This window comes from Chloroflexota bacterium (genome assembly GCA_014360805.1).
Classification (GTDB): domain Bacteria; phylum Chloroflexota; class Anaerolineae; order DTLA01; family DTLA01; genus DTLA01.
The window spans coordinates 1-57,671 of record JACIWU010000006.1; the positions used below are offsets into that span (position 1 = coordinate 1).

The 57,671-nt window shown below is 66.2% G+C and carries 34 protein-coding genes, 1 tRNA gene, 1 pseudogene and 1 riboswitch (1 of these 37 running past the window's edge); of the genes and pseudogenes, 17 read left to right on the forward strand and 19 right to left on the reverse strand.

Annotated elements, in window-relative coordinates:
* From H5T65_01880 to H5T65_01890, 3 genes and pseudogenes are all read right to left on the reverse strand, one after another.
* Positions 1-514: pseudogene (locus tag H5T65_01880) on the reverse strand (nickel-dependent hydrogenase large subunit).
* Between the two features lie 2 nt (positions 515-516).
* Positions 517-1,623 (reverse strand): hydrogenase small subunit, encoded by a 1,107-nt coding sequence (locus tag H5T65_01885; GenBank protein MBC7257979.1) that lies wholly within the window; start codon positions 1,621-1,623, stop codon positions 517-519.
* A 516-nt stretch (positions 1,624-2,139) separates the two neighbouring features.
* Positions 2,140-6,732, reverse strand: coding sequence for a DNRLRE domain-containing protein (locus H5T65_01890; GenBank protein MBC7257980.1), 4,593 nt, complete (start codon positions 6,730-6,732; stop codon positions 2,140-2,142).
* 761 nt (positions 6,733-7,493) lie between these two features.
* Here H5T65_01890 and H5T65_01895 point away from each other — a divergent pair.
* From H5T65_01895 to H5T65_01905, 3 genes are all read left to right on the forward strand, one after another.
* A tRNA-Val gene (locus H5T65_01895) sits at positions 7,494-7,567 on the forward strand.
* A gap of 108 nt (positions 7,568-7,675) precedes the next feature.
* Complete coding sequence (locus tag H5T65_01900) at positions 7,676-8,353, forward strand: response regulator transcription factor (GenBank protein MBC7257981.1); 678 nt, start codon at positions 7,676-7,678, stop codon at positions 8,351-8,353.
* Positions 8,354-8,357: 4 nt separating this feature from the next.
* Positions 8,358-9,752 carry a HAMP domain-containing protein gene (locus H5T65_01905; protein MBC7257982.1) on the forward strand — a complete coding sequence of 465 codons (1,395 nt, stop codon included), beginning with the start codon at positions 8,358-8,360 and terminating at the stop codon, positions 9,750-9,752.
* A 12-nt stretch (positions 9,753-9,764) separates the two neighbouring features.
* On the opposite strand, the gene H5T65_01910 is transcribed toward H5T65_01905, so the two are convergent.
* Together H5T65_01910 and H5T65_01915 are read right to left on the reverse strand one after the other, a co-directional pair.
* Positions 9,765-10,058 carry a hypothetical protein gene (locus H5T65_01910; GenBank protein MBC7257983.1) on the reverse strand — a complete coding sequence of 98 codons (294 nt, stop codon included), beginning with the start codon at positions 10,056-10,058 and terminating at the stop codon, positions 9,765-9,767.
* Between the two features lie 10 nt (positions 10,059-10,068).
* Entirely contained in the window at positions 10,069-11,361 is a 1,293-nt protein-coding gene (locus H5T65_01915; protein MBC7257984.1) for a hypothetical protein, read from the reverse strand.
* Positions 11,362-11,931: 570 nt separating this feature from the next.
* Here H5T65_01915 and H5T65_01920 point away from each other — a divergent pair.
* The 3 genes from H5T65_01920 to H5T65_01930 all read left to right on the forward strand — a co-directional run bounded on the left by H5T65_01920 (position 11,932) and on the right by H5T65_01930 (position 19,097).
* Complete coding sequence (locus tag H5T65_01920; protein ID MBC7257985.1) at positions 11,932-12,669, forward strand: hypothetical protein; 738 nt, start codon at positions 11,932-11,934, stop codon at positions 12,667-12,669.
* 72 nt (positions 12,670-12,741) lie between these two features.
* The gene (locus H5T65_01925; protein MBC7257986.1) at positions 12,742-16,683 is read left to right on the forward strand and encodes an ABC transporter substrate-binding protein; all 3,942 of its coding nucleotides are present in this window, start codon (positions 12,742-12,744) and stop codon (positions 16,681-16,683) included.
* Positions 16,684-16,841: 158 nt separating this feature from the next.
* Positions 16,842-19,097: an IPT/TIG domain-containing protein gene (locus tag H5T65_01930; protein ID MBC7257987.1), complete on the forward strand. Its 2,256-nt coding sequence runs from the start codon at positions 16,842-16,844 to the stop codon at positions 19,095-19,097.
* 204 nt (positions 19,098-19,301) lie between these two features.
* Here the strand turns inward: H5T65_01930 and H5T65_01935 are convergent, their stop codons facing one another.
* Positions 19,302-19,853, reverse strand: coding sequence for a YcxB family protein (locus tag H5T65_01935; GenBank protein MBC7257988.1), 552 nt, complete (start codon positions 19,851-19,853; stop codon positions 19,302-19,304).
* Between the two features lie 124 nt (positions 19,854-19,977).
* Here H5T65_01935 and H5T65_01940 point away from each other — a divergent pair, with 124 nt between their 5' ends.
* The gene (locus H5T65_01940) at positions 19,978-20,388 is read left to right on the forward strand and encodes a J domain-containing protein (GenBank protein MBC7257989.1); all 411 of its coding nucleotides are present in this window, start codon (positions 19,978-19,980) and stop codon (positions 20,386-20,388) included.
* An 8-nt stretch (positions 20,389-20,396) separates the two neighbouring features.
* Here the strand turns inward: H5T65_01940 and H5T65_01945 are convergent, their stop codons facing one another.
* From H5T65_01945 to H5T65_01955, 3 genes are all read right to left on the reverse strand, one after another.
* A complete protein-coding gene (locus H5T65_01945; protein ID MBC7257990.1) occupies positions 20,397-21,302 on the reverse strand; it encodes a hypothetical protein in 906 nt (301 codons plus the stop codon).
* A 389-nt stretch (positions 21,303-21,691) separates the two neighbouring features.
* The gene (locus H5T65_01950) at positions 21,692-23,884 is read right to left on the reverse strand and encodes a tetratricopeptide repeat protein (protein MBC7257991.1); all 2,193 of its coding nucleotides are present in this window, start codon (positions 23,882-23,884) and stop codon (positions 21,692-21,694) included.
* Positions 23,885-23,926: 42 nt separating this feature from the next.
* A complete protein-coding gene (locus H5T65_01955) occupies positions 23,927-24,238 on the reverse strand; it encodes a hypothetical protein (protein ID MBC7257992.1) in 312 nt (103 codons plus the stop codon).
* A gap of 222 nt (positions 24,239-24,460) precedes the next feature.
* Between H5T65_01955 and H5T65_01960 the strand changes: the two genes are divergently transcribed.
* From H5T65_01960 to H5T65_01980, 5 genes are all read left to right on the forward strand, one after another.
* Positions 24,461-25,510, forward strand: coding sequence for a 4Fe-4S binding protein (locus H5T65_01960; GenBank protein MBC7257993.1), 1,050 nt, complete (start codon positions 24,461-24,463; stop codon positions 25,508-25,510).
* Positions 25,511-25,930: 420 nt separating this feature from the next.
* Positions 25,931-26,956, forward strand: coding sequence for a hypothetical protein (locus tag H5T65_01965; GenBank protein MBC7257994.1), 1,026 nt, complete (start codon positions 25,931-25,933; stop codon positions 26,954-26,956).
* Positions 26,957-27,183: 227 nt separating this feature from the next.
* Entirely contained in the window at positions 27,184-28,647 is a 1,464-nt protein-coding gene (locus tag H5T65_01970) for an aspartate aminotransferase family protein (protein ID MBC7257995.1), read from the forward strand.
* Between the two features lie 113 nt (positions 28,648-28,760).
* Positions 28,761-29,174, forward strand: a complete 414-nt coding sequence (locus H5T65_01975; GenBank protein ID MBC7257996.1) for a GxxExxY protein — start codon at positions 28,761-28,763, stop codon at positions 29,172-29,174.
* A gap of 63 nt (positions 29,175-29,237) precedes the next feature.
* Entirely contained in the window at positions 29,238-30,671 is a 1,434-nt protein-coding gene (locus H5T65_01980; GenBank protein ID MBC7257997.1) for an MFS transporter, read from the forward strand.
* Between the two features lie 67 nt (positions 30,672-30,738).
* Here H5T65_01980 and H5T65_01985 read toward each other — a convergent pair whose 3' ends face one another.
* From H5T65_01985 to H5T65_01995, 3 genes are read right to left on the reverse strand one after another with little or no spacing between them, the layout of a single operon-like run.
* The gene (locus H5T65_01985) at positions 30,739-31,596 is read right to left on the reverse strand and encodes an extracellular solute-binding protein (protein ID MBC7257998.1); all 858 of its coding nucleotides are present in this window, start codon (positions 31,594-31,596) and stop codon (positions 30,739-30,741) included.
* Positions 31,597-31,612: 16 nt separating this feature from the next.
* Complete coding sequence (locus tag H5T65_01990; protein MBC7257999.1) at positions 31,613-32,344, reverse strand: ATP-binding cassette domain-containing protein; 732 nt, start codon at positions 32,342-32,344, stop codon at positions 31,613-31,615.
* Positions 32,341-33,048, reverse strand: coding sequence for an ABC transporter permease (locus H5T65_01995; protein ID MBC7258000.1), 708 nt, complete (start codon positions 33,046-33,048; stop codon positions 32,341-32,343). Before H5T65_01995 ends, H5T65_01990 begins: the two co-directional genes overlap by 4 nt.
* A 132-nt stretch (positions 33,049-33,180) precedes the next feature.
* A riboswitch (molybdenum cofactor riboswitch) is annotated at positions 33,181-33,328 on the reverse strand.
* A 382-nt stretch (positions 33,329-33,710) separates the two neighbouring features.
* Here H5T65_01995 and H5T65_02000 point away from each other — a divergent pair.
* The gene (locus H5T65_02000; protein ID MBC7258001.1) at positions 33,711-34,991 is read left to right on the forward strand and encodes an aspartate aminotransferase family protein; all 1,281 of its coding nucleotides are present in this window, start codon (positions 33,711-33,713) and stop codon (positions 34,989-34,991) included.
* On the forward strand, positions 34,984-35,961 hold the full coding sequence (locus tag H5T65_02005; GenBank protein MBC7258002.1) for a hypothetical protein: 978 nt from the start codon (positions 34,984-34,986) through the stop codon (positions 35,959-35,961). The genes H5T65_02000 and H5T65_02005 overlap by 8 nt, the downstream gene beginning before the upstream one ends.
* Positions 35,962-36,273: 312 nt before the next feature.
* On the opposite strand, the gene H5T65_02010 is transcribed toward H5T65_02005, so the two are convergent.
* A complete protein-coding gene (locus H5T65_02010) occupies positions 36,274-37,893 on the reverse strand; it encodes a hypothetical protein (GenBank protein ID MBC7258003.1) in 1,620 nt (539 codons plus the stop codon).
* A 350-nt stretch (positions 37,894-38,243) separates the two neighbouring features.
* Here H5T65_02010 and H5T65_02015 point away from each other — a divergent pair, with 350 nt between their 5' ends.
* Together H5T65_02015 and H5T65_02020 are read left to right on the forward strand one after the other, a co-directional pair.
* Positions 38,244-39,272, forward strand: coding sequence for a DUF362 domain-containing protein (locus H5T65_02015; protein MBC7258004.1), 1,029 nt, complete (start codon positions 38,244-38,246; stop codon positions 39,270-39,272).
* Positions 39,273-39,398: 126 nt separating this feature from the next.
* Positions 39,399-40,904, forward strand: a complete 1,506-nt coding sequence (locus tag H5T65_02020; protein MBC7258005.1) for a 4Fe-4S binding protein — start codon at positions 39,399-39,401, stop codon at positions 40,902-40,904.
* Between the two features lie 182 nt (positions 40,905-41,086).
* Here the strand turns inward: H5T65_02020 and H5T65_02025 are convergent, their stop codons facing one another.
* From H5T65_02025 to H5T65_02050, 6 genes are all read right to left on the reverse strand, one after another.
* Complete coding sequence (locus H5T65_02025; GenBank protein MBC7258006.1) at positions 41,087-42,265, reverse strand: aminotransferase class I/II-fold pyridoxal phosphate-dependent enzyme; 1,179 nt, start codon at positions 42,263-42,265, stop codon at positions 41,087-41,089.
* A gap of 92 nt (positions 42,266-42,357) precedes the next feature.
* Positions 42,358-43,740, reverse strand: coding sequence for an amidohydrolase (locus H5T65_02030; protein MBC7258007.1), 1,383 nt, complete (start codon positions 43,738-43,740; stop codon positions 42,358-42,360).
* A 155-nt stretch (positions 43,741-43,895) separates the two neighbouring features.
* Positions 43,896-44,372, reverse strand: a complete 477-nt coding sequence (locus H5T65_02035; GenBank protein ID MBC7258008.1) for a DUF2721 domain-containing protein — start codon at positions 44,370-44,372, stop codon at positions 43,896-43,898.
* Positions 44,373-44,538: 166 nt separating this feature from the next.
* Positions 44,539-45,075 carry a PDZ domain-containing protein gene (locus tag H5T65_02040; protein MBC7258009.1) on the reverse strand — a complete coding sequence of 179 codons (537 nt, stop codon included), beginning with the start codon at positions 45,073-45,075 and terminating at the stop codon, positions 44,539-44,541.
* 96 nt (positions 45,076-45,171) lie between these two features.
* On the reverse strand, positions 45,172-45,798 hold the full coding sequence (locus H5T65_02045; protein MBC7258010.1) for a hypothetical protein: 627 nt from the start codon (positions 45,796-45,798) through the stop codon (positions 45,172-45,174).
* The gene (locus tag H5T65_02050; GenBank protein MBC7258011.1) at positions 45,788-46,762 is read right to left on the reverse strand and encodes an ROK family protein; all 975 of its coding nucleotides are present in this window, start codon (positions 46,760-46,762) and stop codon (positions 45,788-45,790) included. Before H5T65_02050 ends, H5T65_02045 begins: the two co-directional genes overlap by 11 nt.
* A gap of 670 nt (positions 46,763-47,432) precedes the next feature.
* On the opposite strand from H5T65_02050, the gene H5T65_02055 reads away from it, so the two are divergent.
* On the forward strand, positions 47,433-57,671 hold the 5' portion of the coding sequence (locus H5T65_02055; GenBank protein MBC7258012.1) for a DUF11 domain-containing protein. The gene runs 6,075 nt beyond the window's last position; only the first 10,239 of its 16,314 coding nucleotides appear in the window; it begins with the start codon at positions 47,433-47,435; its stop codon lies off the right edge, out of view.

Genomic DNA, 57,671 nt, shown 5'->3' on the forward strand with positions numbered 1-57,671 from the left:
AGTAGCCATTGGCAAACGGCCCCGACTGGCCACTCTGCACGAAGGCGGTCAGTTTGTCCTTGACGGCCTTGAAGTAGTCCGCGCTGGAGTTGGGCCAATCGGAAATGGACTGGGCCAATTGGGCGGTCGCCACGGGGTCCGCGCGCAGGGCGCCGGTTACGTCCACCCAATCCAGGGCGTGCAGGTGGTAGAAGTGAATGACGTGATCTTGGACATACTGGATTCCCGCAATCAGATTGCGGAGGATTCGGGCATTGTCAGGGATTCGGATTCCCAGGGCATCTTCTACGCTTCGCACGGAAGCGACGGCGTGAACCGTTGTTCAGACGCCTCATATGCGTTGGGCCATGAGCCAGGCTTCGCGTGGGTCGCGGCCCTTTTGGATGATTTCCAGCCCGCGGAACATGGTGCTGGAACTCCAGGCCTCGGCCACGCGCCCGTTCTCCACCTTGGCCTCAATGCGCAAGTGCCCCTCAATCCGGGTAACGGGGTCAATCGCGATTCGCTCGGCCACTTTTACTCCTCCTCTTTCTCCTTCTCTTTGCTGAGACGACTGGCGGTCACCGCGCCTGCGGCGCCGATTACCAAGCCGGCAGCAGCGCCGATGGCTCCTGCAGCCGCGGGAGAAAGCCCTCCGGCAGCAGCCTCCACCTCGGGGTATGCGCTCGGCGGCGTCAACTGGTGGATGGGCACCGGCTCATAGGCAGGGCTTTCCCAGAAGTCCGGAGCGGCGCAGGCGATGCATCCGTGTCCCGCACCGACAGGCCAACTGGTGCCTTCGTTCCAGCGGAGCGTGGGGCAGTTGTGGAACGCGACCGGCCCTTTGCAGCCCATTTTGTATAGGCACCATCCCTTGCGGTGGCCCTCGTCTCCCCATGCCTGCACGAACTCCCCGGCGTCAAAGTGCCCGCGCCGCTCGCAGTTGTCGTGAATGCGCCGCCCGTAGGCAAACAGTGGGCGGCCCAGATCGTCCACCGCGGGCAGATTGCCGAAGGTCAGGAAATGCACCACCGTTGCGGTCAGGTTGTCCACATTGAACGGACAGCCCGGCAGGTTCACGATGGGGACGCCGGAAATCACGTCTTTCACGCCCTTGGCGCCGGTGGGGTTGGGCGTTGTCGCGGGCCAGCCCCCGTAAAACGCGCATGCGCCCACCGTGATGACGGCGACCGAATGCCCCGCCACTTCCTTGAGAATGTCCAGAGCCGTGCGTCCGCCAATGCAGCAGTAGATGCCGTCATCCGCTGTCGGTATGGAGCCTTCCACGACCGTGAGGTACCCGCCCTCGGCGACCGTGTCGGCCAGGGATTTCTCTGCGCGTTTGCCGGAAGGGGCCATGATCGTCTCGTGGTAGTTGAGGGATAGGGTATCCAGCACCAGTTCTGCGACGGTGGGCCTGTTGGCGCGGAGCAGCGATTCGGTGCATCCCGCGCAGTCCTGCATCTCCAGCCAGACCACCGCGAGGCGCTTGGCGGTCTCCAGTGCCCGCGCGATTTTGGGCGTGAAACTCGCGGGCAGCGCCAGGGTCCCCGCCATGATCGCGCAGAATTTCAGGAACTCCCGACGGGATACCCCGTGCTCGGTGAGAGCCGTTTTCAAGAGGCTTTTCTGGTGTTCCTCCATGTGCGTGTCTCCTCCCTAGTGAATCCACAGGCCAGCAGCGCAGCATGTTTGCGCCGATGCCAACCTAAACGCTTTCCCGTTATCAAGACTTGCTCGCGATGGGCATCCCCCTCCCTTATTCAGAATTCCCGATGGCAATGTGCAGCAGGTACCGTGTGAATTCGCAATTCGCAGAAACGACCGTCCCTACGGACGGAATACTACTTGTAATTATAGCATATCTTGCGAAAAAGTCAATGGTTTTCGCCTTTTGTTCCGAAAATCGCAAAACAGGTCCTTACCCAGAGTGATTCCTGACGGCATGTCATTGCGAGGAGCGCAGCGCTCTCGTAGATGCCAATTTGCCCCACGTCTAGCGCGTTCCCTGTTCCGACGGGCCGAAATGGAGATGCGAGCGTTCTACTGGGGTAGCGAGATTCAATGCTGTGGCGACAACACGCCCCAAGCAAAGAGCCTCCCACACAACAGTGAGAGGCTCTTCACAGGCAGCAAGTGCGAGGTAGAATGCGGCTGGCGTCAGGGTATCTCCCACGTGCACGCCTCACCGACCAGCACCCAGTACCCCTTCCCCGGCTCCAACAGCCGCAGGTCGTTGACGAAATCGGGCGCGCCCGGCCTGTATCGCCGCCATGTGCCGCCCCACTCGCCTGCCTCGTAGGTCATCACGGCCACAATCTTGTCGGCGATGGGGGCCAGCGCTGTCTCGGGGCTACGCGGTTCCGTGGCGGGGAACCCCACCATGTTCCACCCGACGTACAGCGGAATCTGTGCCCCCCCGGGCGCCTGGCCCTGGACCGTCAGCGTTGTCGGCGCAATGACCTTGACCCACATCCCCATGCGCTCGTCCACGAACGTCAACGAGTTGGCGCCGGGTGGCATCAGAGGGCTATACGTCTTCCAGGTCCCGGCGCTTGCATCCCAGTAGTAGGCGCTCACCAGGACGTGCGAGACGGACGCGAATACGACATCCGGATCGTTGGAATCGGGCACCACGGGCAGCGAGATGAGGTTCCACCCCTCGCGCAGCAGCACGCCGGGCGTCGCGGTCGTCGTCGGCGCGGGCGTTTCGGTCGCCGTGTGCGTAGCCGTGGGCGTCGCGGTAGGCGTCGGGGTGGGCGTGGGGGTGTCCGTCGGCGCGGGCGTGGGCGTTTCGGTCGCCGTGTGCGTAGCGCTGGGCGCAGGCGTGGGCGTCGGCGTGGCGGTAGGTGTCGCCGTCGGCGCGGGCGTGTTCGTGGGCGTGCGCGTGGGCGTGTTCGTCGGCGTGGCCGTGGCGCTCGCCACCGAGTACGCCACCTCCAACAGCGGCCGCCTGTACACATCCGGATACTCCGCCGAGGCAAAACGGTACTCCACCGAACCGCCCGCCGACGCGCCCTTCACCACCATCCCGAAGTTCTCGTCGGGATGGGCCACCCAATACCTGACCAGGTCGGCAACATCCATGGTAACCGCGCTGTTGGCCGCGTTCATGTGGAAAGTGGCGTAGGCCGTCGCGGTGCGGTCGTAGGTCGTCCCATTGCAACCGTCAACCTCCCAGCGCTCGCCGGTACGCGGCTGTTGCCACGTCGCCTGGGTAGCCGTCCAGGGCCGTAGCACGCGGTACACTAACCCGTCAAACATGTTGCCATTGCTCTGGTACGTGGCGTACAGCGTGAGCGACGCGCTGATGACGTTGGCCCCGGCGGGGATGGACGACACATCAAACCGCACCAGCCCGGCCATCACATCGTAGGTGCGGACGCTGAAGTGGGTCAGGCCCGCGAAGTTGCTCGTGGGCTGCCACTGATCCATGTGCGTGTCCACGCTCCCCGTGTAGCCGTTGACCCCGACGCGGAAGGTCGCCGTCTGCACGGGGCCGCCCGGCGTGGGTGTGGGCGGCACGGGCGTCGCCGTCGCGGTGCGCGTTGCCGTCGCCGATGGCGTGGGCGAAGGCGTCGCCGTGGGCTGCGGGGTGCCGGTGCGGGTGGGCGTGAGCGAAGCCTGCGCGGTGGCGGTGGCCGTGGCCGTCGCGGTTCGGGTAGGCGTCGCCGTCGGCCCGCCGGACCAGTATTCTATGACGAGTTTGGGGCGAATGGAAGCGTTCGCATTCTCCGACGAGGCAAAAGTGTAGCCCACCGAGTTGCCCCCCGCGTCCCGCAGCAAGAGCCCCAAGTTCGTCGTAGGCGCGGCCACCCAGTTCCGCACGATGTCGGTAACATCCAGACTGACCCACACGTTCGTGATACTGGGCGGCGGCTGCTGCATGTCCGTGGCCGTGGCCGAGCGGTCTTGATTCGGCGGCTCCGTGCTGTTGCAACCGGCCAGACCCCAGTAGGTGCTGCTGGTGGCGCGGTTCCACGTGGCGCCCGATTCCGTCCACGAGCGCACCACCTGGTACGGGCTGAAGTAGGCCGAGCCGGCGTTGCTCCGCGCCGTCAGGTAGATTTCCAGCCGCGCCGAGCCTACCGACGCGCCCGCGGGCAGCGGCGACAGATCAAACCGCAGGAGCGCCGAGTGGATGTCCTGCCGCCCGTAGTCGTAGTTCCCGCCCCGAATGCTGAACGTCGGCTCGTTGCCGTAGTTGGTGTCCTTGGCCCACCAGTCAATCAGCGTGTCGGTGGTCCCCGCGTAGCCGTTCAGCCCCTGCTGGAGCGTCAGCACCGTGGGCGGCGTGGACGGCGTGGGCGTGGGCGTAGCGGTGGGGGCGGGGGTCGGCGTCCGCGTGGGCGGCGTCCCCTCCAGCGTGTACTGCACAATCAGTTTCGGGCGCAGGCTGCTGTTCTCGTAGTCGGAGCCGGCCAGGCTGTACTGCACCAGTTCCGCCATGGTGCAGGTGGACTTGAGCACCAGCCCCTGGTTGCTGCTCGGGTCCAGCACCCACGCCTGCACCATATCCGTAACGTCAAAGGTGTACCAGCGGTTGGTGTACTGGAGCCAAACCTCCTCTCCGCCGATGTCGGAGCGGTCGGTGCCGATGCCGTTGCAGCCGGGCGTGGCCCATGTTTCGCCGGTGCGTGGGCGAATCCACGTGGCCTGCGAGTCCACCCACGGGCGCAACACCGCGTAGGGCTGCGCGCACATGTACGCGCTGTTGCTCTGCGCCAACGTGTACACCTGCAACTGTGCCCCCAGCACCGTCGCGTTCGTCGGGATACTGCTTATGTCAAACCGTAACAGCGACGCGATAATGTCCGTGGAGCGCACGATGAGGATGGTGTCCCAGTTGTAGTTAGAGTCGTCGCTGTAGTCGGAGATGTAGGTGTCGCGCACGCCCGCGTACCCACCCAGCCCCTGCTGGAACGTTACCGTCGTGGCGGCGGGCGTGGGGCCGGGCGTGAACGTCGGAGTTGGCGTCGGCGTGGCGGTCGGCGTGCGGGTTGGCGTGGCCGTGGGGCCTGGCGTGAAGGTGGACGTGCGGGTCGGCGTGGGCGTGGCCGTCCCGGGCACCGGCGTGGGCGTCGGCGTGGACGTCGGGCCGGCGCTCCCGCTCTTCGTTACGTCCACGAAGTGGATGTACTCGTCGCCGTCGCTGCGCCCGTCAATGTAGAAATCGCTCCCACCGTCCAGGCCGTTGGCGAATCGGGCATTCGGCAACACGAACGTGGCCTTCTTCCACGTCAGGCTGTTGGTCTTGGACACGCTGCCGCCGCTCCGCTGGCCCGTCGTGGAATCGTAGAACAGTTCCCAGCGGTCGGTGCCGCGGTCAAAGTACGTAACCGTTACGGTTACGGTCTGGTTCGTGTTGTAGAGATAGCCGTCATCCACCTTGAAGAACATGTACGGGTTGCCCGAGGCCGCGTCGGTGCGACGGGTGATCCACGACTCCTTGCCCACCCACGAGCCGCCCAGGTTCACGCCCTGTTCGGTCTTGTTGGTGATCGTGCACCCGGACGTCGTGGTGGGAAAGTTCAACCCCGCGCGGTACGTTACGACGACGGTCTTGCCCCCGGGCACCGAGTCGTCCTGATACAGCCAGAAGTCAAAGTTGCCGCACTCCGGATACCACGAGTAGCCCGACTCGCGCAGCGCCACCCAGACGCTGGGCGTGTCCTGCAACGTCCGCCCCAGGTATCGGTTGGCGAACTCCAGGATGGGGAAGTTGTAGTAGCGGATGTTGCCCTGCGCATCCTGAAGCAGCCAGCCCCGCCAGTCCTGGGGCGAGTAGTCAATGGTGAGCCAGGTGTTGTGGCGGTGCAGCACGCCCAACACGCCCCAGTACGTCTCCTCCTCCGTCGGCGTCATGTACTGGTATGCCTCTTGGCCGGTCGGGTACTGCAGACTCCACTTCAGGATAGGGTCCACCGTCCCGCAGCCCTCAAACCCGGGCTTGTCGGGGATGTACTGCGAATCGGCGTCGGCCTGCATGGCCGCGTGGAAGTCGCCGATGCCATACGTCGTTGCCGCGTAGTCGGTCCACTCCTTGCGCTCGCAGACGTGCTGAAAGCGCGGCGTGCCTGGAATCACGACGCGAGTCGTGTGGAAGGCTTGGCCGTACATGTCCACAATCTGCTTGACGGTGCTGACCCACAGCGGCCCCGAAAGGCCGTTGTCGCGCATGCACTGATCGTAGGCCTCTACACACGGCTGCGTCTCGCCGTACACCCCCACGCCCATGATGACGAACTCCAGGCGCGGGTCGCCGTCAAACCGCTGCCCCAGCGCCTGCACGAAGTTGCCGTACTTCTGGAGATACGCCCAGTGCCAGTACTTGGGTATCTGCTCCGTGCCGCAGGTGAGCACCGCGTCGGGGTAGCGGCTCTGGAACCAGGACGGGACCATCAGCCCGCCAGCCTGTCCGGCGTAGGTCTGCAGGTGCAGCGCTGCCGGCTTGCCTTTGGCCCACTGCGCCGCCAGGAAGTTCTCAATCAAATCCCAGCGGTACTGGCCCTCGCTCGGCTCCAGTTGCTTCCAACTGAAGGTCATGTGCCCGCCCACGATGGGCCACTGGCTCGGGTCCAGGTTGGCGCTGTCGCGGGCGATGTACACGCCCGGGCGCGGCGTTGCAGGGGCCGCATTGCTGCGGATACCCTGGGCCGAACTGTAGTTGCGCCCGCCTGCGCTCAACCCAACGACGGTGAAGCACACCACCACCGCCGCAATCCAGAGAAAGCGAGATCGGCTTGTCCTCATGTCGCAATCGCTCCTGGTGTCGGATGTAAGACCCCTAGAATACAGTCTATTCGTTTTGGCCGTCGCAACAATGGGGAAAAGGTACTACAAACGTACCGGGGCGGGCCGCGGCCGGCGGTGGACGCAGCGCGCCCCGTGGGGGGCTCACCAACTGTAACGCGGCAGGCGGGCGCGCGGATACGCCGACTTGGTTGCAAAGTTCGTTCGCGCCTGACAACGCGGGCATAGCGATCCCGGGGAGTTGTAACCGCGAATAACACGAATCCACGCAAATGGAAAACAAAGGACGGGCATGGAACCCTGCTCGACGCCCTGACGGGCGAAGCCCTGTGGGCCACCAGCCCCTCCGGGGCTTCGTGCCCGTAGCGCGGGGGTTTGGCCCCGCGCGCTCATGGCGCTTGCCGACCTCGCCTCCTAGTTCCCCAACTGCCATCGCGAGCGAAACGATCCTGCGGAGTTGTAACCGCGAATAACACGAATCCACGCAAATGGAAAACAAAGACCAAGGGTCTTCAACAATGCTCAAACACATACAGCGGCTTTCCCTAGCCGCCCGCCCGTCCCCTCGCCTCGCCTTGCGGGGAGAGGGTGAGGGTGAGGGGTCCAATCCCCTCGCCTCGCCTTGCGGGGAGAGGGAGAGGGTGAGGGGCCCAATCCCCTCGCCTCGCCTTGCGGGGAGAGGGTGAGGGTGAGGGGTCGCCCGCCCATGAACACAACGCGATTGACAGAATCACGCACCCACCGTATAATATACTCGCTGCGGGCGAATAGCTCAGTTGGGATGAGCGCCTCGCTTACACCGAGGAGGTCACAGGTTCGAGCCCTGTTTCGCCCACCTGCAAGCAAGGCCGCCACCCAAAGGCGGCCTTATCTCTATCCGCGAACGGATGCGAATACACACGAATGAACAGACAGGTTCGCGGATGATCCTGCCGGTAGGGATATGGCAGAGCGCATCCTGGTTGTGGAAGACGATACGAAGATCGCCGACCTGCTGCGGCGGGGCCTGGCCTTTGAAGGGTACGCCGTGGACGTGGCGGCCGATGGCGAGTCGGCGCTGGCCAGCGCGCGCGACCGCGAACCCGACCTGGTCATCCTGGACCTCATGCTGCCGGGCATGAGCGGGCTGGAGGTGTGTCGGCGCCTGCGGGCGGGCAGCGACGTGCCTATCCTCATCCTCACGGCCAAGGGTGCCGTGGCCGACCGTGTGGCCGGCCTGGACAGCGGAGCCGACGACTACCTGGTGAAGCCCTTCGCCTTTGAGGAACTCCTGGCCCGCATCCGCGCCCTGCTGCGCCGCCGCCAGCGCACGGAGCAGGAAGAAGTCCTTCGCTTCGCCGACCTGACGATGAACACCTCCACCCGACGGGTAACCCGCGGCGACCGCGTCATAGAACTCACGCCCAAGGAATTTGACCTGCTGGAGTTGTTCCTCCTTCACCCGAATCATGTCCTCACCCGCGACGTCCTCTACGACCGCATCTGGGGCTACGACTTCGGCGGCGAGTCCAACATCCTGGAGGTGTACATCCGCTACCTGCGCGCCAAACTGGAGGCGGGCGGCGAGCCTCGGCTCATCCACACCGTGCGGGGGGTTGGCTATGTCCTCCGCGAGGAGTAAGGCCATGCCCATTCGCGCGCGGCTGACCCTGTGGTACGTGGGACTACTGGCGTTTGTGCTACTGGTCTTTGACGTGGCCGTGTACGCGGTGCTGGCCTACCGCACCTACGCCGACGTGGACCGGCAGGTGCAGACCCTGGCCGATCAGATCGTCATATCCATTCGGGCCGAGAACAACCCCCTGTCGGTGCTGGTTTCGGGACGGGTACGCCTCCCGCCGATGGACGCTTTCGCCACGCCGGACACGTACTGGCAGATCGTTCGCGCCGATGGGATCATCGCAGCGCGCTCGGCCAATCTCGGCGACCAGAACCTGCCCCTGGACAGCGAGACCCTCCAGAAGACCGGCCAGGGCGAGACTGTGCTGGCCACCGTTCGGGCGGGCAACGCGCGCGTGCGCATCTTCAGCACGCCGCTGGTGGTGCTGCGCAACAACGTCGGCACGGTGCAGGTGGGTGCGTCGCTCCAGAACGTGGACGCTACGCTTCGGCGGGTGGCGGGCCTGCTCACGGCCGGCTCGTTTTTGGCCATCCTGGCGGCGGGAATCGTGGGGTTCGTGCTGGCGCGGGCCGCCCTCCGCCCCATTGACCAGGTAACCCAGGCGGCGCTGCGCATCACCCGCGCCGAGGACTTGAGCCGCCGCCTGCCCGAGCCAACCGTCCAGGACGAGGTGGGCCGCCTCACGGCCACCTTCAACGAGATGCTGGGCCGGCTGGAAGACCTGTTCCGCGCGCAGCAGCACCTGGTGGCCGACGTGTCGCACGAATTGCGCACGCCCCTGACGACGATTCAGGGCAACCTGGACCTGCTGCGCCGCGGCGCGCTGGAAGACCCCGACGCCCGCCGCGAGGCCCTCCGCGCCATAGAGGCGGATATCGGCGCCATGTCGCGCCTGGTTACCGACCTGCTCCTGCTGGCCCAGGCCGATGCCGGCGTCAAACTGGAGTTCCAGCCGGTGGAATTGGACACCCTCCTGCTGGACGTGTACCGCCAGGCGCAAAGGCTCTCCCAGGGCGTCAAGGTGAAACTGGGCGAAGAGGACCAGGCGCTCGTCATGGGCGACCCCGACCGCCTCCGCCAGTTGCTGCTGAACCTCGTGGACAATGCGCTGAAGTACACGCCAACGGGCGGCGAGGTAACCCTGTCCCTCCAGCGCGAGCCCGGCTGGGTCTGCATCTCCGTCGCCGACACCGGCATCGGCATCCCGCCCGAAGACCTTCCGCACATCTTTGAGCGGTTCTATCGCTCGGACAAAGCGCGCACCCGCGGCAAAGGCGGGACGGGCCTCGGCCTGGCCATCGCCAAGTGGATCGCCGAGGCCCACAACGGGCGCATCATCGTGGAGAGCGCCCCCGGCAAGGGCAGCACCTTCACGGTCTGGCTCCCGTCGCCCGCCTGAAACGGCACACCGTTAGTACGCCTGGTTGTCCATGACCACCGGCAGGAACCGCCGGAAGATGCGCACCAGCCCGTACCAGTAGCCCAGGTTCGCCTTGTAGTTGGCGCTTGTCATCGTGCCGATGACCGTCTGCCCTACGGTAAAGTGGGCCACGTAGTTGGACGACGTGGACGTGCCCCCGCCATTGCTCGTCCCTGGCGTGAACCAGTCCAGCCGGTAGTTGGACGACGTCATCGCCACGGCCCCCAGCGCCAGCGCCACGGCCACCACAAGGAGCAGCCCCATGCGCGCGAATCTGCGTCTCATGGCCGCCCTCCTAGTACAGGTGGTGATGGCCGAGTTGGATGCGCACGCCGCCCAACTGGATGTAGGTACTGTCGTCGGCGAAGTACAAGTTGAAGTACAGGCCGAGAATGCCCTGGCTTGCCGACAGGACATTGTTCACCGCTAGCGTGTAGGACGTCGCCGTAGTGCTCTTGTGGTCAGTGAGATTAGAAACGAGAGTAACCCAGGAATCCGCTTTCGTTTGCTTTGTCAAGTATGTTGAGCTGATATACGCCTTACTCCCGTCCTCGCACTTGTAGTATACGGTTATGCTCTCAACGTCCACGGGCTGGCCGTACAACACGGCAGGCAGGACGATGGAGAGATACACCGTCTTGGAGCCCGGCTCGGACCCGCGCCATATTCTGACTGACCCGTTCGCATACACATCCCAGCGAGTGGTGTCACTACTCAGGTTCTTGATGATCTGCGTGCCGGGGATGAAGATATACGAGTCGGCCTTGGTCTCAATGGAGCCGTTGTTGTTGATGCGGATTTCGTCCTCGCCGCCGTCCCCGCCAAACCCCTTCAGCAGTAGCCCGGTACCCCGGTTATGGATGACCACCGAGGCGTCGCTGCTGTTGGCGTCCGCGTGAAGCGCAATACCGCTCGCGCCCCCCGCCTCCGCCTTCATCGCCGGCCCGCTCAACCCCGCGCCTTCACTCCACGCATACACGCCGATCCCGCCGCCGGAGTTCTCGCCCGACACCCCCGCGTGGTTGTTCGCGTCGCTGCGGCCGTGCACCGCGTCATGGCCCTTGCTGTACGCGTCCAGCCCCCAGCCGCTCCCGTGGTTGAACACGTTCAGGATCGCGCCGGTGGACGTCTCGCTGATCACCGCCCCGGGCCGCAGGCTCCACGCGTATGGCACCGCGTAGATCTTCTGCCGAGGCGTCATCTCCGCATCGCTCCCCACCTTGATACCCAGCCACACCTGTCGCCCGTTCAGGTCTGAGGCCTCGCACCAATCCATGTACGCGTTGAACAACCCGTTGACTGCCGTAACATTGTCTGAGTCTGAACACAGGGCTGTGCCGCCTGTCGCCGCGTCATACAAGGTCATCACGATGGTGCGCGTGCCGTTGATGGGGTTGCCGTTGCGGTCCAGCAACCGCCCCTGAATGGGAATCACATCATCCAGCGAGGTTGCCACGCCCACGTCGCCTTGAGGCAGAACGTCGTCGTCCTCCCCTGGCCCCTGGGCCAGCGTCAACCCCACCGCTCCTGCCAAGACGAGAGCCGCCACGAGGAAAACCACACCCATGAGAATCCGCTTCCGTTCCATGTCCCTACTCCTTTCGCTTTGTGGGGCGCAGTGCGCCTGGGTGGATACGCCGCACACGCGGCACACACGATTGGAGAAGCCGTTTGGAGTGAGTGGGGCGGGGCCATCTCGCCCCACAGGGGCGCAATATTCCGTAATGAGGACGCAAAGAACCGCGGCCACTCTGAGCGTATTCTAGCACAAAATCTCAACGCTTGCAAGGCGGTTTTGGGTACGTCGCATCCTAACCTCGCCCCGCCCGCACGGGGAGAACACGTAGGGCGGCTTTCCATAGCCGCCCGCCCGCCCCCTCGCCCCGCTTGCGGGCAGAGGGCTAGGGTGAGGGGCAGCCCGCCCGCCCCGCTCGCGATTTCCACGGACCCGGATTTATGCCTCCGACTCGGGTCCAAAGTTCATTGGCCGCGCCATTTGCATCGGTGCGACGCAGTTCCCGAAGTGCGTCGCAGATTGGTCGCCCACACGAGACGGAGTCGGATATACCTCTTGTCCCATTGACCTCCGCACCACCCGGTGCTATAATGGGCGCGTAGGGCTGCCCCCCGAAACCCGTGGCCCTGCGGAGTAGCGGCCATGCGAACTCTGGACCTGAGCGCCTGGAGCCAGCAGCAACTGATGTACCTGCTGATCGCCACATTTCTCGCGATCATCCTCCTCATTGTGGCGTTGTTGATCTACCTGCGCCGGACGCGCCCGCAGCCGACAAGGACCGACAAGGGCGAGATGGCCCCGCCGCCCGAGATCGTGCTGCGGCGCCGCGGATGGGCAGGCCGCATGGAGGTGATCATCGGGGGGCGCACGTACCGGCGCATGAAGGATGTGGACGATGCGGCCACGCGTCGCGCGCTGATGTTGGCCGCCGGCGACCTCGTCGCGTTCGTTGAGCCGACGGCCACGCAGGCACCTCCGCCCAAGACCAGCCCGCCCACGGCAGCCGCCGAGGCGCCCAGCACCGGCAAGTACTACGCGCCGGCGCGGGAACTGGCCCAGCAGGCGTTTCTCGCCCAACTGGAGGCGGCCAACCTCGCCGCGCCTCCGAGTGGCGGCTGGCTGGCGGTGCTCGGCAGAGGGCTGGGTTCGCGCACCACGGGCGGGGCGGCCGGCTCTTTTGTAGAGGACATTGAGCAGATTATCCAGCGAAGGTGCAAGGAGCAAAGCATTGACATGTCCGTTCATCTCCGCACCGACGGACAAGGAATCGTGCGCGTGGAGGTGGACGGCGTCCTGTACGACAGCCCCGCCGACATTCCAGACATCGCCATCCGCGAGTTGATCCGTGCTGCCGTGGGAGAGTGGGAGGCGCGCTTCTAACCCCGCAGGCCCGTCCGACGGCGCCATGCTCAAAGCCCACTCCGGCTGCAGCCCAGTGAAAGGAGTAGGGACATGGGTACCGATATGTTGCGCCTACGCGGGCCCCGCGGCCGCATCGTGCTGGCCTGGGTGTCTGTCGCGGTGGGCGTCGCCCTGGTGCTGGGACTCGCCGCCGAAGCGATGAGTCCCCCCGCGCCGCAGGCCCCGGCCGAAGCGGAGATCGTGTTCCAGGAAGCGCCTCTTGCACCCCCCGAACCCTATGAGCCGCATCCCCAGGGCGGCTACATTCCTCCGCCGGTAAACCTCTCGCACTTCCACGCCACCTGGGATGGCCCCGCCCCTGCGGCGAACCTATCGCGCTTTGACTGGCGCGAGCAGGGAAAGGTAACGTCGGTCAAAAACCAGAACCCCTGCGGCGCATGCTACGCCTTCGCCAGCATCGCCGCCTTTGAATCCAAACTCCTCATTGACAACGCAGGCACGTGGGATTTTTCGGAGAACAACGCCAAAGAGTGCGACTGGTATGCCGGCTCCTGCGGCGGTGGCAACTACTACCGCATGGCGAGTTTCTTCTCACAAGCCGGCACTGTGCTGGAATCGTGCGACCCCTACGTGCCTTCCGACGTGCCCTGCACCACGGGCTGCCCGTACCAGAAGACCCTGCTAGACTGGCGCATCGTCTCGGGCAACGCCATACCGGATACCAACACGCTGAAGAACTACATCATGACCTACGGGCCGGTGATGACCACGATGTACGCGGGCAGTTCCAACAACGCCTGGCAGCGGGAATTCAGCGCCTACGACGGCAGTTACACGCTCTACTACACCGGATCGGGCAACCCCAACCACGGTGTGCTCATCATCGGCTGGGATGACTCGCTACCGCACGCGGGCGGAACCGGCGCGTGGATCGTGAAAAACTCGTGGGGCACCAACTGGGGCGGGACGTGCGGCTTCGGCTCCGAGCGCGGCTACTTCACCATCGCCTACGGGTCGGCTAAGATCGGGGGGAATTCTGCTTTCATTTACGACTGGCAGAACTACGACACAAACGGCAGCATCCTATACTACGACGAAGCCGGATGGCAGGGCTCTTCTTGGGGTGTCGGAACTACCACCTTGTGGGGTCTTGCCAAATTCTACCCTCCCACGAACACAAATGTAACCCGCGTGGAGTTCTGGACGACCGACAGGACTACCGATGTGGATGTGTACCTGTACGGCGACTTCAACGGGACAACGCTCAGCAACCTGTTGGCCCAGAAGTTGAACAACGCCTTCAACGAGCCGGGATACCATTCGGTTGCACTGGACGCGCCGGTGCCGGTCAGCGCCGGGGATGACGTGATCGCCGTGGTGAAGGTTACCAACCAATCCTACACGTACCCCGTGGCCTCCGACCGAGACGGGCCGCACGAGACCGGCCGCACGTATATCAGCGCCAACGGGACATCGTGGACCGACCTGGGCGCCAACCATTCGCAAGATGTGGCCATCCGCATCCGCACGACCGGGCAGGCGGCGACCAGCCCCACGCCCACGCCCACGCGGACGGCAACGCCATCGGGCGGGGCGCCGGCGACCGGCCCGTGGTCGGGCACTACCAGCCGAGGCCAGCCCATGTCGTTTGACGTGCAGGGAGGCGGCGCGCAGTGGGCCAACTTCCGGCTGAAGACCGACTTCGTCGCGACCACCTGCGGCAACGCCACCGGCACCACCGAGATCACGCTATACGGTCCGGGGAGCATTACCGGCGGGCAGTTCAGCGGGGGCACCAGCACCTTCTCGTTCACCGGCCAGTTCTCGTCACCGACGGCGGCCAGCGGGACTTACGCATTCACCAATCACCAGATCATCGTAGGGCTGCCGTATCCGCCCTACATTTGCTACTACTACCTGACCCAGTCGGGAACGTGGAGCGCGACGCCTGGGAGCGCGGGCACAGCAACGCCGACGCCGACGGCGACGCGGACCCCTACCCGCACACCCACGCGCACCCCGACGGCAACGCGGACGGCGACGCGGACCCCTACCCGCACACCCACGCGCACGGCCACGCGAACTCCGACGCCGACGGCGACGCGCACGCCCACGCGCCGCCCGACGAACACCCCCGGCCCGTCGCCCACGTGGGTGCCTGGGGCACAGGCGCGGGTCTGGCTGCCCATCGCCTTCCGGGACTGGAATATGTCCGCCGCGCCCACGGCCACCGCCACGCGGACACCGACGCGGACGCCAACTCCCGGCCAGCAGGTAATCCGGATTGGGGTGGCTGCCGATCTCAGTGGGCCAGCGGCCTATGTGGGATGGCCGCAGGTCAACGCTGTGCAACTGGCCATCAACCAGACGAATGCCGCCGGCGGCGTCCGCATCGGAGGAACGTCCTACCTTTTGGAACTGGTAGCCGCGGACAGCGCCTGCAACGGGGAACTGGCTCCAGGCGCAGCCAATGATCTGATCAACGCCGGGGTGGTTGCTGTGGTGGGACACACGTGCAGCGCCGAATCCATCGCCGCCCAGCCCATTTACTACGCTGCCGGTGTGCCTATGATCTCCCCTTCGTCCAGCAATCCGGAACTGACCCTGTTAGGCTACAACACGACCTTCCGAACAGTGCCCCATGATGGCACTCCGCCGACCCTCTTGGCAACCTACCTGCGCAACTCTGCAGGCCTGTCCCGAAGCGCCATCGTGGACAGCAGCCCGGCGGTGCCCTGGTGGGGCGACTCCTACGCGGCGACCTTCACGGCGCTGGGCGGCACCATCACCAGCCGGCGCGCGGTGAACAGCACCGACGAATTCACGGCCACGCTGGCGGCTATCCAGGCGGAAAGCCCGGATGCCATCGCGAACCTGTCGCTCTCGGGGCCGGTGGAGGCCGGCCTGTTCAGCCAAATCGCCTGCGACCTGGGGATGACAGATGTGCCCGTCGGCTGGATGTCGCGGACGAACGACGAGTCGGTGTTGACCGACTACGCCAACACGGCCGGGGCGGCAGCCGAAGGCGACTACATCGCCATGTCGTTCCGACGCTTCCAGGACATGCCCGGCTGGCAGGGCTTCCTGGACGCTTACCTGGCTGCCGGGTTTCCCAACGAACCTGACCATCCAGGTGTCCACGGCGCGATTGCCTATGATACCGCCCGCATCATCATCTCCGCCATGGTCCGGTCGCAGAGCACCAGCCCTGCCGTGATTCGGGATTTCATCGCCGCGACGAGCAACTACGAGGGCGTGGTCGGCACCTATGTGGGCTTTGACGCTCACGGCGACGTCATCCCACAGTGGTCCTGGCTGGAGCAATACCGGAACGGGGCGTGGGTAGAGGTTGCCAGGGAACAGCCACCCGCGCCCACGGCCACCGCCACGCGGACACCGACGCGGACGCCAACAAGAACGCCGACGCGCACGCCAACCGCAACGCCCGGCGGAATGCCGCAAGGGCTGCATGTGCTGGACAACTACTCTCATTACGTGGACGAGATAGATTGGCTGCACATCGTGGGCGAGGTGTTCAACAACACGGCCAACGACTTCTGGCTGGTGGATGTTCCCATCGCATTCTACGATGGCAGCGGGCGGCTAATCACCGCGAATCTGGGATGGACGCCACTGGACGACCTGCCTGCGGGGGAGACAACCTGTTTCCACGCTCTTCTGCAGAACCCAACAGGGTGGGTGTACTACGAGTTCGGCCAGCCGGACGGTCTGGTGATGGGCGAGAAATGGCCGAACCTGACATTCCTGTCGCACACCGGATCTGTGGACGCCTTTGGCCAGTACCACCTCACGGGGCAGGTGCGCAACGACCACGGCTCCACAGTAGAGTGGGTGCAGGTGGCGGGGACGTTGTACAACGCTCAGGGCATCGTGGTGGGGTGCGAGTCGGCCTTCACGGACCCGGAGGACCTCAACCCATCGCAGGTCGGTGCGTTTGACATCCCATTCTTTGGGCGCAATTACTCTGACGCTGCGTCGTACAAACTCCAGGCGGACGGCGACCCGCAGTAGGCAAGCCCGCGATTCGCCACCAGTTCGGCATCCGCTAGCCACGTCCGGCCCTCCGGGCGTGGCTTTTTCATGGGAACTGCGTTATAGTCTATGGCGTCGAGTGTTTTGACAGCCGGTCGCCCATAGGCTACACTCACCGCCGGAGGAATGGGATTCCCATGGACAATCTCTTTCGTGCCCATCGGCGCCGATGGCAGCGAATCGGCGCCCTTGTTTGGGTTTGCCTCATCGTGGCGCTGGCCACCGCGCCCGGGGCCTCGGCCGCCGTGCAGCCGCTCTCCATCCGCCAAATCGCCGAGCAGGGCGATACCGGCATCGTCGGCACCGTCGTCGGCCTGGCCCCGCATTGGAACGCCGCCCACACGCTCATCGTAACCACCGTTACCCTGCGCGTGGAGCATGTGCTGAAGGATAGCGCAGGGCGGATTTCCAATCAGCCCGAGGGCGTTCCCACCCAATACTCCTTTGACATTCCCGGCGGCGAGGTGGACGGGCTGGCCCTAGGCGTATCCGACGTGGCCACGTTCAGCGTGGGTGATCGCGTCATCCTGTTCTTGCGGGACACCGACCTGCGCACCGTGGGCGGGTTCCAGGGCCGCTTCTGGGTGGACCGCGGGCGCGTGTACCGCGAAGACCTGGCGCCGATGCCGCTCGCCGACTTCCTGCGCGAACTCGCCGGCGTCCCCGGCGTGCGTGTCCCCGACGCGCTGTGGGCCGAAGCCAAGGCCGTGGACCTCACCGCCTCCGCGGCAGCGCCCGTCATCACGGGCATCACCCCCACCATCGGCCACGCGCACCAGGACGAACTGCGCAGTTCCGGCACGGGGTGCGCCGACACTTCCACGCTGGTTACCATCAACGGCTCCGGGTTCGGCGCAACCCAGGGCACCGGCCGCGTGGAATTCCTCCAGGTCGGCTCCCAACGAGTGCAGGGCTGCGTCGTGTCGTGGTCCGACTCGCAGATTCGCGTGCGCGTCCCGGGCGGGGCGTCTTCGGGGCCGGTTCGCGTCGTAACGGCGGGCGGCACCAGCAACGCGGTGAACTTCACGGTAACCTACTCCTACGCGGGGGCCAAATGGCCCAAGGGCGCCTATCCTCAGCCCATGCCCAATTTCTATTATGTCAACCCAAACACGACCGACACCACCGACGAACTGGACGCCGTCCTGGCCGCCATGAACACCTGGAGCAGCGTGGCCGGAGCCGATTTCTTCTTCCGTGATGGCGGCACGACGACCAAATCCGACGCCACCGCCGACGGCCAGAACGTGATCTCGTGGGTCAACCGCGACACAGGCTCCATCGCCACCAACTACTTCTGGTGGTACACATCAGACCCGCACACGATCATAGAGTCCGACATCGTGTTCAACGACCTGACCTACACCTGGAGCACCAACGGCGCGCCCGGCACCATGGACGTCCAGAACATCGCCACCCACGAGTTGGGCCATTCGCTGGTGCTGCTGGACTTGTACGGCTCCCCCGACACGCACAAGACCATGTACGGGTTCGCCGGTGCGGGCGAGACCAAGAAGCGTTCCCTGGAAGCGGAAGATGAGGCGGCCATCGCGTATGTGTATCCGGCGGCCGCTACGCCAACGCCGACACTAACCCCCACCCGCACGCCCACCGCCACCCGCACCCCCACGGCGACGGCTACGCCCACGCGCACGCCCACCGCCACCCGCACCCCCACGGCGACGGCTACGCCCACGCGCCGCCCGACGAACACCCCCGGCCCATCGCCCACCTGGGTGCCCGGCGCGCAGGCGCGGCTATGGCTGCCAATCATCTTCCAACAGTGGAACCTGCCGCCGCCCACGCCCACACCCACGGCGACGCGAACGCCCACCATGACGCGCACCGCCACCCGCACGCCCACGCGCACACCCGCGCTGTCGGAACTGGCGCGCGACAACGGGGCAGCCGAGGGGTACAATGAGGCCTCCACATCGGGCGACGCCGTGGCCATCGTGCTGGAAGCCGCGCCCGCCCTGTACCCAATCCGGCCCGTGTCGGTGCGGGTGATGCTGTACCCCGTTGGCGGCGCGACGAGCGTTGTCGTGAAGCCGCAGATCTACGCCATGAGCGGGGGCACTCCCGGCCCCCTCCTGGCCGAAGGCGCTCCGCAGACGATCACAACCTTCCATCCGAACTGGGCCACCGTGGACCTCTCGTCGGCAGGACTCGTCTTGCTGAGTCCCCAGCCGGTGCTCGTCGCCATTCGCTACCAGAGCGGCACCGTGGGCACAACGCCGTCCGTTACCATGGACTCTTCGGCGATCATCCCAATAGGGGCGAACTTCTACGACCGCGGCCTCGGTTGGGAAGAGCACTATGCGTTCTGGCAGTACCCCTGGAGCGTGGGCTACAACATGATCCGCCTGGTGGTGCAGACCAACGTGCAATGAGCGCGGGCCGCCGTACCGCCTCCACCGCCGGACACGCAGGGCGGCTTTCCATAGCCGCCCGCCCGTCCCCTCGCCCCGCCTGCGGGGAGAGGGTTAGGGTGAGGAATGACCCGCGCACGCAAAACATGTAGGGCGGCTTTCCATAGCCGCCCCGCTGTCCCCTCGCCCCGCTCGCGACGAAAGGGCCAGGGTGAGGGGTCGCCCTCACCCTTCGCGGCGCAGTTTCGCCCGATCGCCCAGGGCGCGCCGCACGATCTCCCGAAAGCGTGCGACCTGCTCATCCGAGGCGAAGCACGTCTTGGGCAGGAAGACCGCCCCCTGGCGAGGCAGCAGCAACAGGAAATCGTGAGGCGTCTCCACCACTTTGGCGAACGTGTCCCACGTACCCGTCTGCTCGTTGCGCCCCCGATCCGAGGTAACGCGCTGCACGAACCCGTCGTCGGAGAAAACGTAGAAGATGCGCTCGTTGTTGGCGCGCTGGCGGGCGATGACGCGAGCGCCCTGCCGCCGCAGCGACAACCACAGCACCACCGGCACCAGCAGGAACAGCAGGATAGGAGCCTGGGCCAGCAGCGCCCGCCCGAACCCCATGGCCGCGGCGTCGCGTATGGCCAGGTACATCGCGTACACAATCGCCACTGCGGTCAGGGTGAGGATTGCGACAAATGTGGGTTGGGTGAACAGCAGGCGCGTGGTGGCGCGGATGTAATCCGTCAGGTCAAAGCGGAGTTCCACCTCTACGTTTTCGCTCGGCATGGGGCCTCCTACGGGCGATGTCCCTCGGCGGGGCAATGGCATTGTAGCAGCGCCGTCGCGGGGCGTCAATTCGCGTCCATGCCCGAAGTTTGGCTGCGCGGTCCATTGCCGCTATACTTGCGCCATGACGCAGGAACCCGACTACTACGCCATTCTACAGGTGCACCCCAACGCCGAGCCGGAGGTGATTGACGCGGCCTATCGGCGGCTGGCGGCCAAGTATCACCCCGACGTGAACCCGAGTGCCGATGCCACGGCCCGCATGCAGCAGATCAACGAGGCGCACCGCGTGCTCAGCGACCCGTCGCTGCGCGCCGCCTACGACGCGCGCCGCGCCCGTGCGGTGTCGCGCCCCGCGCCGCCCGACGCCCCGCGCGCCGACCTGTGGCAGCAGGCGCGCAGCATCATTGGCTGGTTTCTGGTGCTGGTGCTGTTAGGGGAAATCTATCGGCGCGTGGGCGGCCGCGGCCTTCTGCTCATCCTCGTCCTCGGCGGCGTGTTCTATCTCCTCTGGAAGTCGCGCCGCATCTTCTAGCCCCGCCGCTACGACCAGAACCGCACCGCGTCCACCATGAACGTCTCAAAGTTGATGGTGCCGCGGTAGAACTGCAGGGAGTAGTAGGCAATGTCGGCGGCGCGTAGGCCCGGCGACGAGTCGGCGGGGAAGTTGACGAACCCCGCCCCCCACGGCGTGCCCCACTGCCACGTCAGGTAGTCGCCCGAAGCCAGGTTGCCCAGGATGAGGAAGTAGTACATGGGGTAGATGGGCACGGTGCTCCCAACCTGCGTGCGCACGCCCCCGATGCACTTGTACCCCTTGATGCCCGCGCCCGACATCTCAAACTCCGTGTAGTTGTCGGCGTCCCTCACCGAACGGAGCACGAATTTGGCGCTGGTGGCCGGATAGAAGAACACGAGCGCCATCTTGTAGCGCGGCAGTTTGCCCGGGTCCGTGCAGCGCAGTTCGGCGGGGTTCGGGTTCGCGCCGGTGGACTGCCAAACGTACAGCCAGTGTGGGTACATGCTCACGCTCCAGCCCGATCCGGTGGCCGCGCCGGGTTCCGCGGCCCATGCCCAGCCGTTGGCGCCGATGGGGCTGGCGGTGAACTCGGTGTCGTGGACGTTGGGCGACGACGGGGCGGCGACGCGGTTGTACCATCGGGATGCGAGCGACGCCGGGCCGAAGGCATTGTCCAGGCGGTCGTGCGCGTGCTGAATGGTCTGATCGGGGCTGGCGAGGGCCGCGCGCGACGCGACGATCAGGGCCTGGTCGGGCGGGTCGGCCGGGTTGGCCCAGACCTCCACCAGCGCGCCCGGGGCGAGCATGGCGGCGTCCACGTGGGTCGCCACGCGCACCGACTCGGTGCGGCGGTCGGCGTCGCCCCAGTACTCTACCACGGCGACGCGCGCGTTGGCGTCAAATGAGCGCACGATGGCTTTGCGCAGCACGGCAGCCTCCCCGATGGGATTCCACGGTAGCCGCAATGTAGCGCAGCCCATCGGGCTTGATAAGGGCGACGGGGTCAGAAGCCGAAGGCGCATGGGTTTGCCCGTAGGTTCGCCCGACGCGGAAACATCAGGCTGAACGGGCCAAGCCCTGCGGGCTGGCGTCATCCACGAATAACACGAATCCACACGAAGGGTGTTGGGCCTGCCCGCAGGGGCGACCCGCGGGTCCCCCTGCGCGGTGCGCCGCGCAAACGCCCCTCACCCTAGCCCTCTCCCGCGGCGGGAGAGGGAACGACAGCCCGCCCGCTCGCACGCGCCACCCCCTTCTCTCCCCGCCTGCGGGGAGAGAAGGGGGCCAGGGGGATGTGAGGGGTTCCCGCCCCCGTGCCCTACCGCCCCGCCTTCGCGCGCACCTCTGCCAGATACGCGGCGTCCTTCTCCGCGTCGGGGTGGCCGATGGCCTGCTCGTAGTCCACGCGCACCTGCATCAACTCCGCGGCGCGGGCGTAGTCGCCTCGCTGTTCCGCCAGCAAGCCCAAGTTCCATGAATGAATGCTTTGATTACGCTGGTCTCCGATTTCTTTGGCTATGGCAATTGCACGTTCGTAGAGCGGTATCGCTTTCTCTGCCTCCCCTAGCCTTTGGTAGGCGATGGCAAGGCAGCCGAGGGCGTTGCCTTCCCCGCGGCGGTCCCCGATCTCGCGGGCAATGGCCAGACGCTGCTCGTAGAACGCAATGGCGCGGCGGGGGTCCCCCAGGTCGGCGTAGGCCAGCCCCAGGTTGCCGAGGGCCGCCCCTTCCCCGCAGCGGTCCCCGGTCTCGCGGGCGATGGCCAGGTGCTGCTCGTAGAACCCGATGGCGCGGCGGGGGTCCCCCAGGTCGGCGTAGGCCAGCCCCAGGTTGCCGAGGTGAGCCCCTTGCGCCCGTTTGTCCCCCAGATGCCGCGCCGCCTCCAGCGCCGCCTCCAGCACCGGTATCCGCTCCCTCGGCGTCATCCGCAAATCCAGCACGTAGGCCATCCTGCTGGCGAAGTCGCTCAGCCACCGCGCGGCCGCCTTGTCGTAGGGGCGAGCCGCCGGCCCGCCCCTACCGAAGATTTCCTTCATCCACGCCCAAGCCGCCCGCAGGTGCGGCAGCGCCGCGTCAAACCGCCGCAACCCCTCCACGGCGTCGGTCTTGTACAGGTCGTCGGCCGCGCTGCCCGCCGCCAGGTAGTATGCGGCATGGCGGCGCCGCGCCCCGTCCAACCCCTCCGGCGGCTCGGCCAGCGCGTACTCCCGCAGCAGGTCGTGCAGGGCGTAGGTCCCCTTCGCCTCGTCGTACTCCACCAGCGACCACCGGTACAGTTCGGTCAGGGCGTCGCGGGTTTCGTCGTCGGGCAGCGGGACCGGAACCCGTTGCCCCGCAAGCGCGGACACCAGTTGCGCTACCACGTCGCGCAACTCCTGCGGCACTTCCTCGCCCAGATCGGGCAGTTCGGATGGAAACTCCCCTTCCTTGCCCCACACCGCGGCGGCGGCCTGCCGCTCAAACGGCGCGGGGAACACCCCGAGCAGCCGCCACCGCCGGGCCAGCGCCGGCGACTGCTTCTCCAACTGCCGCACGCTCACCTCCAACGACGCCCGCACGCTCCCCTCGCCTTCCGCGTCCAGATGCTTCAGCCGCTCCGCCTCCAGCGCCGCGATGTATTCCTCCACCGGCCACGTGCGATTCTGCACCAGAAACGACGCCGCGATGCGCAGCGCCAGCGGCAGGCGCCCGCACAGGTCCGCGATCCTCGCCACCTGCTCGTCCGTAACCGCGCGCCCGCCCGCCTTCAGGATGCGGCGGATCAGGTCCCCCGCGTCCTTCGGCGACAGGACGTCCAGGTTCTTGTCCAGGCACGCCCCGTGCAGGGCGAACCGCCGCCGCGACGTTACGACGACGGCCCACCCCGCGGGCGGCGGAAGGAGCGGCCGCACCTGGGCGGCGTCGGCGGCGTTGTCCAGCAGCAGGAACCCGCGCGCGCCGGCCATGACCTGCCGGCACAGCGCCTGGAGTTCGCCGAGCGAGTCGGGGAGTTTGGCCGCCGGCGCGAAGGCGCGGACCACCTCGGCCAGGACCTGCTCGGGGGTCTTGGGCGCGTCGCCGACCTGGAGGGCGATCTCCAGTTGGGCGTCGGGGTAGTCGGCGGCGAGGAGTTGGCCCACCTTGCGGGCCAGTTCGGTCTTGCCGATGCCGCCCATGCCGCGCAGGCCGGATATGAGGGCCGAGTCGCAGCGGCCATCGGGCTTGAGGGCGGCGGTGAGTTCGGCGATGTCGGCTGTGCGGCCGGTGAAGTCGGCCACCGGCGCGCCGAGGGTGTAGAGGGTGGGCGGGAACAGCCATTCCAGCGCCTCTTTCGTCAGGACTATGTCCCCGGTGAGGATGGTGCTGCCCTCCGCGTCGCCTGCGATGGCCACGCTGCGTTGTCCCCCAGCCACGGCCAGGCGGATGACACCTTTGCCTTTGGCCTCCTGCAACAGGCGAAGATCGTCCTCTGTAGCCTGCCTGCGGTTCAGGCGTTCCAGCGCCTCGCGGATGGCCGATGCGATGTCTGCCATAGCGCGCCTCCTGTCAAGCGCAGGTCGGAGCGTGCTGCGCCCCTAACGCTTGTCTTTGATGTTGCCCGTTACGATGGTGCTCCCCTTCACGTCGCCCGCGATGGCGACGCTGCGGTCGCCTTCGGCGTGGGCCTTCCGCTCTGCATCCCGCCGCGCTCGGGCAGCGCGCCTGGCGGACGGCAACCGCGCGATGATCAGCCCGACGCCGGCCAGGCCGATAAGAGCCAGCACCGGCCACACCCATCCGAATTCCTCGGGCAGGAATCCGTAGGACGCCAGCGCGCCCAGAAGGCCTACCAGGGCGATGCCCGCCTTGACCCAGTCCGCTACAGAACCCCACTCTTTGTCGTCCATGGCCTACCCCCCGTACCGGCGGCTAGGGATAGCCGCCCTACGACTACGACTCGCCGACCGCTGACGGCTATCGGCTATCGTCCGACCGCTGCCCCCATTCTACCCCACCCCCGCGCGGCGCGTCAAGGCGCATTTGCGCACGCGCATTGACACGCGCACAGCCCTGCGCTACAATGGCGCCGGCACCCAACGGACGACGTTTACCCCGCGAAGGAGGCGACCATGGACGATGTGTACGAGCACCTGGCCGACGCGCTGAACCGCTTGCCCAACGGCTTCCCCCGAACGGCCACCGGCGTGGAACTGCGCATTCTGCAGAAGATCTTTGCCCCCGAAGAGGCGGCACTGGCTGCGCGACTCACGGGCGAGATGGAGCCGGTGGACGCCATCGCCGCGCGGGTGGGGCTGCCCGAGGAGACGGTGCTGCCGGCGCTCAAGGCCATGGCGCGGCGCGGCCTGGTCTGGGGCGACAAGCACGAGGGCGAGCGCCGCTTCCGCCTGGCGCCGTTCGTCGTGGGCATCTACGAGGGGCACCTGGAGCGGATGGATCACGAGTTCGCCCACCTGTTTGAGGAGTACATGGCGGCAGGCGGCACGGCGGGCATCATGGGGGTTCAGCCGGCGCTCCATCGCGTGGTGCCGGCGCGGGGCGCGGCCAAGACCGAATGGATTCTGCCCTACGATGACGTGAAGGCACTGCTCATGGACGGCAAGACGTTCCGCGTGCGCGACTGCATCTGCCGCGTGCAGCAGAAACTCATCGGCAAGGGGTGCGACAAGCCGCTGCACACGTGCCTGGTCTTCTACTCCATCCCGCTGCCGCCCGAGCCGAACGACATCACCCTGGACGAGGCGCTGGCCCTGCTGGACATGACCGAGGCGGCGGCGCTGGTGCACACCGTGAGCAACGTGGCGAAGGGCGTGAGTTACGTGTGCAACTGCTGCGGGTGCTGCTGCGGCATCCTGCGGGGCATCACCGAGTACGGCCTGGCCGATTCGGTGGCCGCGGCCAACTACTACGCGGTGGTGGACGAGATCGCCTGCACCGGCTGCGGCATCTGCGAAAGCCGCTGCCAGGTGGGGGCCATTGCCGTCGGCGACGCGGTGGCCGCCGTGGATCGGGCGCGGTGCATCGGGTGCGGTCTGTGCGCCAGCGGCTGCCCCGAGGGGGCCGTCGCGCTGCACCTGAAGCCCGAGGCGGAGATCGTCCACCCGCCCGAGGACTTCGCGGCGTGGGAGCGGGCACGGCTGCGCAATCGCGGCATGGCGTGAGCCGATGCCCGGCACGGGCCGAACGAGGCCATCGCCCAACCGGTCTGTGCGGCGCTGGCGGAGCGGGAGATGCCGAAGGCGCGGGGGTGGCGCGCCCGCCCGACGCTGAAGCATCGGGCTGAACGGGCGAAGCCCTGCGGGCTGGCCGCAGGGCGAGGGTTTAGCCCTGTCCGGGGCCGGCGTCATCCACAAATGACACGAATCAGCACGAATGGGGTGGGGTGAGGACAGACCCCACCCTCTTGGGGAAGCGGAAGGCGCGGGGGTGGGGTGCGCCCGCGGGTGCGAGGTCTTTCGGCGTCCCGTGCTTCTCGCAATGTGGGTTACCAACAGACTTTGAGTCGGCATCGCCGGGCCGGTGAGTTTGACCGAAGTCTCGCGATACGCTATTATCGGCGCATATTTCACAGAGGGAGGGAGATGCCAGCGCCCGAACCCGCTTGCGATTTGCCCATCCTCCTACTCCATGACGTTGATCCGACGCTCTCGCCCTCGGACCTGAATCAGGTTCTTGCGGATGTCAACGCGCTGGAGAGTGCCTTGCGTGAACAGGGCCATTCGGTAGTGAACGTGCCTGTCCGCGATGCCGATTTGGCAGCGCGTCTCCGAGATTTTGCCCCCAATGAATTCCTGGTCTTCAACTGGTGCGAATCGCTCCCCGACGTACCCCACAGCGAGGCTTTGGTGGCGGAGGTGTTGGAGCGCCAGGGGTACACGTACACGGGTTCCCCGCCCGACGTGCTGGCGCGGAGTTGGGAGAAGCATGGGGTCAAAACGCTGTTGTGCAAAGCGGGTGTGCCTACCCCCGTGTGGCGCGTCTATGACTCGGATCGGCTGGATGGTTGGCATCGTTTTCCTGCCATCGTCAAGCCGGCACGGGAGCACTGCAGTTTGGGCGTAACTCCCCAGGCCGTCGTTGTGAACGCCGAGGAGTTGCGGCGACGAATCGCTTACGTGCTGGATACGTTCCACCAGCCTGCCCTCGTGGAAGACTTCATTGACGGGCGCGAGTTGCACGTGTCCCTCTGGGGCAACGGTCGCATTGAGATGCTGCCTCCCGCCGAGATGGATTTCAGCAAGTTCACGGACATGCGCGACCGCCTCTGTTCCTACGACTCCAAGTTCACGCCGGGCACGCGACCTTACGAGGAGATAGGGCTGAAGGTGCCGGCGCCTCTGGTCGCGCAGGAGTATGCGTGTCTTCGCCGAACCTGCCTGCTGGCCTATCGGGCGCTCGGCTGTCGCGACTACGCGCGGCTGGACATTCGGCTGCGCGACGGCACATTCTACGTGCTGGACGTGAACCCAAATCCGGACATCAGTGGAGAGACCTCCACCGTGTACGCGGCCAAGGAAAGGGGCTACACGTACGGTGCGATGCTCAGCCGCATCGCGAACCTGGCTACGCATCGTCATCCGCTCTTTGGCGCGGCACGCCGGCACTGACGGCTTGGCGAGAGTCGCCTGCTCGGTTGGGGCGGGCACAGGGTTCGGTTGATTCGGCGCCACTTGACGGTGGGCCTGCGCGCCATGCGCAAGGTGGCACTCGGCATCTGGAGAGCGCGCGCTGCCCCCCATGTCGCCCTGGGTTCTTGTTAGGGGGCGCATCGGGTTCCGCATTCCTGGCTGGCGGAACTGCGCATCTTCTCGTTTGCAGAAGGGAGGTCATTGGCATGAGTGTGAATCCCTATCGCCTGCCCGAAAAGGGCATCCCCAAAGATGAAGTTCTGGCCGCCATGCGGGCGCTGCGCGACAAGGACGTGAAGTGGCAGGACGGCCGCCTGTTCAGTCTCGTGTACTACGCTGGCGAGGAGATTACCGACGTGCTCAAGGAGGCGGCGCTGCTGTTCTTCTCCGAGAACGGCCTGAACCCGTCGGTCTTCCCCAGCCTGCGCCAGATGGAGGCCGAGGTGGTGGCCATGAGCGCCGACCTGCTGGGGGGCGACGAGCAGACCGTGGGCAACATGACTTCCGGCGGGACGGAAAGCATCCTGCTGGCGGTGAAGGCGGCGCGAGAATGGGCGCGGGTCCACCGCCCCGACATCCGCCAGCCCGAGATGGTCCTGCCGCTGACGGCGCACCCGGCCTTTGAGAAGGCGGCGCACTACTTTGACGTCCGACCGGTGCGCACGGCCATCGGGCCCGACTTCCGCGCCGATGTGGAAGCGGCGCGCGCGGCCATCACCCCCCGCACCATCCTCATGGTGGGATCGGCACCCGCCTATCCCTTCGGCGTCGTGGACCCCATCGCCGACATGGCCGCCATCGCCCAGGAGCGCGGCATCCTGTTCCACGTGGACGCGTGCGTGGGCGGGTTCATGCTGCCCTTTGTGCGCAAGTTGGGCTATCCCGTGCCCGACTTTGACTTCCGCGTGCCGGGCGTTACGTCCATCTCGGCGGATTTGCACAAGTACGGCTACTGCGTCAAGGGGGCGTCGGTGATCCTGTACCGCGACGCCGCGCTGCGCCGCCACCAGTTTTTCGCCTACACCGATTGGCCCGGCGGCATCTACGCCTCGCCGACGATGGCGGGGACGCGCCCCGCGGGGCCGATTGCGGCGGCGTGGGCCATCCTGCACTACCTGGGCGAGGAGGGCTACATGGCGCTGGCGGCCCTGGTGATGGACACCGTGGGAAGAATCCGCGCGGGCGTGGAGGCGATTCCGGGCCTGCGGGTGCTGGGCCAGCCGCACATGAGCATCATGGCGCTGGCATCCGATACGGTGAACATCTACGAGGTGGGCGATGAGATGGCGCTGCGCGGGTGGCACCTGGACCGTCAGCAGTTCCCGCCCAGTCTGCATGTAACGGTGATGCCGGTGCACGCGGAGGTGGCCGATGCGTTCCTGCGCGACTTGGCCGAGGCGACCGACGCGGCGCGGCGCATCAGCGCGGCCAAGGTGCGCGACCGGCTGCTGGTGGGCCTGGCCGGCGCGGCGACGCGGCTGCTGCCCGAAACGTGGGTGAGCCGCCTTATGACGGGGGCGTCGGCGCTCATGGGCAAGAGCGCGGGGTCGGCTACGGGGCGCTCGGCGGCGATGTACGGCATGATGGGCACGCTGCCCAATCGCGGCGACCTGCGCGAGTTGGTGCTGGACGTGCTGGACGGCCTCACCCGCGCGGGTAACCGCGAATAACGCGAATGGACGCGAAGGGATGAAGGGCAGAGGGAGCCGCAAATGACGCGAATTGACGCGAAACATCGGGCTACCGTAACCGCGAATGAACGCGAATTCAGGGGGAAGAGAGTGTGACTGACCTGTTGCTCAAAGATGAGGTATACGCCATTGTTGGCGCAGCCATGGAAGTGTACAACGAACTGGGTTCGGGGTTTCTGGAGCCGGTCTATCAGGAAGCCATGGAGTGGGAATTGGCGCGGAGACGTATTCCCTACGAAGCACAGAAGGAGATCAACATCTTGTATAAGGGCCATGCTCTGCGCAAAACCTATGTTGCCGACCTGGTTGTCTATGGCCAAATCATCGTTGAGATCAAGGCCGTTGCTCAACTGACCGCGGTTGAGGAAGCGCAACTTCTCAACTATTTGAAAGCAACCGGGCTGGAGGTGGGACTGCTGATGAACTTCCATGCACCGCACAAGTTGGAATGGAGGCGTATGGTAAGAACACAGAGAGCCCTGCCTCACCGCTCCTCCACATCCTAACTCCTGACCCATTCGCGTGGATTCGCGTTATTCGCGGTTATCGTACCTTATAAGGAGGCGGAGATGACGACAACACAGGAGAGGCCGCTGTCGCGGCTGGTGAAACTGGTCTACGGTTCGGGCGAGTGGAGTTACGCGTCCTTTGGAACCCTGCGGCAAATCTTCTACGCCATCTTTCTGACCGATGTCGTGGGGCTGGACGCGCGGCTGGCGTCGTTCGCGGCGCTGCTCGGCATCATCTGGGATGCGGTGAACGACCCACTGGTGGGCGTGCTGAGCGACAAGGTGCGGTCGCGGTGGGGGCGGCGCAGGCCGTTCCTGTTGTGGTTTGCCGTCCCATTCGGGCTGGGGTTCCTGGCGTTGTGGTGGGCGCCGCCGTGGAAGAGCCAGGCCGCGCTGTTCATCACCGTCATGCTGGCCTACATGCTCAGCGACACGTTCCAGACCCTGGTGTCGGTGCCCTACGCGGCGCTGACGCCGGAGATCGCGCCCGACTACGACGAGCGCACCAGCGTTACCGGCTACCGCATGTTCTTCAATCTGCTGGCGTCGCTGGTAACCGCCGTGGCGGGGCCGATGGTGGTGAAGAGCACGTTGGCGGCGGGCGGCACGCTCCAGCAGGGCTACATCACCGTCGCGGCGATGTTCGGCGGGCTGGCAGTCATCCCGTGGCTGCTCATCTTCGCCGTCGTCCGCGAGAAGCCGCGCACCCCCGCCCAACTGGCCGAGACGATCTCGTTCCGCGAGTCGGTGCGCTCGGCCTGGGCCAACATCCCCTTCCGCTTCGCCACCGGCATCTACATGCTCAACTGGATCACCTTTGACCTGGTGGCGCTCATGTTGCCCTTCTTCCTCACGTACTGGGTGTCGCAGGGCAACCTGGTGGCGTCGCTGGACTTCCTGGGCGGGCCGATGGCCATTGAGTCGGTGGTGTTGGGGCTGCTGCTCATCACGGCGGTGGTATCGCTGCCGTTCTGGACGTACCTGGCGCGGAAACTGTCCAAGCGCACGGCCTACATCATCGCCATGGCGTTCTGGGCCGTGGTGCAATTGGTTACGCTGCTGGTGCGGCCCTTCCAGACCACATTCGTGCTGGCGCTGGCGGTGATGGCAGGCATCAGCGTGGGGACGGCGCACGTGTTGCCCGATGCCATCTTCCCCGACGTGCTGGAGTGGGACGAACTGCGCACGGGCAAGCGGCGCGAGGGGATTTACTACGGCATCAAGAACTTCGTGCGGAAACTGGCGGGCGCGGCGGCTATCTTCCTGGCGCTCCAGGTGCTGGGCTGGTTTGGCTATCGCAACCCGCCCGAGGGGGTTACGCAATTCGCGCAACCGGCGTCGGCGCTGGGGGCCATTCGGTTCATGCTGGGGCCGATGGGCGCAATCCTGCTCGCCTGCGCGATTGTGATGGCGTGGTTCTATCCCCTGACGCGGGAGCGCCACGCCCGCATCCGGCGGCTGCTGGCCAAACGCAAGGCCCGCATGGGGGCGTAGGGCCCAATCCGCGAAGGGCACGGATGGGCGGCAAAGGCGTTCCAGTCGCGTGCCGCCGCCGTGCCCATCAGCGCGCCTTCCACTCGGCGGAATCCGGATAGAACAGCGGCTGGCCAGCAATGGTGAACTCCAGAAGCCGCGCCTGGGTCTCCGCCGACGTGAGCCAGTCCACGAACTTCATCGCCAGGTCGTGCTTCACGTTGGGATGTTTGGCGGGGTTGACGGCGATGACGCCGTAGGGATTCCGCAAGGTCGGGTCGGGGTTCTTGTCCGGCGTCTCGCCGCCGACGAAGATCGCCAGGTTCAGTTTGTCGCGCATGGACAGGTAGGTGCCGCGATCGGCCAGCGTGTACGCGCCTTTCTCGCCGGCGAACAGGAGCGTGTCGCCCATTCCCTGGCCCAGCGAGAAGTACCAGCCCGAAGCCGGGTCGGGCGTGATTCCGGCGGCCCGCCAGATGGCCTTTTCCTTGGCTTCGGTGCCAGAGCCGTCGCCTCGGGACGCGAAGGGGGCTTGCGCCTGGGCGATGCGGGCGAAAGCCTCGGCGGCGGTCGCGCTGCCCCCGACGCGGGCGGGGTCTGACCGCGGCCCTACGAGGATGAAGTCGTTGTACATCACATCCCTGCGGCTGACGCCATCGCCGTTGGCCACGAAAGCCTCCTCCTGGGCGCGGGCGTGGACCAGCACCACGTCGGCGTCGCCCTTGGCGGCGATAGCCAGCGCCTGGCCCGTGCCCACGGCGATAATCTGCACGTCGCAGTTGTACTTCGCCTCAAAGTCGGGCAGGAGAAAGTCCAGCAGGCCCGAGTCGGCGGTGCTGGTGGTGGTGGCGAGGACGAGTTTCTGGGGCGGCGTGGCCGCGCCGCAGCCGTGAAGCGCCAGCAGGATTGCGAGGACAATCGCGAACGGCGCGCATCTGATCCGCATGGCCGGGACCCTCCCGCTAGTACACCATGTCCCCGCGCACAAAGGCGCGCGTGCGGGGGTCTTTCGGCGACTCAAAAAACGTCTCGGCATCGGCGGTCTCCACGCACTCGCCGTCCAGCAGGAACATAACCCGATCGGCCAGGCGGCGGGCCTGGAAGACGTTGTGCGTAACCAGGACGACCGTTGTGTGATTGTGGTGGCGCAAACGCTTCAGCGCGTCCTCTATCACCGACACGTTGTACGGGTCCAAGTTGGCCGTCGGCTCGTCCAGCAGGAGCACCTCGGGTTCCAGCACCAGCGCGCGAGCCAGGGCCACGCGCTGGAGTTCGCCGCCCGACAGAGTGTGCGCTGCCGCGTGGGCCATGTGGGCCAGCCCCACCATCTCCAGCGCCTGCTCCACCCGCGCGCGCACGTTGTCGGCTCGGCGGGCGCGCAGGCCGTAGGCCACGTTGTGGAAAACGCTGGCGGTCAGCAGGAGCGGGCGCTGGAAGACCATCGTAACGCGCCGTCGCAGGTTCAGGGGCGGCGGCCAGCGCACCGGTTCTGACCTCCCGCCGAAGTACAGCACGCCCTCGGTGGGCGGCTCCAGCAGCGCCAGCACCCGCAACAGGGTGCTCTTGCCCGCGCCGCTGGGCCCCACGATGCCCAGGAGGTCGCCCGCGTTGACGGTGAGTTGGCCCACGCGCAGGACGGTGCGCCGACCGTAGATGACCCGCAGGTTCTCGCCCTGATACACCCACTCGCTCATGTGGTCTTTCCCTGGAGGCGGAGCATGAGGACGTTGCTCAGAAACGACAACAGGAGCAGGATGAGCGCCAACGCGATGGCCAGGCTGAAGTTGCCGCGTCGGGTCTCCAGGACGATGGCCGTGGTGAGGACGCGGGTGGAGCCCTGGATGTTGCCGCCAACCAGCATGACCGCGCCCACCTCCGAGATAATGCTCCCGAAGCCCGCGATGATGGAGACGATAACGCCAAATCGGGCCTCACGCAGCACGGCCAGGGTCGCCTGCCAATGGGTCGCGCCCAGGGAGATCAACTGCTGGCGCAGGTTGGGGTCCACGCCCTTGACGGCGGCCATGGTGAACCCGGCCACCAGCGGGAACGCGATGATGACCTGGGCCACGACCATGGCGCCGACGGTGAACAGGCGCGGCAGCCACGGGGCATTGAGGCTACCCAGGGGGCCGCTCTGCGACAGGAGAAGGTACACGAACAGCCCCACCACGACGGGCGGGAACCCCATGCCCGTGTAGAGGAGCGCCACCATGAGCCTGCGGCCCACGAAGCGCGAGAACCCCAGCCACGCGCCCAGCGGGATGCCGATGGTGGCGCTGAGGAGCAGGGCCGTGCCCGACACGCGCAGCGATACGGCCACAATCTGCAGCACCTCGGGGTCCAGGTGCCACAAGAGCAGGACGGCCTGTTTGAGCCCCTCCCAAATCTCGTTGATGGCGTACCTCCCTCGGCGGGACCTGGCGTCGCGGGTTGGGCGAATGCAGGATTCGCCCCCTGCGGCGCTTCGGATTCCCTCGGTCTCTCCGCGCAAAACGAATCGGCTGCCCGGAAAGAGCAGCCGACATGGACAAAGGGCTGCGGTTCTCCTTTCCGAGCACGGGGGGCGTGGGTGTTTCCACCCGCACCGTTGGCCCGAGGGGTTGCCCCCTGGGCGCTGCGGCTGCGCGCCATGGGCCGTCGCCTTTAGGCCGCGCAGCTCGGAGAGCCTGGCCGATATTCGGTTCTTCGCGGCAAATATACCACAGGTTGGGAACGCTGGCAAGTACAGGCTGATTTGGATTCGGTTCCGTCTTTTGTTGGTGACCAAGGTGCGACGCACTTTCGGAAGTGCGTCGCACCTGTCCTATGGCGCGACCCACAGACTTTGGAACCGAATCTACAGGCTCTCACGATTTGACGGTGCCTGCGGGCGTTCGCTAGAATGGATTTAGCCGCCGACGGCACCTCGGCGGGCAAGGATGGGCGCCGAAACCATGCGCTTCAACGCGGAGCACACCGCGACCGCGGAGAATCCTCGTTTGTCCTCTTTGCGGTCTCCGCGCGGTCAGCGGTGAGAGGCATCTGTGGCTACTGTTCTTCAGCAAAGGAGGGAATGCCATGAGCCAAGATTCTCGGTTGGTGGGCGCGCGCACCAAAGAGGAAGTCCTGAACCTCTTCGCACGGCATGTATCCTCGGGCAAGGTCCGCTTCTTCCGCGACACCGGTATTGAGTTTGCCCTGGGCAGGCGCGAAGGGCCCTACCTTTGGGATCTGGCGGGCGAGAAGCGGCTGATTGACTGCCACTGCAACGGTGGCGTGTTCAACCTGGGCCACCGAAACCCCGAAATCATCGCGACCCTGGAGCGTAGCCTGCGTGAATTGGACATCGGCAACCATCACCTTATCAGCGAGCAGCGGGCGGTGCTGGCCGAGCGTCTGGCGCAGCTGGCCCCCGGCAATCTGGCGTATACGGTCTTCGCGGTGGGCGGCGGCGAGGCGGTGGATTTGGCCATCAAGGTGGCGCGCGGGTACACGCGGCGGCCCAACATCATCTCGGCCAAAGGCGGATACCACGGCCACACCGGCCTGGCCCTGGCCGCGGGCGACGAGAAGTACCGCGCACCCTTCGGCCCCATGCCGCCCGGATTCTATCAGGTCCCGTTCAACGACATCGCCGCCCTGGAGCAAGCGGTGAACGAGGAGACCGCCGCGGTCATTTTTGAGACGGTCCCCGCCACCTACGGTATGCCGATCGCCGACAAGGATTACTTCGCCCAGGTCCGCGCGTTGTGCGACCGGGCCGGCGCGCTGATGATCGTGGACGAGATCCAGGCGGGGCTGGGCCGCACGGGCAAACTCTGGGGCATCCAGCATTTCGGCGTGGAGCCGGACATCATGGTCATCGGCAAAGGGCTATCGGGCGGCATCTACCCCATCGCGGCGACGTGTTTCCGCGCAGAGTTGGAGGCCGTTTTCCATAAGGATCCGTTCATCCACATTTCCACCTTTGGCGGGGCCGAGGTGGGGTGCCCGGTGGCCCTCAAGGTGCTGGAGATCAGTTCCGCCCCCGCTTTCCTGCGCCATGTGGAGGAGATGGCCGGCATCTTCGCCGAGGGGTTCGCTCGGCTGAAGGAGAAGCATCCCGCCGTCTTGGTGCGGTTGCGCCAGTTGGGGATGATGATGGGGATAGAGATGGTCAACCCGTACTGCGGGCCGCTTTTCTCCAAGGCGGCCTACGAGGCCGGGCTGCTGTCGGTGTATGCCTACAACGACACGCGCGTTGCCCAGTTCCTGCCGCCTCTCACCATAGACCGCCCGCTGGCCGAGGAGATTCTCCAGCGGGTGGATGCGGCCCTTTCAGGTGTGGAAGCGTTCCTGCAAGGAGGCGCCCATGACTGACCTGGACATAGATTTGGAACTGCTCCGGGCTTTTGAAGCCGGCTTGGACCCGCGTCATCCGGAGCGCAGCGCCATACCCGCCAGGGTGCTGGGCTACGGTGAGATCAGCACCACCCTGGAGATCGGCACCGAGAGCCAGCGGCACGTGGCCTACAAGCGCCTGCCCATGTTCCGCACGGCGGAGGAGGCCGCCGCGTATCAGGCGCTCCACGACGACTACGTGAACACGCTTCGGGAGCGCATTGGCCTGCGGGTTGTGGCCGACAAGGCCGTGTCGTTCGTGGACCGGCGCAGCGGGCGCGTGGTGGTGTACATCGCGCAGCAGAAGTTGCCGCCCGACGCCATCGGCCACCGCGCGATGCAGATGCTCTCGCTGGATGACGTGCAGAGACTGGTTCAGGCCGTCTTGGCCGAGGCGAAGCGAGTGTTTGACTTCAACCGCCGGCACCAGGGCGAACTGGAGTTGGGCCTGGACATTCAGATATCCAACTGGGCCATCGCGGGGTTTGATCCCCGCCAGCCGCACCTGGGCGATCCGATTGAACTGATCTACTTTGACACCAGTTCGCCCATGATGCGGCGCGGCGGCGTGGAACAACTGAACCCCGAGATTTTCCTGCGAAGCGCGCCCTCGTTCCTGGTCTGGATTCTCCGCCTGCTGTTCCTGGAAGATGTGATGACCCGCTACTATGACTTCCGCAAGGTGGCCGTGGACCTGGTGGCGAATTTCTACAAGGAGCAGCGGGGTGAGTGGGTTCCGGCGGTAACCGACGCGGTCAACGGGTTCTTCGCGGCGTGGGATGGCGGGGGCACGATACGGCCGCTCACGGTGAAGGAGGTCAGCGCGTACTATCGGGAGGACGCGTTGATTTGGCGGCTGTACCTGGCGTTTCGCAAGGTGGACCGGGCGCTGCATCTGGCGCTGGGGCGCGAGTACCCGTACATCCTGCCGGCGAAAATCCGGCGATGATGCGGGCGGCACCCCCTTACCCTGGCCCGGCGCTCGTGGCCGTTTCCCCCTTCTCGCCCCGCGTGCGGGGAGAGAAGGGGGCTAGGGGGATGTGAGGGGTTCACCTCCGCGGATGTGCGGCCGTGCTTTTCGTGGCTTTCGCGCCCTTTCGTGTCCTTCGCGATCCGAATGCCCTCCGCGCAGGGTGGGTGCGCAGCAAATCCGTCGTTCTCCGCGTGCACGGTGGTGGAAATCCCAGGCACGCCGCGCGGGAGTTCACCGCGCATGTGCAACTCTCACCCTGGCGCTCTGGCGGCAGGAAAGGGGAGGGCGCTAGCCGGACGGCACGGCGAAGAACCAGTCAAAGTCCGCGTTGACGCCGGGATCGCTGAAGTCCATGTTGCCGTTCCAGCCCCCCAGCCCGACTCTGGGCGATGTCATCGTGTCGGCGATGAGCGAGCCGAAGTACGTCCAGTTCTGTCCGTTGGCGCTGATGTATCCCGTGTACTGACTGCCGCGGCGCACCAGCCGCAGGTACATGACCGGGTAGGGCGGCGCGGGCAACGTCGTCTCCTGGTAGTACGAGAAGTCGTGCCCGGGCTTACGCTTGGCCAGGACGAGCACCCGCGTCCCGTTCTCGTAGCGCACGGTCAGTTTCACGTAGTGGTTGGACTCCTGGTAGACCACCAGGCCCGCTTCGTGCTTGTTCCGCGCCGGCGTCCAGTCCAGTGCGGTGCGGATGTCAAAATTGGGCGTCGGGAACTGTTGTAGCAGGATGCTCCGCGCCGTGTCGTTGAAGTTGAGTTCGCCGATGTCGGTCTTGATGCGCAGGTAACCGGAGCGCTCGGTCAGGCTCCATTTGCTCATAGCCGGGCGCAGCCACTGCCAGCGCGTGTTGAGCACCGATGACGAGAAGTGATCGTACTTGTCAAACGGCTGGATGTTCAGACTGTAGGGCACGGTGTTGCTGGAGTCCCCATGCCCGTACACGTGGAACACGTAGTACCCCGACTGGTTGACCACGTACCAGCCCTCTTCGGCGCCGGTCCCCTCGTGGTCTATGGATGCCACCGACTCACCATCGGGGTTGAAGATTTCCAGACCCAAATCCAGCGTGGGGTGGTACAGCGTCAGCGTTACGAACTTGGTGTCGTCAATCCAGACGCCGTAGAAGTCCTCGTCGGTTGGCGTGCAGATGTACGCGTCGGCTAGGCTGATGGGCACGCCCAGGAAGCCCGCCGCCATGTCGTAGGTGTCGTTGGGTTCGTATGGATCGTTGCACGGCACCGGCGTGGGCGTGCGGGTGCGGGTTGGGGTGCGGGTGGGCGTGGCGCTGGGCGTGAGCGTGGCGGTGGGCGTGTGTTCGGGCGTGGGCGTGTAGGTCAGCGCCGTGAAGTCCAGGATGCGCACCGAGTAGCCGTAGTAGTGCCGCCATTGTACCTGCATCGGCAAGAACGTGTAGCCCTCTTTCTCCGGCCAGACAGTTACGGTCTCGTCGCCTGGGATGGGCTGGAAGGGCGACTGGTAGAAGCCGTTGGCGTCGGTCGTGGCGACGGGCGTGGGCTGGTAGGATGCGAAGCGGCGGTAGATGGTAACGCCGGGCAGGCCTGGGCCGGTTTCGTCATTCAGGCGCACGTACCCCTGGACGACCAGCCCGGGCGCCTGGGTGGGCGTGGCAGTGGGGGTGCGGGTGGGTGTGGCGCTCGCCGTGGTGGTAGGCGCGACCGTTGGGGTGCGGGTGGATGTGGGCGTCTGGGTCGGGGCGGTTGTGGGCATGCGAGTTGGGGTGCGGGTGGGCGTGGCGGTGGGGGCTACGCCGCGCTGGACGGCGACGCACGGGAGATACGCCCGCGGCGTTCGGGATGCGACTGCGGGGGTCGCTGCCCGAACGCTGACGGCCACCACACCGATGGCGACTGCCAGTATTCCGATGATGACTGCGCGCTGTCTCACGACGATCCCTCCTCACCCAGCGGCCAACGCAGGCCGCGCGTCCACGGTCTTACCCCATTCTAGTGGACATTAGGGATCGGGGGCAATGGGAAAAAAGGCCTGTCGTGAGGGGCAAAACCCGACCGAATTTGGCCGCTTTTGCGCGTGCGGGTATAATGGCTGTGGGATGTATTGCGGAGAATGGGCACAGGTGCGACACGCTTCCGAAAGCGCATCGCGCCTTGGTCGCCAACACAAGACGGAGCCGAATCCGCGAGGGCTTGTTTGCACTCGCGCGCTTCGCCGACATCGGTACTGACCGCTGACGGCTGCGCGGCCAGCCGTCGGCAAGGCCAAAGGAGAACATGGACATGAACGAAATAGATCGGCGCGAATTCATCCGCCGGATGATCCTGCTGGCGTTGGGCGCGACGGCGGCATCGTCGGGGCTGGCGCGGTGCGGTTCCCCGTCCGTGCCGACGGCCGCGCCCACCATCCCGCCGCTGGCAACCGCCACCCCCATGTCCACGCTGCCAGCGGCCACAGCGGCAGGCCCTACGCCGACGGGGCAGCCCCCTGCGCCCGCTACGGGCGACGCCTACCTGGCCGTGGCGCGCGGCGACAGCCCCACGGCCCTGGTGCAGGCGGCCATCCGCGCCATCGGCGGCATTGAGCGCTTCGTGAAGCCGGGCGCCGATGTCATCATCAAGCCCAACATCTGCGTGGCCTATCACGGGCCGGAGTACGCGGCCACTACCAACCCTGAAGTCGTGGGCGCGCTGGTGGCGCTGTGCCTGGGCGCGGGAGCCAGGCGCGTGCGCGTGATGGACAACCCCTTCGGCGGCAGCCCCGAAGCCGCCTATGCCCGCAGTGGCGTCGCCGACGCGGTGAAAGCCGCCGGCGGCCAGATGGAAATCATGTCCGAGATGAAGTACGCGACCGCCCCCATCCCGCAGGGCAAAGACCTGAAGCAAATCCGTATCTACCGCGACGCGCTGGATGCCGACGTGTTCATCAACGTGCCCATCGCCAAGGATCACGGCCTGGCGCGGCTGACGCTGGGGATGAAGAATCTTCTCGGCGTCATCTGGGACCGCCCCGCCATGCACCGCAACATGGGCCAGCGCATCGCCGAACTGACGAGCCTGGTGCGCCCCACGCTGACGGTTGTGGACGCCGTGCGCATCCTCATGGCCAACGGCCCCACGGGTGGCAACCTGGCCGACGTGAAGCAGACCAACACGATCATCGCCAGCGCCGACATCGTTGCCGCCGACGCCTACGCCACGTCGCTGTTCGGGCTGACGCCGACGGACGTGTCGTACATCCCCGCCGCCGCGAAGATGGGCCTGGGGACGATGGACCTGGCGGGCGTGAGGGTGGAAGAAATCGGCGTATAGCGACCAGCCATCAGCGATCAGCAATCAGCCACCAGCCCCTGGCAGCAAACTGCGTGCTGACCGCTGACCTGCTGATGGCTAACGGCCAATGGCTAACGGCTGACCGCCACTGGTTTGGAGAGTGCGATGACCGCAAAGACTTGGCGACGCGCGCGGCAAGCGGTGCAGATTCTGGCGGCGGTTCTGTTCGTGTACCTGCTCCTGGGCACGCGGCAGGGCCTGCCGACCTTCCTGCCCCACGACCTGTTCTTCCGCCTGGACCCGCTGGTGGGCGTTGCGGCGATGCTGGCTGGCAGGCGCTGGATCGCGGCGTTGGCGCTGGGGTTGGCGACCCTCGCGCTGGCGGTGCTGGCCGGGCGGGCCTGGTGCGGGTGGCTGTGCCCCCTCGGAGCGGCGCTGGACTGGACGCGGCCGCGCCTGTCCCGCGAGGGCGACCCCCGCGGCAACTGGCGTAGCGCCAAGCATGGCCTGCTGCTGGTCATCCTGTTCGCCGCGCTCCTGGGCAACCTCACCCTGCTGGTGCTGGACCCGCTCACGATTCTGTTCCGCACGATGGCCGCGGCGGTCTTGCCCGCCGTCAATGCGCTGCTCACGGCGGCGGAATCGGCGCTATATGCCATCGGGCCTTTACAGAGACCGCTGGAGTGGGTGGACCGCGTGCTGCGGGGCGCGGGCTTGGTGGGCGGGGAGCCGGCGTTCCAGCAGGGCGTTGTGCTGGCGCTGGTGTTCGCGGGCGTCCTGGCGCTGAATGCGGTTCGCCCGCGCTTCTGGTGCCGCTACCTGTGCCCGCTGGGGGCGCTGCTGGGTCTCGTGTCCAAGGTCTCGTTCCTGCGACACCATGCGGATGCCGACGCCTGCGTGGCCTGCGGCAAGTGCGCCCGCGCCTGTCCCACCGGCACGGTGGACCCCGCGCGCGGCTACGCGGCCGACCCGTCCGAATGCACGTTGTGCCTGGACTGCGCGGCGGTCTGCCCGACGAATGCCGTGGCGTTCCGATGGCATCTTGTTCCGGCGGGCTGGCGCGAGTATGACCCGTCGCGACGGCAGGCGCTCCTGTCGCTGGGCGTGGCGGTGGCGGGCGTGGGCCTGTTGCGCGCCGCGCCTGCTGCCAGGCGAGACCATCCGCGCCTCATCCGTCCACCTGGGGCGCGCGAGAACGGCCTGCTGGACAAGTGCATCCGCTGCGGCGAGTGCATGAAGGTCTGCCCCACGTCGGGCCTGCAGCCGAGCCTGGACGTGGCCGGGCTGGAGGGGCTGTGGACGCCAGTGCTGGTGCCGCGCCTGGGCTACTGCGACTACTCGTGCCATTCGTGCGGCCAGGCCTGCCCCACGGGCGCCATCCCGCCCCTGTCGCTGGACGACAAGCGGCGGGCGGTCATCGGCGTGGCCTACATTGACGAGAACCGCTGCATCCCCTGGGCCGATGGCGCGGACTGCATCGTGTGCGAGGAGATGTGCCCCGTGCCCGACAAGGCCATCCAACTGGACGTGCAGACGGTGGCACGGCCCGACGGCACGGTGGCCGAGGTACGCCGCCCGCGGGTGATCCGCGAGCGGTGCATCGGGTGTGGCATCTGCGAGTACAAGTGCCCGCTCAACGGCGAGGCGGCGATACGGGTGTACGCGCCGTAGGGCATTTGGGCATTCACGAATACAGCGGATTGGGCGAAGGGAAACGGAATTCGCGAAATGCGGGGCAGCGCGCGGGCCACACACCTCACCCCCGGCCTTCGGCCTCCCCCTCTCCGCCAGCGGAGAGGGGGAACGAGGGGGTGAGGTCGGCATCATCGCACGGGGCGGCGCGGCGCACCGCCCTAGATGATCCCCATCTCCTTGCCGACTTTCGCGAAGATGTCCAGCACGCGGTCCATCTGCTCGTCGGTGTGGGTGGCCATGTAACTGGTGCGCAGCAGGGCCATGCCGGGCGGGACCGCCGGCGAGATGACCGGGTTGGTGTAAACGCCCGCCGCGAACAGTGCCTTCCACGTCATGAACGTTTTCATGTCGTCGCCGATGATGATGGGGATGATGGGCGTCTGGGTGTCGCCGACGTTGAACCCCAGCGCCTTGTACCCCTTGCGCATCTTCTCGGCGATGGCCATGAGGCGCTGGCGGCGTTCCGGCTCGGTCTGCATGATTTCCAGCGCCGCCATGGCCGCCGCGGCGTTGGCCGCCGGGATGCTGGCGCTGAAGATGAGCGACCGCGCCGTGTGCTTGATGTAGTCAATGACCGTGGCCTTGCCCGCGATGAACCCGCCCAGCGAGGCAAACGACTTGCTGAACGTCCCCATGATTAGGTCGGCGTCGTCGTCCATGCCGAAGTGAGCCGCCGTGCCGCGCCCCTCGCCCAGGACGCCGACGGAGTGCGCGTCGTCCACCATCAGGCGCGCCCCGTACTTCTTGCAGATGGGGACGATCTCCGGCAGCGGCGCGATGTCGCCCCCCATGCTGAAGACGCCGTCCACAACCACCAACGTGCCCGCGTCCTCGGGCAGCGACGCCAGCACCCGCTCCAGGTCGGCCATGTCGTTGTGGCGGAAGCGCTTCATCTCGCCGAACGCCAGTTTGCACCCGTCCACGATGCTGGCGTGGTCGTCGCGGTCGGTGATGACGAAGTCGCCCCGCCCCACCAGCGCCGAAATCGTGCCCACGTTGGTCTGATAGCCGGTGCTGAAGACCAGCGCTGCCTCCTTGCGCATGAAGGCCGCCAGCCGCCGCTCCAACTCCTCGTGGAGTTCCAGCGTGCCGTTGAGGAAGCGCGACCCCGTGCACGACGTGCCGTAGCGCCGGATGGCGTCCAGCGCCGCCTCGCGCACCTTGGGGTGCGTCGTCAGACCCAGGTAGTTGTTGGAGCCGATCATGATAAGCCGGTGGCCGTTGATGACCACCTCCGTCCCCTCGGTGTCCTGCAGTGGAATGAAGTACGGATAATACCCTGCCTTTCGTGCGTCGGCTGCCTGCGTAAAGGCTTCACACTTTGCGAAGATGTCCATATTTCTCCCCCAATACGGTCTATCTCGGAGCGTACTCCGCTCACTCCCGAAAACCCGCCCGCGCCCCAACGGTTACGGCGGTGAGGCGCGGCTCATTCCACGGGCCAGCGGGGCCTCACCTGCACGCCTGCGCGCGCGTAGAGCGCCTGGGCCCGCGCCCGCGCCGTGCGCATCACCCGCTCCTCGTCCAGCGTGAGCACGCGCCCGTCGCGCACCACCGCCTTGCCGTCAATGACCACCAGCCGCACATCGGCGCCCGTCGCGCAGTGCACGACCGTGGACACGGGATTCGGCGACGGCGTGAGGTGCGGCTTGTTCATGTCCACCACCACGAAATCTGCCTTCTTGCCCACTTCCAGCGAGCCGATTTCGTCCTCCCAGCCCAGCGCCCTGGCCCCATTGATGGTGGCCATCTCCAGCGCGGTCTCGGCGGGCACGGTCTGCGGATCCAGCAGCCGCGCCTTCTGGAGATAGCACACCCAGCGCAGGTCGCGCAGCAGGTCGTAGGTGTTGTTGCTTGGCCCGCCGTCGCACCCGACGGTAACGTTCACGCCTGCCTCCACCATCTCGGCGATGCGGGCAAACCCCGACGCGAGTTTGGAGTTGGACGCGGGGTTGTGGGTAACGTGGGTGCCCGTCTCGGCCAGCAGGCGAATCTCGTCGTCGTCCACCCAGATGACGTGGGCCAGCACGCGGCGCGGCCCCAGCAGGCCCACATCCTGGGCGAACTCCACGGGCCTGCGCCCGTAGGTGCCCAGCAGGAATTCGCGGTCGGCGCGCACCTCGGCCAGGTGCACCGTGATGCCCATGCCGCGCTCGTCGGCCAGGCGCGCGATCTCGCGGTACAGGTCCGGACTTACGCCGCCCGGCGTCCTGGGGCCGAACCACACTTGCACGCGGCCGTCGCCCGCGCCGTTCCATCGGTCAAAGGCGTCCAGCGCCTGGCGCAGGCTCACGTCGCGGTCCTCGCGCATCCCTGGGTACATCCAGTCGTCCTTGGAGGCGTAGGTGGCCGTATCCATGACGATCTTGGACAGGACGCCGCGCATGCCCGACTGGACGAGCGCCTCGGCGATGCCGTCCAGGCCGTAGCGCCCGGCGAGCATGCATTCCAGGAACGCGGTCGTGCCCGACTTGAGCATCTCCACCATGCAGAGTTCGGCGCTGGCGCGGCCATCGGCTTCGTCGTAGTTGCCCTGGAGCACCCAGACGCGCTTGCCCAGCCACTCTATGAGTTCCAGGTCGTCGGCGCAGCCGCGGATCATGGCCTGGGCCAGGTGCACGTGGGTATCCACCAGGCCGGGCAACACCACGTCTCCGCGCAGGTCTTCGCGGGGCTCGTCGGGGAAGGCCTGGGCCAACTCGTAGGACTTGCCCACCGCGGCGATGCGCCCGTCCCGCACCAGGATGGCGCCGTCCTCCAGAATGCGGCGGGCCTTGTCCACCGTGATCAGCGTGCCGTGTTCAAAAATCATGGTGCTCCCTCCATTGGGTATGCGGACGGCAAACGATGTGGGCATTGTAGGCAAAGCGCACCCGAGGGTCAAATCGGCGAGGGTATGGGAGCGCGCAAGGCGCGAGGGGAGCCGTTCCGCGCCTGTCATCCTGGTCGGATCGCGGGGGGGCGGCGCTACAACTTCATGATCTCCTCAACCTCAAGGGTTACCGCGCGGGCCGAAATCGCGATTTCCCTCGCCGCCAGCACCATGCCCCCCAGCACCAGCGCCATCCCCGCCAGGAACGCCACCAGCGCCGCCGCGTTCAGGACTCCTGTCGCCCAGAACAGGCTTGCGGCGATGATGAATGCGTCCACCACGAAGACGATGACCGCCGCGAACAGGCTGTACACGGCGTTGCGCTGAATCCGAACGCGGAGCACCAGGTCGGGCATTTGGCGCTCAATGGCTGCGAGCCTCACGTCGGCCACCGGCTCACCGAGCTTGGGCAGGAGGTCCAGCCGCTCGCGGGCCAGCGCCCGCATGCGGTCGTTGATGCGCCCGTAGCGGTTCTGCATGCCCAGCAGCAAAAGCCCGCACGCCGAAATCATCACAGCCGGGGCCAGGATCGTCTGAATGGCCCGCGCCGACTCCTCAATGGGGAATTGCATCTTCGTCCCTCCGTTCTATCTCATCGCCGGTCTGTGCCGACTCCCCGCCTGCGGGGCGGGCAAAATCGCAAGGGCGAACGCAAGGTTCGCCCTTGCGCCGCCTGTAGCTCACCAGGCCCCCAGCACCAGCACTCCTTCGCGCCACGATGGGATTCGCGGATGCGGCCTACCGCGGGGTGGACAGGGGGCGAAACGCCGACGTATACGTTACGCCCAGATAGGGCCGCTGAGGGTCGTCGGGGTGCTGGCCCAGGGTAACCTCCACGGTCCTCTCCTCGCCGTCGCGGCGATAGGTGATGCGAACCTCGTCGCCGGGTTTGTACTTGCGGACGATGTCGGCCAGGTCGGTGGCCAGGGTTACGCGCTCGTCGTTGACGGCCACGATGATGTCGCCGGCGCGCAGGCCCGCCTTATCGGCGGGGGTGCCGGGCGTTACCGCGGTCAGCAGCGCGCCGAACCCGGGGATCTCCACCCGCGGCGGGGTGAAGGGCGTGCGCTCGGGCGTTGGCGTCGGGGCCACGCCTTGCTGCGGCAGTCGCTGGCTCAGGGTGCTCCACTCGTCCCGCGCCACCGTCCGCGCCTGTTCTCGTCCCACGAAATATCCGGCCACGCCGCCCGCGACGGCGCCAAGGATCAGGCTCAGCAGGACGCCCGCAACCGCGATGATCCCAACAATCACGTAGATTTTGGTTTTATCGCTCATACGTCCCTCCGCTTTTCCTGTGGATTGTCGCCAATGCAGGAAAAGTATAACACAGGAACGTTAAAAACAGGTTAGAGCGGGGCGGGGCCTGGGGTTCTACGGCAGCAGTCGCGGCCCCAGCGCCTGGAGGAACAACGCCGGATGACGGGTGCGGATGCCGTCCGCGCCTTTCTCTATCCACTCGTGGATTTCCTCGCGGGTGTCCAGCACGCCGACGTACACGCGGACGCGCTTGTCCCACGAGAGGAGCATGACTTCCTCGTCGGCGACCTTCGGCCCGCAGACCAGAGCGTCCACCACCAGGCGCTGGATGAAGTCCTTGGCGGTTTCGGGGTCCTCGGTCTCCAGCGCGATAGCGATGCGGTGATCCGACAGCGCCGTTACCTGCATAACCCCGACGTGCCGCGCGATGAAGGTGAAGCGGGGACTCAGGTTGGTTTCAACGCCCAGGTTGATGATGGGCATGGCGGCCAGGCTGTCGGGGACGTGGATGTGGATGCCCAGGTGGGGCGGCAGAATCTGCAGGAGGCGCGCCAGGGGCACCGGGCCCTGCCGCGTTACGATGGCCAGGTCTTTGGTGGTGGGCTGAACCAGGGAGCATTCCACGGCGTCCACGTGCTCGGCGATGCCGTCGTTGGCGCCGCCGAGTTCCAGCCAGGGCGCGTAGGCGTGGAGCAGCGCGATGCAGGCGATGTCGTCGGGCGCGCGGCGTTTAGTGTGCATAGCGTGCGGCCTCCGAGAATGCCAGGGCGGCAGCCCCCAGGAGGCCCGCGTCGTCTCCCAGGGCGGCGGGGACGATGTCCACGCCCTTGCGGAAGGCCAGGGGGGCGCGCGCGTCCACCGTCTGGCGGATGGGGCCGAACAGGAGGTCGCCGGCGAAACTCACGCCGCCGCCGATGACCACGCGGCCGGGGTTCAGGATGTGCAGGAGATTCACGATGCCGACGCCGATGTAGAAACCCGCCTGGGCCAGGAGTTCCACGGCCAGCGCGTCGCCTGCCTTGGCCGCGTCGGTTACGATGTGGGCGGTGATGGCCTCCGGGTCGCGGCCCGGCGTCAGGTCCAGGATGCGGGTGGGGCGGCCCTCGGCGATGGCGGCGCGGGCGTTGCGGGCGATGGCCGGGCCTGCGGCCAGCGCCTCCAGGCAGCCGATGTTGCCGCAGTTGCAGCGGGGGCCGTGGGCTTCCAGCGTCATGTGGCCGATCTCGCCGGCGTAGCCGTTCTCGCCCCAGTAGAGTTGGTTCTCTATGATGATGCCGCCGCCGATGCCGGTGCTGATGGTGAGATACACCAGGTTGGCGAAGCCGCGCCCCGCGCCGTAGCGGTGCTCGCCGACGGCGGCGGCGTTGGCGTCGTTTTCCACGATGGTGGGCAGGCTGGTGGCCCGGGCGATGCGGTCGCGCAAGGGGTACATCTCAAAGCCGGGGAGGTTGGGGCATTCAATGATGATGCCCGTGCGCGGCTGGAGTGGGCCGGGCGCGCCGATGCCGATGGCTTGCACGCGGCACGTTGGGTTCTGCTGGATGGCCTCGCCGATGAGTTGAATCATGCGGGCGACAACGTGCTCCGCGCCCAGGTGGGCTTCGGTTGCCGTCTTGGCGCGGAACAGGATGCGGCCATCGGCGGTGCAGACGGCGGTGCGGAGGTGCGTTCCCCCCAGGTCCACGGCGATCACGGCGGATTCCATGCGTTTCTCCCAAGTTGCTTTGTTGGGTGAAGTATACCACGGGGGCGGGGGTGGGTCAACCGAGTTGTTGCGGTGGTTCGGTTCCGTCTGATGTTGGCGACCAAGGCGCGACGCACTTCCGGAGGTGAGTCGCACCTTGGGAACCTGCCCCCTGCCTCTGGCGGCTATGGGAAGCCGCCCTACGTGTCTACATTTATTCTCCATTCGTGTGGATTCATGTTATTCGTGGATAGTCCACGCCCCCTTCTTCTGGTACGGAAATTGCACAAAACGGGTGGGAGTCGTGCACCTTCCGACGGCGGGGGCACGTTGCCGTGGCACTGCGCCCCGATCCTGGCCTTTCCTGGCGGGCGATTGGCCGGGCAAGTTGACAAGGTTATTGACAAGTGCTAGAAAAAGGTTGTATAATACATAATGTAACGAGGAGTCTGATGCTCTGGGGCCTTGTCGCACCATGCGGCTGGGCCGGCTGCCTTTCGGCGCGAGAGAGGCGGTTGGCGCATGGGCGAGAAGGTGGCACCCCGCCGCTTGTTTCCACAAAAACGATAACAACCGAAGAAAGCGCCGAGGCACGAAGGCGCGAGTTCGTGCATGGGCGGGAAGTCCGGCGGAAAGCGCTGCGGCTTCGTTTTGCCCTATGCGCAGACCAGTGCGTACAAGGAGGCCTGTCATGAGGAAGGCAACATGGTTGGGCGTGGTTGTACTCGTAGCGCTTGCGCTGGCGGTCGGGATGGGGTTGGCGGTGTGGCCCGCCCATGCGGCGCCCGGCATCCTGCTGGTGAAGACCTCCGATGCTGGCGGAACGGCTGTGCCGGGCCAGGTCATCCAGTACACTATCTGGATCACGAACACCGACCCGGGGCCCGTTACGCTGGAGGTGCGCGATGACCTGCCGTCGCAGGTGCAGTACATCGGCGGCAGCGCCGTGGCCGCCTCGCCTCTGACGTATGCCGACGACTTCGGCGTGGTCAGTTGGTCCAACAACACCGGTACGGCCAACTGGGCCGGGCCGTGGGTGGAGACCAACGATGCCATCGGCCCCCACATCGGCGACCTCGTGATTGAGAATGACGCTGGAAGTTATCGCCTGCGCATGCGCGCCGCCAACAAGTCCGTGGAACGCCCCGCTGACACCTCCACCATGATCCAGCCCACGCTGCGCTTTATCCGCAAGTTGTGGTCGGTGGAGACGAACGACTGGTTCTACCTGGACGTGTACGATGGCGGAGTGTGGCACAATGCCGTCATGTCCTGGAGCGTAGGCTCCACGCAGGATGTTTACGTTGCCGAGGAAGTGAACCTCACCCCCTATAAGGCCTCCAATCTTGCGATTCGGTTCCGCACGGGCTCGTCCGTGAGCACCGGCGATGTCATGTACGTGGACGATGTGGAGATTTACGACAAGGGCACCGCCCTGGCAGCGCCGCCGGTTATGACGACCAGCCTGGTGGTGGAAGCGGGCGCGGCGAAGGTGGTGCGCCTGTCGGCCGTGGTCCTGCAGCCCCTGTCTGGCGGCACCCTCATGACGAACACCGCCACCGTGAAGAGCGGCGCTGTTGTGCTGGCGACGGCCCAGGTTACCGACGTGCTCCAAGCGCCGATCCTGGCGATCACCAAGCAGGCCGTTCCCGCTGTCGTAGAAGCGGGCGAGCGCATCACCTACACGGTGCGGGTTACCAACACCGGCACCACGACGGCCAACAATGTGTCCATCTACGACCCGGTGCCGGCGAACACGTCCTACGTGGGCGGGAGCGTGCAGTTGACCGGGTTCTTGCCTGAGGGCGCGCCTTCAATCGGGCCACGCGCCACGCTGTGGGACTCGGAGCACGCGAGCCTGGTGCGCGCGCGGCTCGCCCCGAGCATTGAGATTGCGGGCGTGGGCGCGCCGCCGTGGATTTTGACCGGCCACACCCTGGCCCCCGGCCAGGCGGTTACCGTTACGTTTGAGGTGCAGTCGCAGGCCCCGCTGACCAACGGCCTGACCATAACCAATACGGCCTCGGTAACGTGCACGCAGATCATCACGCCGGTTTCGGCGTCGGCGTACACGACCGTGCACAGCAGCCCCTCGCTGACCATCACCAAGTCCTCGCAGATTGTGGGCACGCCGCCGCTGAACCCCGACGACACGCTGCGCTACGTCATCACGCTGACCAACTCGGGCAACGGCAACGCCACGGGCACGGTGGTGAGCGACACGCTGCCTGCGAACACAACGTTTGTGCCCGGCAGCGTGGTGATTTCGCCGTCTTCTGCAGGCGGCACGCCGGGAACCCCGCCCAACATCGCCACGGGGATCTCTGTGCCTGGCATGGGCGGCTCGGTAACCGTGCAGTTTGACGTCAAGGTGGACAAGCCCCTGCAGAACGGCACGGTGATCACCAACACCGCCGCGACTCGCTGCACCGAGGACGCGACCTGGCAGGTCTCGTCGCCGGTTACGAATACCGTCGTCAGCGCGCCCTACGTGGTGGCGACCAAGTCGGCCCAGGACATGACGGGCGGCGCGCCGCTGCGCCCGGGCGACGTGCTAAGTTACACCGTCGTGATGACCAACGTGGGCACCATGAACTACTACAACCTGGGGCACAACGAGTTCGTGGACATCCTGCCCCTCACCTACGCCTCGTATGTGGCGGGTTCGCATACGGCGTCTAGTGGCACTATCACTTTCGGGACCGACCGCGTCCGCTGGAACGGCGACCTGCTGGTGGGCCAGCCGGTTACGCTGTCGTTCGCCATTCAGTTGAGCACCCCACTGACCAACGGCCTGACCATCACCAACACTGGCGAGGTGCGTTACGACAGCGACGGCGACGGCGACTACGACGGGCTGGACATCCCCGCGCAGACCAATGCCGTCGTCAGCACGATCACGGCCTCGCCCAACATCGTGGTTACGAAGACCTCGGCGGACATGACCGGAGGCGCGCCGCTGCAGCCCGGCGACCAGTTGCGCTACGAGATCGTCTTCACCAACACGGGCGACATGGACGCGGTGGACATGGTGCTGACCGACACCATCCCCGCGAACACGACGTTCGCGATTGCGGGCGCCGTTCCTGGCGGCGGGACGCTGGTCTCCACCAGTCCGGTGCTGCGCATTGAGGGTATTGACCTGGCGGCGGGGGCTTCGGCGTCGTTCGCGTTCCGCGTGAACCTGGACAGCGTCATCACGGTGGGCACGTCCATCACCAACCGCGCCTACATCCTCTACGACAGCGACGGCGTGGGCGGCAACGACACGCTGGCGCAGTCCAATCTCGTCTCCGACGCGGTAACCAGTTCGCCGCAGTTCACGCTGACCAAGCAGGCGCACAGCGCAACGATTGTGCCCGGCCAGCCGGTAACGTATACCATCGTCCTGACGAACACGGGCGATGCCCCCGCCACAGGCGTCGTCGTGAGCGACACGCTGCCGCCGCAACTCACCTTCGTGCCGGGCAGCGTAACGATTGCGCCGGCCTCGGCAGGCGGGACGGCCGGGACGCCGCCGCAGATCGCCACGGGCATCAGTGCGCCCGTGGGCCAGCCGATTACGGTTACCTTCCGGGCCACCCTGGCGCGCCCGCTGGACAACGGCACCGTCATCACCAACACGGCGGGCGTCTGGTGCGCCGAGAACGCAACGCCCGTTGCCAGCGCGCCTGCAACCTTCACCGTTGCGAGCGCGCCGGCGGTGGCAGGCGTGAAGACCATGCAGGACCTGAACGGCGCGCCGCTGCGCCCCGGCGACCAGGTGCGCTACACCCTCATCGTAACCAACACCGGCACCATGGACCAGGGCGACTACTCGGGCAACGAGATTCGCGACGCCCTGCCCACGTACACGTCGTTCGTGAGCGGGACCCTGTTTGCCTCGTCGGGCACGGCCACCTACGACAGCGTGAACCGGCGCGTCCTGTGGAACGGCCCGCTGCCGGTGGACCAGCCGGTTACCATCGTGTTTGACGTGCTGCTGGATAACGCCATCCCCAACGGCACGGTCATCCAGAACCGCGGGCGGCTGTACTGGGACGATGACGGCGACAAGGCCAACAACCGCACCACTTACACGCCCTACGCCTCGGGCACGGTGCTGAGCGCGCCGCTGATGGTGGCGCACAAGACCTCGCTGGACCTGAACGGCGGCGTGTTTGAGCCTGGCGACGTCATCAGTTACACCGTCGTCATCACCAACATCGGCAACATGGATCAGCCGGACATTCCGTCGCACTTTGAGTTCTACGACCCCATCTTCCCGGGGCTCACCTACAAGCCTGGGACAGCGACCCAGCCTTGGGGGACGTGGGGCATTGACGGAACGTCGGTGAAGTGGACAGGCCCCATCACCGTGGGCGTGCCGCTCACGCTCACGTGGGCGATGGACGTGGGCGTCCTCAGCCACGGCACGGTGGTTACCAACGCCGCCGAAATCCGCTACGACAGCGACGCCGACGGCGACTGGGATGCCAATGATGTTGTCGTTACGACCAACATGACCCAGGACACGATTTACTATCTGTCCTCGCTGTACGCGACCAAGATATCCGAGGATATGACGGGCGGAGCGCCGCTGGAACCGAACGACGTCATCCGCTACACCGTCATCATCACCAACACGGGCAACCGTCCTGTTGCGGGCGCGGTCTTCACCGACTCGGTGCCCGCGAATACGACGTTCCTGGACGTGCCCACCATTCCGGGCGGCGCGGTCAACGAGAGCACCTCGTCGCAGGTGAAAATCTCCAACATCTCCATCCCGGCCAATGGCGGCAGCGTTACGATTCAGTTCCGCGTGCGGGTGAACCTGCCGCTGTGGGATGGCACGGTCATCAGCAACCAGGGCTACGTGCGCTACGACCGCGACGGCCTGGGCACCTACGAGATGATCCCCACCGACGACCCGCGCACGCCCGCCCTGAACGACCCGACGCAGGACACGGTAACCTCGGCGCCGTCGCTGGTGGTGACCAAAACCGCCCAGGACATGGACGGGGGCAATCTGCGCCCGGGCGATGTGCTGAGTTACACACTGATCATCACCAACACCGGCACCGAGAACGCGGTCAACGTCGCGGTAACCGACCCCGTACCGGCGAACACCACCTTCGTGCCCGGCAGCGTTACTCGCGAGCCGGCGTCGGCAGGCGGGACGCTGGGCGCGCCGCCGAATCTGGTGTCGGGCATGGTGATCACGGCGCAGACGTCGGTTACGCTGACGATGGCCGTGCAACTGGACACGCCGCTGGACAACGGCACGCTGATTACCAATACCGCGACTGTGAGCGCCGACCGCCTGTCGCCCATCACGGCGACGGTAACGAATACGGTTACCAGCGCGCCCATCGGCAACGTGGCCAAGATAGGCACGGACGTGAACGGCGGCAATGTGGTGCCCGGAGACCGCCTGGACTTCCAGGTGGTGCTGTGGAATACCGGCGACATGAACCAGGGCGACAACGCGTACGACGAGTTCTGGGATGTCCTGTCGCCCAACGTAACGCTGGTGCCGGGCACCCTGGCGTCCACGTCGGGGACGGCGACGTACAATTCCGGCGAGCACCGCATTGAGTGGAACGGCCCGGTCAACGTGGGCCAGCCGGTTACCATTACCTACAGCGCCGACGTGAACCTGCCGCTGAACAACGGCACCAGCATCCAGAATACCGCCTACTTCACCTATGACGGCGACGGCGACGGCGTCAACGAGACAACCGTAACGTCGTCGGCGAACTTCACGGTAGTAAGCGCGCCGTTTGTGGTTGCGCACAAGTCGTCGCTGGACGTGAACGGCTACCCGCTGCGCCCCGGCGACATCCTCAGTTACACCGTCGTCTTGACCAATGTCGGGACGATGGACTACCTGAACCTGGGCCACCACGAATTCGTGGACATCCTGCCGCTCGCGAATGCCACCTATGTGGCCGGTTCGCACACGGCCTCCAGCGGCACCATCACGTTCGCTACCGACCGCGTCCGCTGGGACGGCGACCTGCTAGTGGGCCAGCCGGTAACCCTGACCTTCGCCATCCAGTTGAACACGCCGCTGCCCAACGGGACGGACATCGTGAACCAGGGCGAGTGCCGCTACGATAGCGATGGCGATGGCGACTACGACGCTTCGGACACCCTTGCTTACACCAATACCGTGACGGACACGGTTACCAGCGCCGCCGTGATAGAGATAACGAAGTACTCCGAGGACATGACCGGAGGCGCGCCGCTGCAGCCCGGCGATGAACTGCGCTACACCATCAACTTCACCAACACCGGCGACATGGACGCGGTGGACATGGTGCTCACCGACACCATCCCCGCGAACACGACGTTCGCGATTGCGGGCGCCGTTCCTGGCGGCGGGACGCTGGTCTCCACCAGTCCGGTGCTGCGCATTGAGGGTATTGACCTGGCGGCGGGGGCTTCGGCCCAGTTCCGCTTCCGCGTTACGCTGGACAGCGTGATCCCCGTGGGCACGTCCATCGTCAACCGCGCCTACATCCTGTACGACGCCGACGGCAACGGCTCCATGGAGTCGCTGCGGCAGTCCAACGAGGTGGTAGACCCGGTTACCAGCGCGCCTGTGCTGGCCATCAGTAAGTCGGCGACAGACGTGAACGGCGCGCCGCTGGTGCCCGGCGACACGCTGCGCTACACCCTGACCATCAACAACACGGGCAACGCGCCCGCGGAGCAGACGGTCATCAGCGACACGCTGCCGGCCAACACCACCTGGGCCGACAACATCACCATCAACCCGCCGTCGGCCGGCGGGACGCCCGGCACGCCGCCCAACATCGTAACCGACCTCACGGTGCCGGTGGGCACGCCGGTTACGGTAACCTTTGACGTAACGGTGAACCGCCCGACGCCCAACGGGACGATCATCCGCAACCGCGCCGACGTTTCGGCGTTGGGCGCGCCCACGCCCGTGCTCAGCAACCAGGTCTCGCGGACGGTCTCCGCGCCGGTGTTTGACATCAGCAAGGTCAGCGAACCGATGACGGTAACCCCCGGCTCGCTGATGACCTACACGATTTACATCACGAACACGGGCCCCGTGGCCGCCAATGACTTGAGCGTGGTGGACACCCTTGCGCCCTACGTAACCTACGTGCCCGACAGCGCGGGCCTGAAGGTGCCCACCGTTTACGCCGACGACTTTGAGTCCAACACCTACAGCGGCAACACCGGCAATACCGACTTCGCCAGCAACTGGGTGGAGTCGGGGGATGATGCCTCATCCTCGTCAGGGAACATCCTTCTGATTTCCAACTTGGGCAGCAGGCGGCTGCGGCTGAACGGCAACGGGACTAGCGCCATGTACATCCGCCGCAACGTGGGGGATGTGCTCCCGTTCACCGCGCCGCATGTAGCGTTTGACGCTCGGGCCGTAAGTCTTGAGGCGGGCGACACCTTCCGCTTTGATGTGTACGATGGCGCCGCATGGCAGATCGTCTACACATGGAGCGGCCCGCTCAGTGAGGCGGGCTACACGACCCGAGACTTTGACATCAGCGGCTACGCGAGCGCCGACCTGCGCATCCGCTTCTGGGTGAGCAGCGCGAACGACAGCGGCGATTACCTGTACGTGGACAACGTGCGCGTGTACGACGCGGGCACGCCCATTGACCCGCCGCCCAACCTCCTGTCGGGCTACATGCTGAATGCGGGCGAGGCGATCACGCTCACGTTCAACGTAACGGCTACGTCGCCGCTGACCAACGGCCTGTCCATCGTCAACGAGGCCGGCGTGTACTGCTACGAACTGCCCGTGCCGCAGTACGTAACGGCCACGAGCACCGTGGACAGCAGCGTGAGTTTGGCCGCCACGAAGACGAGCATTGACCTGAATGGCGGCGATGTAACCCCCGGCGACACGCTGCGGTACCAGGTGGTGCTGACGGCCACCGGAGCGGGCATCGCCACGAACACGAGCATCGTGGACCCGCTGCCGGCCAACACCACCTGGCAGGACAACGTAACGGTTACGCCGCCGGGCGGGGTGGCCGGCTCGCCGCCCAACGTGCTCACCGGCCTGTCGGTGCCGGGCGGCTCCACGGTAACGGTTACCTATGACGTGCAGGTGAACGCGCCGCTGGCCGAGGGCACGGTCATCACCAACACGGCCACCATCAGCAGCCCGGACATCCCGGCCGCCCTGACCACCACGGTAACGGACACGGTGCACACGGCGGCGCTGGCCATCTCCAAGGCTGCGGATTCGTCGCCCATTGTGGCGGGCGGGGTGGTAACGTACATCATCACCGTGCAGAATACGGGCGCTACGACCGCCACCAACGTGGTCGTAACCGACACGCTGCCGCCGGAAGTTACGTACATCCCCGGCTCCACGCTCATCGCCAGCGCCTTCACCTACGCCGATGACTTTGGCTCCGGCGACTACAGCGGCAGCACCGGCACGCAGCCCTGGGCGGGCGCGTGGACAGAGTCGCCCGCCGACGGTGGGCCGCTGTCGGGCGACATCACCGTCGTGTCCGAGAGCGGGAGTTTGCGCCTGCACGTGAGCGGCACCAGCAAGACCATCCGCCGCCAGGCCGACATCCGCAGCATGTTCTACCCGGTGCTGGAGTTTGACCGCAAACTGGTGGGCATGGAGAGCGGCGACACTTTCACGCTGGAACTGTACAACGGCAGCACGTGGACGACCGTGCGCTCGTGGAACGGGCCGGCGGATGAGTCCGGCTACACGCACGAGGTGGTGGATCTCAGCGGCTACAAGGCCAGCAACTTCCGCCTGCGGTTCGGCAGCGGCCCGGCCAACGCCGCCGATGATCATCTGTACGTGGACAACGTGATCATCTACGACACCGGCGTGCCCGGTAATGCGCCGCCGGTGCTCACCGATACCCTGTCCATCGGGCCGGGGATGGCGATGAACGTGTCGTTCCAGGGTAACGTCGCCAGCCCGCTGGACAACGGCTCCACCATCACGAACCACGCGGGCGCCAGCAGCCAGCAGACGCCGACGCCGGTCCTGGCGCAACTGGTGTCCACGATTTCCAGCGCGCCGGACGTGCAGGTTACCAAGACCTCGTTTGACCCCAGCGGCTACCCGCTGCGGCCCGATGAGGTGCTCAACTACACCATCGTCCTCAACAACGTGGGCACGATGAACCAGCACGACAACCCTGGGTTTGAACTGCTGGACGTCATCCCGACCAACACGACGTATGTGCCTGGGAGTCTGTTCTTCACGTCGGGTTCGGGCGCGTACAACGCCGGCTTGAATCGCATAGAGTGGGACGGCGCGGTGAACGTGGGCCAGCCGGTAACGGTGTCTTTCTCGGTGCGGACCAACCCGCTCCTGGTGAACGGCACGCCCATCTACAACCTGGCGGTGCTGAACTACGACACCGACGGCGACAACACCAACGACGGCACGCGCGCCAGCCCGGTGATTGACCTCATCACCAGCGCGCCGTTCGTGGTGGCGCACAAGACCTCGGTGGACGTGGACGGCGCGCCGCTGCGCCCCGGCGAGATCATCTCCTACACGGTGGTCTTCACCAACGTGGGAGACATGGATCAACTAGACAAGCCCGGCGCCGAGTTCCTGGATGACATACCCGCCAACACGACCTACATCACGGGCAGCAAGTGGGCGTCTTCTGGCTCGGTAACGTACAACAGCACGTACAATCGCATCGCCTGGAACGGCAACCTGCCGGTGGGCGTGCCCGTAACAGTGAAGTTCGCCGTGCAGTTGGACAACCCGCTGCCCAACGGGACGGCCATCGTGAACACGGGCCGCGCCTTCTACGACGCGGACGGCGACGGGACGACCAACGAGGCGGTGGCGCTGGCCGGGCCGATTACCGACACGGTTACCAGCGCGCCGCGGATTGAGATCACCAAGGATGCGGTGGATGTGAACGGCGCGCCGCTGGAACCCGGCGACGTGCTGGCCTACGACATCACCATCACCAACTCGGGCAACATGAACGCCGTGGACATGGTGTTCACCGACACCATCCCGGCGCACACCAGTTACCTGTCGGTGGAGAACCTGCCCGCCGGCGCGGTGCTGGCGGCGACCTCGCCCGAGTTGCGCATCACCAACCTCAACGTGAACGCCGGCACGGCGGTTACCTTCCGCGTGAACGTAACGCTGGACCTGCCGCTGCCCAACGGCACCGTCATCAGCAACCAGGGCATGCTGGCCTACGACGCCGACGGCGATGGCAGCAATGAGTCGCTGGCGCCGACGGACGACCCGACCACGCCCGCCATCAACGACCCAACGGTGCGGACGGTGGTCAGCGGGCCGGTGCTGGTGGTTACCAAGACCTCCAGCGACCTGAACGGCGCGCCGCTCGGTCCAAACGACTTGCTGCAGTACCAGGTGGTCATCCGCAACGATGGCAAGGCCGATGCGACCAGCGTCGTGGTGAGCGACACCGTGCCTGCCTTCACCACATGGCAGGACGCGGTAACGATTGACCCGGCGTCGGCTGGCGGCGTCATCGGCGCTCCGCCGCTCATCGTATCGGGCATGACGGTGGGGGCGCAGCAGTCGGTAACGCTGACCTACCGCGTGCAGGTGAGCGCGGGCGTGGTGGACGGGACGCCCATCGTCAACCGCGTGCAGGTGCAGTGCGCCGAAGATCCGACCTGGCGCACCGCCGTGCTCACGGATACCGCCTACGCGCCGGTGCTCCAGATATCCAAGATTGGCGAGCCGAACCCGGTGGAGGCGGGCGCAGTCCTGACCTACACGATCCTCGTGTCCAACACGGGCGGCTACCCCACCGGCAACGTCTCGCTGGCCGACACGCTGCCCGCCCAGGTGGCCTACGTGCCAGGCTCTACGGTGCTGGCGGTTACCACCACCTACGCCGACGACTTTGAGAGCATGACCTACAGCGGCAGCACCGGCACCCACGCCTGGGCCAGCAACTGGGTG

Bases quoted from the DNA above. Each gene is read 5' to 3' on its own strand.
- H5T65_01960 (MBC7257993.1), top strand. From the start codon at position 24,461: ATGGACGATGTGTACGAGCACCTGGCCGACGCGCTGAACCGCTTGCCC.
- H5T65_01915 (MBC7257984.1), bottom strand. From the start codon at position 11,361: ATGGAACGGAAGCGGATTCTCATGGGTGTGGTTTTCCTCGTGGCGGCT.
- H5T65_01965 (MBC7257994.1), top strand. From the start codon at position 25,931: ATGCCAGCGCCCGAACCCGCTTGCGATTTGCCCATCCTCCTACTCCAT.
- H5T65_01950 (MBC7257991.1), bottom strand. From the start codon at position 23,884: ATGGCAGACATCGCATCGGCCATCCGCGAGGCGCTGGAACGCCTGAAC.
- H5T65_01900 (MBC7257981.1), top strand. From the start codon at position 7,676: ATGGCAGAGCGCATCCTGGTTGTGGAAGACGATACGAAGATCGCCGAC.
- H5T65_01910 (MBC7257983.1), bottom strand. From the start codon at position 10,058: ATGAGACGCAGATTCGCGCGCATGGGGCTGCTCCTTGTGGTGGCCGTG.
- H5T65_01970 (MBC7257995.1), top strand. From the start codon at position 27,184: ATGAGTGTGAATCCCTATCGCCTGCCCGAAAAGGGCATCCCCAAAGAT.
- H5T65_01935 (MBC7257988.1), bottom strand. From the start codon at position 19,853: ATGCCGAGCGAAAACGTAGAGGTGGAACTCCGCTTTGACCTGACGGAT.
- H5T65_02015 (MBC7258004.1), top strand. From the start codon at position 38,244: ATGAACGAAATAGATCGGCGCGAATTCATCCGCCGGATGATCCTGCTG.
- H5T65_02000 (MBC7258001.1), top strand. From the start codon at position 33,711: ATGAGCCAAGATTCTCGGTTGGTGGGCGCGCGCACCAAAGAGGAAGTC.
- H5T65_01925 (MBC7257986.1), top strand. From the start codon at position 12,742: ATGGGTACCGATATGTTGCGCCTACGCGGGCCCCGCGGCCGCATCGTG.
- H5T65_02045 (MBC7258010.1), bottom strand. From the start codon at position 45,798: ATGCACACTAAACGCCGCGCGCCCGACGACATCGCCTGCATCGCGCTG.
- H5T65_01920 (MBC7257985.1), top strand. From the start codon at position 11,932: ATGCGAACTCTGGACCTGAGCGCCTGGAGCCAGCAGCAACTGATGTAC.
- H5T65_01990 (MBC7257999.1), bottom strand. From the start codon at position 32,344: ATGAGCGAGTGGGTGTATCAGGGCGAGAACCTGCGGGTCATCTACGGT.
- H5T65_02020 (MBC7258005.1), top strand. From the start codon at position 39,399: ATGACCGCAAAGACTTGGCGACGCGCGCGGCAAGCGGTGCAGATTCTG.
- H5T65_01905 (MBC7257982.1), top strand. From the start codon at position 8,358: ATGCCCATTCGCGCGCGGCTGACCCTGTGGTACGTGGGACTACTGGCG.
- H5T65_01980 (MBC7257997.1), top strand. From the start codon at position 29,238: ATGACGACAACACAGGAGAGGCCGCTGTCGCGGCTGGTGAAACTGGTC.
- H5T65_01985 (MBC7257998.1), bottom strand. From the start codon at position 31,596: ATGCGGATCAGATGCGCGCCGTTCGCGATTGTCCTCGCAATCCTGCTG.
- H5T65_01930 (MBC7257987.1), top strand. From the start codon at position 16,842: ATGGACAATCTCTTTCGTGCCCATCGGCGCCGATGGCAGCGAATCGGC.
- H5T65_01940 (MBC7257989.1), top strand. From the start codon at position 19,978: ATGACGCAGGAACCCGACTACTACGCCATTCTACAGGTGCACCCCAAC.
- H5T65_01890 (MBC7257980.1), bottom strand. From the start codon at position 6,732: ATGAGGACAAGCCGATCTCGCTTTCTCTGGATTGCGGCGGTGGTGGTG.
- H5T65_02030 (MBC7258007.1), bottom strand. From the start codon at position 43,740: ATGATTTTTGAACACGGCACGCTGATCACGGTGGACAAGGCCCGCCGC.
- H5T65_02040 (MBC7258009.1), bottom strand. From the start codon at position 45,075: ATGAGCGATAAAACCAAAATCTACGTGATTGTTGGGATCATCGCGGTT.
- H5T65_02025 (MBC7258006.1), bottom strand. From the start codon at position 42,265: ATGGACATCTTCGCAAAGTGTGAAGCCTTTACGCAGGCAGCCGACGCA.
- H5T65_01885 (MBC7257979.1), bottom strand. From the start codon at position 1,623: ATGGAGGAACACCAGAAAAGCCTCTTGAAAACGGCTCTCACCGAGCAC.
- H5T65_02050 (MBC7258011.1), bottom strand. From the start codon at position 46,762: ATGGAATCCGCCGTGATCGCCGTGGACCTGGGGGGAACGCACCTCCGC.
- H5T65_02005 (MBC7258002.1), top strand. From the start codon at position 34,984: ATGACTGACCTGGACATAGATTTGGAACTGCTCCGGGCTTTTGAAGCC.
- H5T65_02035 (MBC7258008.1), bottom strand. From the start codon at position 44,372: ATGCAATTCCCCATTGAGGAGTCGGCGCGGGCCATTCAGACGATCCTG.
- H5T65_01955 (MBC7257992.1), bottom strand. From the start codon at position 24,238: ATGGACGACAAAGAGTGGGGTTCTGTAGCGGACTGGGTCAAGGCGGGC.